Origin of the sequence: Pseudomonas sp. PS01299, assembly GCF_029960145.1 — a bacterium.
GTDB classification, from domain to species: Bacteria; Pseudomonadota; Gammaproteobacteria; order Pseudomonadales; family Pseudomonadaceae; genus Aquipseudomonas; species Aquipseudomonas putida_A.
In genome coordinates, this window is record NZ_JASCPO010000014.1 from 1 (window position 1) to 54,007 (window position 54,007).

At 58.0% G+C, this 54,007-nt stretch carries 66 protein-coding genes and 1 tRNA gene; 20 read left to right on the forward strand and 47 right to left on the reverse strand.

Annotated elements, in window-relative coordinates; translation table 11 throughout:
• Both QMX91_RS05070 and QMX91_RS05075 read left to right on the forward strand, forming a co-directional pair.
• Positions 1 to 906: RHS repeat-associated core domain-containing protein (locus tag QMX91_RS05070; RefSeq protein WP_282412353.1), on the forward strand; the 906-nt coding region annotated here is incomplete at its 5' end.
• Positions 903 to 1,334: a hypothetical protein gene (locus QMX91_RS05075; RefSeq protein WP_282412354.1), complete on the forward strand. Its 432-nt coding sequence runs from the start codon at positions 903 to 905 to the stop codon at positions 1,332 to 1,334. The genes QMX91_RS05070 and QMX91_RS05075, both read left to right, overlap by 4 nt.
• Before the next feature lie 150 nt (positions 1,335 to 1,484).
• Here the strand turns inward: QMX91_RS05075 and QMX91_RS05080 are convergent, their stop codons facing one another.
• From QMX91_RS05080 to QMX91_RS05095, 4 genes are all read right to left on the reverse strand, one after another.
• Positions 1,485 to 1,652, reverse strand: coding sequence for a hypothetical protein (locus QMX91_RS05080; protein WP_003223252.1), 168 nt, complete (start codon positions 1,650 to 1,652; stop codon positions 1,485 to 1,487).
• A gap of 123 nt (positions 1,653 to 1,775) precedes the next feature.
• Positions 1,776 to 2,201 carry a YMGG-like glycine zipper-containing protein gene (locus QMX91_RS05085; RefSeq protein ID WP_027613308.1) on the reverse strand — a complete coding sequence of 142 codons (426 nt, stop codon included), beginning with the start codon at positions 2,199 to 2,201 and terminating at the stop codon, positions 1,776 to 1,778.
• Positions 2,202 to 2,339: 138 nt separating this feature from the next.
• A complete protein-coding gene (locus QMX91_RS05090; RefSeq protein ID WP_007960728.1) occupies positions 2,340 to 2,708 on the reverse strand; it encodes a glycine zipper domain-containing protein in 369 nt (122 codons plus the stop codon).
• A gap of 325 nt (positions 2,709 to 3,033) precedes the next feature.
• Entirely contained in the window at positions 3,034 to 3,222 is a 189-nt protein-coding gene (locus QMX91_RS05095) for a hypothetical protein (protein ID WP_007960727.1), read from the reverse strand.
• A 239-nt stretch (positions 3,223 to 3,461) separates the two neighbouring features.
• Between QMX91_RS05095 and QMX91_RS05100 the strand changes: the two genes are divergently transcribed.
• Entirely contained in the window at positions 3,462 to 3,740 is a 279-nt protein-coding gene (locus QMX91_RS05100) for a hypothetical protein (RefSeq protein WP_210559092.1), read from the forward strand.
• A gap of 66 nt (positions 3,741 to 3,806) precedes the next feature.
• Here the strand turns inward: QMX91_RS05100 and QMX91_RS05105 are convergent, their stop codons facing one another.
• Positions 3,807 to 4,127 carry a YbjQ family protein gene (locus QMX91_RS05105; RefSeq protein WP_027613311.1) on the reverse strand — a complete coding sequence of 107 codons (321 nt, stop codon included), beginning with the start codon at positions 4,125 to 4,127 and terminating at the stop codon, positions 3,807 to 3,809.
• A 1,238-nt stretch (positions 4,128 to 5,365) separates the two neighbouring features.
• Between QMX91_RS05105 and QMX91_RS05110 the strand changes: the two genes are divergently transcribed.
• Both QMX91_RS05110 and QMX91_RS05115 read left to right on the forward strand, forming a co-directional pair.
• Entirely contained in the window at positions 5,366 to 6,925 is a 1,560-nt protein-coding gene (locus QMX91_RS05110) for an SIR2 family protein (protein ID WP_158830586.1), read from the forward strand.
• A gap of 32 nt (positions 6,926 to 6,957) precedes the next feature.
• Positions 6,958 to 8,151, forward strand: coding sequence for a hypothetical protein (locus QMX91_RS05115; RefSeq protein WP_158830587.1), 1,194 nt, complete (start codon positions 6,958 to 6,960; stop codon positions 8,149 to 8,151).
• 7 nt (positions 8,152 to 8,158) lie between these two features.
• Here QMX91_RS05115 and QMX91_RS05120 read toward each other — a convergent pair whose 3' ends face one another.
• The 23 genes from QMX91_RS05120 to QMX91_RS05230 form a co-directional block, all read right to left on the reverse strand.
• Complete coding sequence (locus QMX91_RS05120) at positions 8,159 to 9,136, reverse strand: hypothetical protein (RefSeq protein ID WP_158830588.1); 978 nt, start codon at positions 9,134 to 9,136, stop codon at positions 8,159 to 8,161.
• A complete protein-coding gene (locus QMX91_RS05125; protein WP_158830589.1) occupies positions 9,109 to 9,813 on the reverse strand; it encodes a hypothetical protein in 705 nt (234 codons plus the stop codon). Before QMX91_RS05125 ends, QMX91_RS05120 begins: the two co-directional genes overlap by 28 nt.
• Positions 9,810 to 10,364 (reverse strand): DNA-binding protein, encoded by a 555-nt coding sequence (locus tag QMX91_RS05130; protein WP_158830590.1) that lies wholly within the window; start codon positions 10,362 to 10,364, stop codon positions 9,810 to 9,812. The genes QMX91_RS05125 and QMX91_RS05130 overlap by 4 nt, the downstream gene beginning before the upstream one ends.
• The gene (locus QMX91_RS05135; protein ID WP_158830591.1) at positions 10,361 to 11,284 is read right to left on the reverse strand and encodes a hypothetical protein; all 924 of its coding nucleotides are present in this window, start codon (positions 11,282 to 11,284) and stop codon (positions 10,361 to 10,363) included. Before QMX91_RS05135 ends, QMX91_RS05130 begins: the two co-directional genes overlap by 4 nt.
• Positions 11,281 to 11,988: a hypothetical protein gene (locus QMX91_RS05140; RefSeq protein ID WP_158830592.1), complete on the reverse strand. Its 708-nt coding sequence runs from the start codon at positions 11,986 to 11,988 to the stop codon at positions 11,281 to 11,283. Before QMX91_RS05140 ends, QMX91_RS05135 begins: the two co-directional genes overlap by 4 nt.
• A gap of 8 nt (positions 11,989 to 11,996) precedes the next feature.
• Entirely contained in the window at positions 11,997 to 13,655 is a 1,659-nt protein-coding gene (locus QMX91_RS05145) for a phage tail protein (RefSeq protein WP_158830593.1), read from the reverse strand.
• Between the two features lie 9 nt (positions 13,656 to 13,664).
• Entirely contained in the window at positions 13,665 to 14,189 is a 525-nt protein-coding gene (locus tag QMX91_RS05150) for a phage tail protein (protein ID WP_158830594.1), read from the reverse strand.
• Positions 14,186 to 15,358: a baseplate J/gp47 family protein gene (locus tag QMX91_RS05155; protein ID WP_158830595.1), complete on the reverse strand. Its 1,173-nt coding sequence runs from the start codon at positions 15,356 to 15,358 to the stop codon at positions 14,186 to 14,188. The genes QMX91_RS05150 and QMX91_RS05155 overlap by 4 nt, the downstream gene beginning before the upstream one ends.
• Positions 15,355 to 15,672 carry a DUF2590 family protein gene (locus tag QMX91_RS05160; protein WP_158830596.1) on the reverse strand — a complete coding sequence of 106 codons (318 nt, stop codon included), beginning with the start codon at positions 15,670 to 15,672 and terminating at the stop codon, positions 15,355 to 15,357. Before QMX91_RS05160 ends, QMX91_RS05155 begins: the two co-directional genes overlap by 4 nt.
• Positions 15,669 to 17,654, reverse strand: coding sequence for a phage tail tape measure protein (locus QMX91_RS05165; protein ID WP_158830597.1), 1,986 nt, complete (start codon positions 17,652 to 17,654; stop codon positions 15,669 to 15,671). Before QMX91_RS05165 ends, QMX91_RS05160 begins: the two co-directional genes overlap by 4 nt.
• 169 nt (positions 17,655 to 17,823) lie before the next feature.
• A complete protein-coding gene (locus tag QMX91_RS05170; RefSeq protein ID WP_158830598.1) occupies positions 17,824 to 18,114 on the reverse strand; it encodes a putative phage tail assembly chaperone in 291 nt (96 codons plus the stop codon).
• Complete coding sequence (locus QMX91_RS05175; protein WP_158830599.1) at positions 18,111 to 18,626, reverse strand: lysis system i-spanin subunit Rz; 516 nt, start codon at positions 18,624 to 18,626, stop codon at positions 18,111 to 18,113. The genes QMX91_RS05170 and QMX91_RS05175 overlap by 4 nt, the downstream gene beginning before the upstream one ends.
• Complete coding sequence (locus QMX91_RS05180; protein ID WP_158830600.1) at positions 18,626 to 19,159, reverse strand: lysozyme; 534 nt, start codon at positions 19,157 to 19,159, stop codon at positions 18,626 to 18,628. The genes QMX91_RS05175 and QMX91_RS05180 overlap by 1 nt, the downstream gene beginning before the upstream one ends.
• Positions 19,156 to 19,452: a hypothetical protein gene (locus QMX91_RS05185; protein WP_158830601.1), complete on the reverse strand. Its 297-nt coding sequence runs from the start codon at positions 19,450 to 19,452 to the stop codon at positions 19,156 to 19,158. Before QMX91_RS05185 ends, QMX91_RS05180 begins: the two co-directional genes overlap by 4 nt.
• Entirely contained in the window at positions 19,452 to 19,661 is a 210-nt protein-coding gene (locus QMX91_RS05190; protein ID WP_158830602.1) for a TraR/DksA family transcriptional regulator, read from the reverse strand. Before QMX91_RS05190 ends, QMX91_RS05185 begins: the two co-directional genes overlap by 1 nt.
• On the reverse strand, positions 19,661 to 20,110 hold the full coding sequence (locus QMX91_RS05195; RefSeq protein ID WP_158830603.1) for a phage protein: 450 nt from the start codon (positions 20,108 to 20,110) through the stop codon (positions 19,661 to 19,663). The genes QMX91_RS05190 and QMX91_RS05195 overlap by 1 nt, the downstream gene beginning before the upstream one ends.
• A gap of 6 nt (positions 20,111 to 20,116) precedes the next feature.
• On the reverse strand, positions 20,117 to 21,232 hold the full coding sequence (locus QMX91_RS05200) for a DUF2586 domain-containing protein (protein ID WP_158830604.1): 1,116 nt from the start codon (positions 21,230 to 21,232) through the stop codon (positions 20,117 to 20,119).
• Between the two features lie 11 nt (positions 21,233 to 21,243).
• The gene (locus QMX91_RS05205; protein WP_158830605.1) at positions 21,244 to 21,924 is read right to left on the reverse strand and encodes a virion morphogenesis protein; all 681 of its coding nucleotides are present in this window, start codon (positions 21,922 to 21,924) and stop codon (positions 21,244 to 21,246) included.
• Positions 21,914 to 22,363, reverse strand: a complete 450-nt coding sequence (locus QMX91_RS05210) for a phage tail protein (protein ID WP_158830606.1) — start codon at positions 22,361 to 22,363, stop codon at positions 21,914 to 21,916. Before QMX91_RS05210 ends, QMX91_RS05205 begins: the two co-directional genes overlap by 11 nt.
• Positions 22,360 to 22,821, reverse strand: coding sequence for a head completion/stabilization protein (locus QMX91_RS05215; RefSeq protein ID WP_158830607.1), 462 nt, complete (start codon positions 22,819 to 22,821; stop codon positions 22,360 to 22,362). The genes QMX91_RS05210 and QMX91_RS05215 overlap by 4 nt, the downstream gene beginning before the upstream one ends.
• 97 nt (positions 22,822 to 22,918) lie before the next feature.
• Positions 22,919 to 23,641, reverse strand: a complete 723-nt coding sequence (gene gpM / locus QMX91_RS05220; protein WP_158830608.1) for a phage terminase small subunit — start codon at positions 23,639 to 23,641, stop codon at positions 22,919 to 22,921.
• On the reverse strand, positions 23,638 to 24,657 hold the full coding sequence (locus tag QMX91_RS05225) for a phage major capsid protein, P2 family (RefSeq protein ID WP_064392744.1): 1,020 nt from the start codon (positions 24,655 to 24,657) through the stop codon (positions 23,638 to 23,640). The genes gpM and QMX91_RS05225 overlap by 4 nt, the downstream gene beginning before the upstream one ends.
• A 1-nt stretch (position 24,658) precedes the next feature.
• Complete coding sequence (locus tag QMX91_RS05230) at positions 24,659 to 25,585, reverse strand: GPO family capsid scaffolding protein (RefSeq protein ID WP_158830609.1); 927 nt, start codon at positions 25,583 to 25,585, stop codon at positions 24,659 to 24,661.
• A gap of 162 nt (positions 25,586 to 25,747) precedes the next feature.
• Between QMX91_RS05230 and QMX91_RS05235 the strand changes: the two genes are divergently transcribed.
• The 3 genes from QMX91_RS05235 to QMX91_RS05245 all read left to right on the forward strand — a co-directional run bounded on the left by QMX91_RS05235 (position 25,748) and on the right by QMX91_RS05245 (position 28,904).
• Complete coding sequence (locus QMX91_RS05235) at positions 25,748 to 27,790, forward strand: terminase family protein (RefSeq protein ID WP_282412355.1); 2,043 nt, start codon at positions 25,748 to 25,750, stop codon at positions 27,788 to 27,790.
• Positions 27,729 to 28,571: a phage portal protein gene (locus QMX91_RS05240; protein WP_256677659.1), complete on the forward strand. Its 843-nt coding sequence runs from the start codon at positions 27,729 to 27,731 to the stop codon at positions 28,569 to 28,571. Before QMX91_RS05235 ends, QMX91_RS05240 begins: the two co-directional genes overlap by 62 nt.
• Before the next feature lie 75 nt (positions 28,572 to 28,646).
• Positions 28,647 to 28,904, forward strand: a complete 258-nt coding sequence (locus QMX91_RS05245; RefSeq protein ID WP_064392752.1) for an ogr/Delta-like zinc finger family protein — start codon at positions 28,647 to 28,649, stop codon at positions 28,902 to 28,904.
• Positions 28,905 to 28,959: 55 nt separating this feature from the next.
• On the opposite strand, the gene QMX91_RS05250 is transcribed toward QMX91_RS05245, so the two are convergent.
• Entirely contained in the window at positions 28,960 to 29,145 is a 186-nt protein-coding gene (locus QMX91_RS05250) for a hypothetical protein (RefSeq protein WP_158830612.1), read from the reverse strand.
• Between the two features lie 102 nt (positions 29,146 to 29,247).
• Positions 29,248 to 29,598 carry a helix-turn-helix transcriptional regulator gene (locus QMX91_RS05255; protein WP_158830613.1) on the reverse strand — a complete coding sequence of 117 codons (351 nt, stop codon included), beginning with the start codon at positions 29,596 to 29,598 and terminating at the stop codon, positions 29,248 to 29,250.
• An 84-nt stretch (positions 29,599 to 29,682) separates the two neighbouring features.
• Between QMX91_RS05255 and QMX91_RS05260 the strand changes: the two genes are divergently transcribed.
• From QMX91_RS05260 to QMX91_RS05295, 8 genes are all read left to right on the forward strand, one after another.
• Positions 29,683 to 29,895, forward strand: coding sequence for a DNA-binding protein (locus QMX91_RS05260; RefSeq protein ID WP_141126974.1), 213 nt, complete (start codon positions 29,683 to 29,685; stop codon positions 29,893 to 29,895).
• Between the two features lie 29 nt (positions 29,896 to 29,924).
• A complete protein-coding gene (locus tag QMX91_RS05265; protein ID WP_158830615.1) occupies positions 29,925 to 30,398 on the forward strand; it encodes a YmfL family putative regulatory protein in 474 nt (157 codons plus the stop codon).
• Positions 30,395 to 30,760, forward strand: coding sequence for a hypothetical protein (locus QMX91_RS05270; protein ID WP_158830616.1), 366 nt, complete (start codon positions 30,395 to 30,397; stop codon positions 30,758 to 30,760). Before QMX91_RS05265 ends, QMX91_RS05270 begins: the two co-directional genes overlap by 4 nt.
• A 74-nt stretch (positions 30,761 to 30,834) precedes the next feature.
• The gene (locus tag QMX91_RS05275) at positions 30,835 to 31,068 is read left to right on the forward strand and encodes a hypothetical protein (RefSeq protein WP_158830617.1); all 234 of its coding nucleotides are present in this window, start codon (positions 30,835 to 30,837) and stop codon (positions 31,066 to 31,068) included.
• A 2-nt stretch (positions 31,069 to 31,070) separates the two neighbouring features.
• Complete coding sequence (locus tag QMX91_RS05280; protein WP_158830618.1) at positions 31,071 to 33,869, forward strand: toprim domain-containing protein; 2,799 nt, start codon at positions 31,071 to 31,073, stop codon at positions 33,867 to 33,869.
• A 15-nt stretch (positions 33,870 to 33,884) separates the two neighbouring features.
• Entirely contained in the window at positions 33,885 to 34,178 is a 294-nt protein-coding gene (locus QMX91_RS05285) for a hypothetical protein (RefSeq protein ID WP_158830619.1), read from the forward strand.
• 63 nt (positions 34,179 to 34,241) lie between these two features.
• A complete protein-coding gene (locus QMX91_RS05290; protein WP_158830620.1) occupies positions 34,242 to 34,493 on the forward strand; it encodes a hypothetical protein in 252 nt (83 codons plus the stop codon).
• A gap of 266 nt (positions 34,494 to 34,759) precedes the next feature.
• A complete protein-coding gene (locus tag QMX91_RS05295) occupies positions 34,760 to 35,944 on the forward strand; it encodes a DUF3596 domain-containing protein (protein ID WP_158830621.1) in 1,185 nt (394 codons plus the stop codon).
• Here QMX91_RS05295 and QMX91_RS05300 read toward each other — a convergent pair.
• From QMX91_RS05300 to QMX91_RS05325, 6 genes are all read right to left on the reverse strand, one after another.
• The gene (locus QMX91_RS05300; protein ID WP_158830622.1) at positions 35,928 to 36,176 is read right to left on the reverse strand and encodes a hypothetical protein; all 249 of its coding nucleotides are present in this window, start codon (positions 36,174 to 36,176) and stop codon (positions 35,928 to 35,930) included. The genes QMX91_RS05295 and QMX91_RS05300 overlap by 17 nt on opposite strands.
• Positions 36,173 to 36,412, reverse strand: coding sequence for a hypothetical protein (locus tag QMX91_RS05305; RefSeq protein ID WP_256677655.1), 240 nt, complete (start codon positions 36,410 to 36,412; stop codon positions 36,173 to 36,175). Before QMX91_RS05305 ends, QMX91_RS05300 begins: the two co-directional genes overlap by 4 nt.
• 2 nt (positions 36,413 to 36,414) lie before the next feature.
• Positions 36,415 to 36,741, reverse strand: a complete 327-nt coding sequence (locus QMX91_RS05310; RefSeq protein WP_158830624.1) for a hypothetical protein — start codon at positions 36,739 to 36,741, stop codon at positions 36,415 to 36,417.
• Between the two features lie 490 nt (positions 36,742 to 37,231).
• Positions 37,232 to 37,492 carry a helix-turn-helix transcriptional regulator gene (locus QMX91_RS05315; protein WP_282412356.1) on the reverse strand — a complete coding sequence of 87 codons (261 nt, stop codon included), beginning with the start codon at positions 37,490 to 37,492 and terminating at the stop codon, positions 37,232 to 37,234.
• Positions 37,493 to 37,823: 331 nt separating this feature from the next.
• Entirely contained in the window at positions 37,824 to 38,042 is a 219-nt protein-coding gene (locus tag QMX91_RS05320; protein ID WP_158830626.1) for a hypothetical protein, read from the reverse strand.
• Between the two features lie 204 nt (positions 38,043 to 38,246).
• Positions 38,247 to 38,336: transfer RNA gene (locus tag QMX91_RS05325), tRNA-Ser, on the reverse strand.
• A gap of 295 nt (positions 38,337 to 38,631) precedes the next feature.
• Here QMX91_RS05325 and QMX91_RS05330 point away from each other — a divergent pair.
• The 3 genes from QMX91_RS05330 to QMX91_RS05340 all read left to right on the forward strand — a co-directional run bounded on the left by QMX91_RS05330 (position 38,632) and on the right by QMX91_RS05340 (position 41,364).
• Complete coding sequence (locus tag QMX91_RS05330) at positions 38,632 to 39,321, forward strand: crotonase/enoyl-CoA hydratase family protein (RefSeq protein WP_134785833.1); 690 nt, start codon at positions 38,632 to 38,634, stop codon at positions 39,319 to 39,321.
• A gap of 216 nt (positions 39,322 to 39,537) precedes the next feature.
• Complete coding sequence (locus QMX91_RS05335) at positions 39,538 to 40,260, forward strand: 1-acylglycerol-3-phosphate O-acyltransferase (RefSeq protein WP_098967935.1); 723 nt, start codon at positions 39,538 to 39,540, stop codon at positions 40,258 to 40,260.
• A gap of 132 nt (positions 40,261 to 40,392) precedes the next feature.
• Positions 40,393 to 41,364: a magnesium and cobalt transport protein CorA gene (locus QMX91_RS05340; RefSeq protein WP_134785832.1), complete on the forward strand. Its 972-nt coding sequence runs from the start codon at positions 40,393 to 40,395 to the stop codon at positions 41,362 to 41,364.
• A 98-nt stretch (positions 41,365 to 41,462) separates the two neighbouring features.
• Here QMX91_RS05340 and QMX91_RS05345 read toward each other — a convergent pair whose 3' ends face one another.
• The 3 genes from QMX91_RS05345 to QMX91_RS05355 all read right to left on the reverse strand — a co-directional run bounded on the left by QMX91_RS05345 (position 41,463) and on the right by QMX91_RS05355 (position 45,656).
• Positions 41,463 to 42,185, reverse strand: a complete 723-nt coding sequence (locus QMX91_RS05345; protein ID WP_095139972.1) for an amidotransferase — start codon at positions 42,183 to 42,185, stop codon at positions 41,463 to 41,465.
• A 95-nt stretch (positions 42,186 to 42,280) separates the two neighbouring features.
• Complete coding sequence (locus QMX91_RS05350; RefSeq protein WP_223008198.1) at positions 42,281 to 44,425, reverse strand: 3-hydroxyacyl-CoA dehydrogenase NAD-binding domain-containing protein; 2,145 nt, start codon at positions 44,423 to 44,425, stop codon at positions 42,281 to 42,283.
• Between the two features lie 25 nt (positions 44,426 to 44,450).
• On the reverse strand, positions 44,451 to 45,656 hold the full coding sequence (locus tag QMX91_RS05355) for an acetyl-CoA C-acetyltransferase (protein WP_027613317.1): 1,206 nt from the start codon (positions 45,654 to 45,656) through the stop codon (positions 44,451 to 44,453).
• Positions 45,657 to 46,294: 638 nt separating this feature from the next.
• On the opposite strand from QMX91_RS05355, the gene QMX91_RS05360 reads away from it, so the two are divergent.
• Positions 46,295 to 47,062: a cytochrome c gene (locus QMX91_RS05360; protein WP_282412357.1), complete on the forward strand. Its 768-nt coding sequence runs from the start codon at positions 46,295 to 46,297 to the stop codon at positions 47,060 to 47,062.
• A 120-nt stretch (positions 47,063 to 47,182) separates the two neighbouring features.
• On the opposite strand, the gene QMX91_RS05365 is transcribed toward QMX91_RS05360, so the two are convergent.
• From QMX91_RS05365 to QMX91_RS05400, 8 genes are all read right to left on the reverse strand, one after another.
• Positions 47,183 to 47,986: a transglutaminase family protein gene (locus QMX91_RS05365; protein ID WP_098967930.1), complete on the reverse strand. Its 804-nt coding sequence runs from the start codon at positions 47,984 to 47,986 to the stop codon at positions 47,183 to 47,185.
• Positions 47,983 to 48,933, reverse strand: coding sequence for an alpha-E domain-containing protein (locus QMX91_RS05370; RefSeq protein WP_027613321.1), 951 nt, complete (start codon positions 48,931 to 48,933; stop codon positions 47,983 to 47,985). The genes QMX91_RS05365 and QMX91_RS05370 overlap by 4 nt, the downstream gene beginning before the upstream one ends.
• Before the next feature lie 12 nt (positions 48,934 to 48,945).
• Positions 48,946 to 50,355, reverse strand: a complete 1,410-nt coding sequence (locus tag QMX91_RS05375) for a circularly permuted type 2 ATP-grasp protein (protein ID WP_083366520.1) — start codon at positions 50,353 to 50,355, stop codon at positions 48,946 to 48,948.
• A 474-nt stretch (positions 50,356 to 50,829) separates the two neighbouring features.
• The gene (locus tag QMX91_RS05380) at positions 50,830 to 51,177 is read right to left on the reverse strand and encodes a ribonuclease E inhibitor RraB (RefSeq protein WP_007960698.1); all 348 of its coding nucleotides are present in this window, start codon (positions 51,175 to 51,177) and stop codon (positions 50,830 to 50,832) included.
• 212 nt (positions 51,178 to 51,389) lie between these two features.
• A complete protein-coding gene (locus QMX91_RS05385; RefSeq protein WP_027613323.1) occupies positions 51,390 to 51,623 on the reverse strand; it encodes a hypothetical protein in 234 nt (77 codons plus the stop codon).
• Between the two features lie 289 nt (positions 51,624 to 51,912).
• Positions 51,913 to 52,788: a polyamine aminopropyltransferase gene (gene speE / locus QMX91_RS05390; RefSeq protein ID WP_041068886.1), complete on the reverse strand. Its 876-nt coding sequence runs from the start codon at positions 52,786 to 52,788 to the stop codon at positions 51,913 to 51,915.
• A gap of 255 nt (positions 52,789 to 53,043) precedes the next feature.
• Positions 53,044 to 53,235, reverse strand: a complete 192-nt coding sequence (locus QMX91_RS05395) for a PLDc N-terminal domain-containing protein (protein ID WP_007960694.1) — start codon at positions 53,233 to 53,235, stop codon at positions 53,044 to 53,046.
• Between the two features lie 71 nt (positions 53,236 to 53,306).
• Positions 53,307 to 53,837 carry a hypothetical protein gene (locus QMX91_RS05400; protein WP_027613324.1) on the reverse strand — a complete coding sequence of 177 codons (531 nt, stop codon included), beginning with the start codon at positions 53,835 to 53,837 and terminating at the stop codon, positions 53,307 to 53,309.
• Positions 53,838 to 54,007: the final 170 nt, after the last annotated feature.

A 54,007-nucleotide genomic window follows, 5' to 3' on the forward strand; every position in this document is an offset into this window, starting at 1 on the left:
CGCAAAACCGTCGACGGCCAGACCACCGAGTTCTTCTGGCAAGGCGACCACCTCGTCGCCGAAAGCGGCCCTAACCACCACCGCAGCTACGTCTACGAACCCGGCACCTTCCGCCCACTGGCGCTGCTCGACGGCAAAGGTCCGAAAAAGGCCTGCCCGTTCTACTACCAACTCGACCACCTCGGCACCCCGCAGGAACTCACCGACTACAGCGGCGAAATCGTCTGGTCGGCGCAGTACGACGCCTACGGCAAGGTGTCGGCGATCACCCTCGCGGGCGAGGACTACCTGGACCAGCCGCTGCGGTTTCAGGGGCAGTATTTCGATGCGGAAAGTGGGCTGCATTACAACCGGCATCGGTATTACGACCCGAGGTTGGGACGGTATTTGACGCCGGATCCGGTGAAGTTGGCTGGAGGACTAAACCAATACCAGTACGTGCCGAATCCGACGGGTTGGGTGGATCCGTTGGGGTTGAATGCCAACTGTCCGCCGCCGAATAGGCCGGGCTGTGAGGTGCCGGGTGGGATTGGTGGCGCTAAGGTAGATGTGGGTGAACCACAATTACCGGACTTGATTCATGGCGTTGACCCACATTCAGTGAAGCGAACGCATGCGATCATGGGAAAAAAATCAACTAAACACGTCGAAAAAATAAGGGATCAAATGCGAGCAGGTGGATACGATGTCAGCTATCCCATAGACGTAGCAGAACATCAGGGCAACTTCTATATTCTAGATGGACATCACCGTGCAGCAGCTGCAAAACAAACAGCAACACCTATAACTATAAAACTGATCACGAACATCAGAGAGCACAAAGGAGAGCTCAATACTATCGAAGAAGTCATTGAATCGGCTAACAATGTCGGACACGACCGATTGGAGCATCACAGAAGAAGATGAAAAAAGACGATAAAAATCTTGAGGACCTAATAACTGACTTCCTTTCAAAAGTTGAAAGTGGAACAGAATTACTACAAAAAAAATTTGGCACTCGGAATATTTTAAGACTTTGGCGAAGCAAGCAAATCGAACGCTGCGGTGAAATAACTGATGAAATTCAATATGAACTGCACGGCGTAGGGTGCGCCATTCACTTCCCATCAGAATCAGTGGACTTTGATTATGGTTCTAATAACAGAATCGACGGTTTTGATGTTTGGCGTCTTTACATTTACGCTAGCGATAGGCCATCTAAATATAAAAAATACTGCGACAAAAAAACAATTGAAAAGGAGTTTCAAGAATACATCGCATCAGGTCGAATAGAAAAAATGTCGACATCAGATAACCTTTACGTACTAGTCAGACCTGAATTAACAGGCAAATAACAGAATATTTTGTCGGTTTGCTTTCGTCCGCCTTGACGACTGTTTGACAAGCTTGACCTCGAGAACAAACCGATCCGAATCAAAGGGCCTGAAGTACAGGCCCCGAATATTTAAATTCAGTGCGCCGCCACGCTCGACTTTCAAGACAACTTATTGCTCATCCTCATCCTCCTCATACTCCATATCTGCCTCATCCGCATCATTCAACGGCACCGTCGCATCATCCATCAGCGACCCCGGATCCTCGTTCCCCGGATCATTGATAAACGGCAGACCACTCGGGCCTTTTTCTTCCTTGCCTTCGGTTTCGGGCGTCATGGCAAACCTCTACGTCTGGTGGGTTGTATAACGTTCGAAAAGCCTTACAGCCAATCGTTCCAGTGTCCGACCGCCAGAAACGAAAAACCCGGCGCCAGGCCGGGTTTGTTTTCGAATACTCAATCAGTGATGACGGTTTTTATGTTTGTACTTGTTGTGCTTGTGACCACCACCGGAATGAGCTCTGCCACCGTCGTCACCCAGGTTGTTGCCCACCGCACCACCCGCTGCGCCGCCCAAACCGGCACCAATGGCCGAACCGGTGGAGCCGCCCAAGCTGTTGCCGACCACCGAGCCGCCGGCAGCGCCGAGACCACCGCCAATGGCGGCTTCGGTGCGATTGTGTTTATTCGCCCCGACCGCGCTGCCCGCCGCACCGCCGACGCCTGCGCCAACCGCGGCACCAGTGCTGCCACCGAGCTGGCCACCGACCACGTTACCGAGTACACCGCCCAAACCGCCACCTACGGCGGCGCTGCCATCTCCGGCGGCCATCGCACCTTGAGCGATGAATAATCCGAAAAACAGTGCAGACAATGACAAGCGCATTTGAACCTCACAGTTCCCGAATCGGGAGGGTATGCCCATAGGGCCTATGTCAGATTGGAGACACTTTTCGAGAAAACGTTCAGCCATGAAAAAGCCCGACATCGAGCCGGGCTTTTTCTGACAAACAAACGTTCGATATCAGTGACGCTTGTGACCTTTGGACAGGTTAGCGCCGACGGCACCACCCGCAGCGCCACCAAGACCGGCGCCAATGGTTGCACCATTCCGGCCGCCCAGGCTGTTGCCGATCACCGAACCACCGGCCGCGCCAACACCACCACCAATAGCCGCTTTGGTGCGGCTGCCCTTGCCGGCAGCCATCGCACTGCCCGCCGCGCCTGCAACACCGGCACCAATCGCTGCGCCAGTGCTGCCGCCCATCTTCTGGCCGACCACGTTACCCAGCGCGCCACCCAGACCGCCGCCGAGTGCAGCAGTACCCTCACCGGCGACCGCACCTTGAGCAACCAGAAGCCCCAGAACCAGAGCAGGCAATGTTAGACGCATGACGAAAACCTCAAAAATAGGGAGATCAAAAGGGGCCGAGATTGAAAGCTGTCGACGCGCTGAAGTCCAGACAAATCAGCTGCCGCCGCGCACTTGGCGCCGATTGGACAGCGATTTCGCCAAAGGTTTTATCGCAGGCAAAAAAAAGCCCGCTGGGGAGACGGGCTGGAGACTTGCTTTCTAACGGATGGCTTCACCCTACGACCGTGGACGTGAAAAGTTTGTGAAAAACACCAACCCCGCCCAAGAGTTTGTAGGAGATTTCCTTTTCATAAACAGCAGGCATAAAAAACCCCGTTCATAGACGGGGTAGTTCGGTCTCACTTTATTTTCTTGAGCGGGCCGAGACCTTTGGAAGGAATTTGGCTTTCGGCCCCTTGGGTGCCGTGGACTTGATCTTGCCGGTCTGCACCGGATCCTCGCCAAAGCCCGATTGGTACTCCGTCTGGCCGCAACGGACACAGTTGTTGAATGAAAATTCGGCTCCATCGTCTTCGATATACGGGTCAGTCATAGCCTCTCCCCTTTGCAATAGATCGACACCGGCAAAGCCCTTTTGCCTGAAAAAATATCGACCTCCAAGGCTTTTGAGACTAGCCGGTCATTACCGGACTTGTGGTTCAGTTCGACCGATGCCCGACGAATGGCCTACACCTGCTCAACATCCGAACCAACCGTTGATCTCACAACGCTAAAGATTCCCGGCCACAGGCCGTTGCCCTTTTTCAAACAAATGAATCTCAAGGAGAGAACATGAAAATCAACGGATTCCCGGAAATGCCGGTCGTAAAACTCACGGACGAACAAATCGCTGCCGGCAAAGCCGCCGGTGAAAAATTCAAGGAAAAGCTCGCTTCAGGCGACATCACCATCACCTACCCGAACAAACCGGTTCTAACCCCTGGCGTTATCTACCACCCGAGTCAGCCGGCCGATCCGACGCCCTCCACCGGCACCCCGCCGATGGTCGCAATCGATACGCCCCTGACCTATGACGCCCACGGGCTTGTCATCCTCAAGCCACAGGGCTGATCGAAAGCAGAAAAGCAAAAAGCCCATTCATCATCTGAATGGGCTCGCTTGAACACCGCGACTGCATCAACGCAACTTGACCGCCGTACCCGTCGCGAACACCACAACCATGCCACCCTTGCCCGCCGGCATGCTGATCTCGAAATCCAGCCCGACCACCGCATCCGCCTGCAACGCCCGCGCCCGTTCCTTGATCTCGTCCGTCGCCTGAACCCGAGCTTCTTTCAACGCACGCTCCAGCGTCTGCGAGCGCCCACCAAAAAAATCGCGCATGCCGGCAAACATGTCACGGATCACGTTGACGCCCTGCACCGACTCCGCGCTGACAATGTCCAGGTACGCGGTGATCTGTCGGCCTTCGATGGCGTGGGTGGTGGAAATGATCATGGGAACAGTCCTTTTTTCTACGGATAAAGCGACGATTGTAATGCGCTATGGCAAATCAGGCCGAGCACTTGCACGCATGACAGGCGCAGCGGATTAAAATCCAGACGCCAGAAACCACAAAACCCCTGATCTCTTTCGAAATCAGGGGTTTTGCGTATTGAATGTGGCGGTGAAGGAGAGATTCGAAACTACCCGTTTGCGGTTTTTTGAGCACACCCCCCCGGTTTATAAGGGCTGCAGAGGAGCGAATTTTTTAATCTCAGTCCCATGTCAGTCCCATGGGTTTTGCGCATCAGGTTGCAGAACACGGACGCGAAGCCCGTTTCGACGTTTCATGTTGACCCATGGGAAAAAGGTAATTTTGGTAATGCGGCATGAGACACGCTCTGGAAGCCTTGAAAATCGGAGCGTAGAGAGAAGTACGCAGAGGTAATGATTTGGTAAGTATGAGGTTAGAAAATTACCTTTCCTATGAGTAATCCCTTATAGCCCTAAAACCCAGTAAAACCGGGCGCTTCAGAAATTATTACCCTAACTCTTACCTAAAATTACCTCTTGAGGTAATGAGTGAAAGCCAAACACGACAAGGGCTGCAGCGCGTTTCCACACCTTGCTTACCAAAATTACCTTTTTCCCAGCCCACGTCTGAAAAATGACCAAGACGACGTCCCTTTTCCGTGTTTTCACATCATGAGAATTTGGCAGTAATAGCAAGAAAATTCTTGGTGACTCTGTGCGATACCAGAAAACCCCGCAGAGCCAAGCAGACCGGGCCTTACAACCGCTTTCCCAGCGGACTGGGCGTTGTCGGATTCGCAAGTGGTGCGAACAGTTCCAAAAACGAAAATACCCTGTGCAGTAGGTTTTTCAGGCCGCAGCCCCAGCACGTCGGGCGTCTCACTTCCTTGGCCAATTCGTCGATGCTCCGTAAAGCTGTGCCACGGATCTGCACTTTTTTACAAAACCTTGCACTGCGTGCAATCCATGCAACGCCCAGAGCCCCCGCAGCAGACCTGGGTAGAGCGGGTGATTACACCGCTCTGGCCTTTGCACAAAAAAGGTACGCAAAGCCCGTCGGCGGGAGGGGGATAAGTGCTTTCCCAGGCATTTTTTTGTCACAATGATCAATTTCGAACAACAGAATATGAAAGCCACCAAATAGGTGGAAATAGTCACGCCTTTTTCCTATCCTATTCCAATCCCTTTTAAAGACTGCACTATTGACTGATAGGAAAAGTATGAACTTCAAGGAGACAATCAAAGAGCACTTCAAAAAATTCGAAGCATCCCCCATGCTTTTTTTTGGGTCTGGTATGTCTAGACGATATCTCGGACTTGAAAGCTGGGAACCACTCTTATTGAAGTTTTGCGAAGCAATAGGTGAAAACCATCTACGCCTACGTACAAATTCAGGGGGTGACCTACCAAGATATGCTCAGCTCCTTGCAGAGAGCTATGGACAAAAATGGTGGGAACTGCCTTCATCAGCACAAACAGCAGATGAGTACAAAGAGCACTTTATAAATGAGAGCTCAGTATTAAAAATTGAGATTGCAAAATACCTACAGAACGCACACAACAACAAAATTGATGCCATGGAGGAGGAACTTTCCCTTCTATCTCGGGCCAACATCGATGGAGTTATCACCACTAACTGGGATAGATTACTAGAAAATCTTTTCCCAAAATTTACAAGCTTCATTGGACAGGACGGCCTAATAGCTGGACGTAGTCATGGAATTGCAGAAATCTATAAAATCCATGGGTGTTCATCCCTGCCGAACTCCCTAGTCCTTACTGACGCCGACTACGTTGAGTACAGGCGAAAAAACCCTTATTTATCATCCAAGCTATTAACTATATTTATAGAACGCCCCGTAATCTTCCTAGGATACTCACTAACCGACGCACACATTGCAGAAATCCTGGAAGATATAATAACTTGCTTCCCAGAAAAGAGCTTAGACTTCCTGCGCAACAAACTTATATTCGTTGAATGGCAAAGCGACTTGGAAGAACCAAGCATTTCAGACTCAGTAATACATAAAAGAATACCGGTAAAACTCATCCGAGTAAAAAACTACATAGAGCTCTTCGAAGTTTTAGCAGAAACCAAAAAAAGAATACCTGCGCATATTTTTCGAACAATAAAGGATGAACTTTATGAACTCGTTATCACTGACGACCCTAAAGGACAGCTATATGTAAGACAAGAGTCAGACTTAGAGAAAAGCAACTCACTAACCGAGTTCGTAGTAGGCTACGGTGCAATATCCACTTTGAAAAAAGGGGAAGCAATAGCAAAGCAAGGCTTGATTGGGCTTGAGCGGGCAGACTTAATTCGTGATGTTATTTTTGAAAACAGAGACTATAACTCAAAGGATGTTATTGGCAGTGTCTTTCCAAAACTAGCAAAAGGAACCCAACGCGTTCCAATCTTTTATTACTTAAATCGCGCTGGCTTGATTAATGAAGATGGCAGTTTGAACAATGCCGAATTAGAGTTATGCCCGGGAGCTGCACTTCGTTTCAGCTGGGATATTGATCACTACAGAAGCGAAGGATATGAGCTGAGGAGATCAAAAACCGTACCACAGGTTTTGATTGGCATTAATGAACTATATGAATGTGGCTTTGAGCTTTTTCTACGTATGGTTCCGTACATGGATCCCGCATTGATAAAAAAAGGACAACAGGATTTATTTGAAATCCTGAAAAAGCACGCCGACAATGGATCAAGTAACTTTGCAAAACTAGTCTGCATTTACGACTTAATAAAGAACAGCAAGCGATACTAATACCATAAGCCAAACAACTTGCGGAGCTGCACATGTCCAAAACTGCATACTCGATACTTAACAAGAAAGAATTGGATGTGGAACAATTGCTGGCGCTATATGGCAACCATAGTGTAGAAGAGTCGATTCAGATATTAGCTGATATTCCAGATCACATCCGTACGATGGTCAGCATGGATGTTCAATGCCCATCATGCGGCGTGGACGGAGCTATTTTAGTAAGTGGTGCAAAATCGAAAACTACAGCTAAAGCTTTGCGCCAAGCACACTTTCGATTCGTAGGCGCAAAAAATGAAGATGCCCACCTTCCTTTTTGCGAGTTCAACACACTTGCTTCCGACCTTCCGAAGCAAAGCGAGTTAGTTGACCTTCAATCGGATAGATCGCAAGAAACACGTCAGGTTCGCCAACTGGTGTGCAAAGGCATTGAAGGTGGAGTCTTCGATCAGTCAAATATAAGATCGATGCGCCAATGGTATTTCGAACTAAAAACTTCCGTGCGCTTTCGTGTAACCGCATCGACAGATACATTTAATTATCTCTATGACCTGCTCGGAACTCATCCGCACGATTCGCTAGTACACCACCCATCGCACGCGGAGATCCCAAACTTCGACTGGCGTCATGCGGCGAAAGTAAAACTCACTCTAGATCAAGCAGATCTAGTTGAGGAAGCTAGAGGCATTCGGTTCGGCGACAGCAGGAAAGATGCAATTAGACTAGCAGAACGATATAAGGATTGCGAAGTTTTTGACGTCTCCGCACTAGAGCCTTATTATCAAAAAACGATTCAACTTTCTATGTTTACTGCACGCGCGCTTGGCTACAAAGCTCACACCTGGATGAACTATAAGTTTGGAAAAGTTTCCTCGCCACTACTAGCTTTCTGCTCGCTACTTCTAAGCTCCTCCGAATGGGATCTCAATGTTGCAATAGAGAAGTTAAGCATTATTCTAGGCATGCCCGAACCCAAAAACTTTCTACATGGAAACATTATCGGCCTTAATCCATTTATTGACTACAACGCTTGGAGAACAATCAAAAAAGTATGCGAAATAGGAACAACCTTTTCGATCCCCAATAATTTTACTAGTCGAATCAAAGAAATTGAAGCTGAAATGCGGGCCGAGCATTTACGTTGGCGCAAAGAAAAAGGCTTGCCTGAAAAGCCAATGGAGACAACAAAAAAATTAGTGTGGCCACCAGAAACAAAAAGTCCCTATTAAATAAAAACTATAAAGATATTAATTTTACTGACTTCGAAATTAGGGAGGCTGCTGCAGCTCGAGCGGTGAAGGCGGAAGTATCCGAAGGGATCGGTGTTGACCCTGGCAAATGGATGTGAGCAGCTAACTGCATATTCATTTCCTGTAATAAGTCGAGCGTTTCAGACATAATATTGAACAGATTCACGCCTTCTGAACCTATCCAAATTTTTGGCGCCTGCATCCGCTGGCTAACCCCCGCTACGCTTTCCCGCAAGCCTTCAATCCGCTCCTGCATATCGCCGCCCACCGTGGCGTTGTGCTTCTGCCCCACAACCAGGTTCAGATCCCGCCCAGTTGCCTGGTGCAGATCGTCCACCGCCGCCAGGCTCGCAGAACCGCCCGACATCAGCTTGAGTGCGCCCAGCGCCTCGATCTTTTTCACACCACCCACCGTCTCAGTCGAATGGTCGTCCACCGCCCGTGTGTGACTCTGGAACTGCTCGCGGTTGTCCAGGGCTTCAACTTCGCGCTCGATCGCCTGATCCCTGATCTTGCCATCGGTCTGGCGCAGCCAATTGCCGTCGGCGTCAACACGCTGCTGGGCGGCTTCGCTGTGCTGCCACACTTGATCACCTTTCGGTACCTTCGGCATGCTCAGGCCGTGCGGCAAGATCGATTGAATGTAGGGCTTGTTCGGCAGGCCGTAGGCAAAACACACCACTACCCGCGTGCCTTCCTCCGGAAAGGCGTAAATGCCCATTTCCTCGCCACCGGTGGGCAACGGCAAAGGAACGCCAGTGAGCGGCGGCATTGTCGGATCTGGTTCGTCATCCGGGCCGAGTACGACAATGTCCACGGCGTAGCGCGGACGGAAGTCGTCGCACAGTCCGGCGTCCGCCGGTGCGTCGGCCACCGCGGTAACCCGGGCAAAGCGCGGCAGGTGATAACCACCGGTGAGTTCGGGAAATTGGCGCTCTACAGCGCGGCGGATTGCGTCTTCCATCGGATGGCCATCTGGTCATTGGCAAGCGTCACGGTGGTGACGCGTTCGCCGTTGTTGATCGTTGCACCTGGTCGCAACCCGGGAAGGGCCGCCACCATCGCGCTTTGGTTGCCTTGGTAGCCGTCGAACAGCTCCGTGGGGATTTGCAGCGGCGCCCGTGCGCCAAAAAAACCGTCAGCCCAACTGCCGGCGAACATTTCACCGTTGCCGAGTTGGTGCCAGGTGAAGTCAGGAATGCTGAATACCCGGGCGAGACTGTCCATCGCCTGGTAACCGGCGGCGAGGCTGTAGAAATACGGCGCCTTCACGCTGGCATAAGGCCGATCGGGGACACGAAAGCGCAGCCCGGTTTGTTCGCTGACCTTGGCCAACACGGCGCGCAGATCCACATGACGCAGGTTCAACGGCAACGGGTTGGCCAGCACTGCCGCCAGTTCCCGGCAGAACAGCACCTGCTCGACCGCATTGGCGGCGGTGCAGCGCTCGACGTAGCCGATGAAGTGGCGTTGCAACGTGCCTTCGTTGTAGCCGATATCCAGCGTCACCAGACCTTTCAGCGGCATAGGGGATTGAACTGTGAAGTTGGCCCGGCCGGGGCTGGTAGCGTCCAGCCGGACGTCCTCCTTGATGAGAGCGATCGGGGCGCCGTTGATGGAAAGTATCTTGTGCAGTTTCACGTCTGCTCACTCCCGCCCAGCCACTTATCCACACGTCCCAGCACCTTTTCGAAGCCGCTGAGCGCGGGGTTATCGCTGGTTCCTTCTCCATTGCCGGCACCGCCGTCACCGACCGGGCTACCCGGGGCGCCTTGAGCGTCTACCTTGTTGCCGGCGCGCCGGCCTTCGACTTTCTCCGGGTTCGATTCGCGCTCGCTCAGCGTGAACTGCACCAGCCAGGCTTTCAGAGTGTCCGCTTCCCGGGCGCTGATGCCTTCGGAAAACTCGACTTGGCGCACACCGAAGGCCTCAGCGGTGTCGTTGACGATGCGGTACAGGTGCAACTGCCCACCGCTGGCCGTCGTTTCGGCCATTCGCAAAAGATCCGTCATCTGGGTTTTATCCACAAAGGGAATCATCAACGAAACTGCCAACGTCTTGGGCTTGAAGCCTTTATGGGCCTTGTCGGTGTTGCTGGTCTGGCCGGACATGTCGCCGCTTTCGATTCGCAGGTTGGCGGTGACCTTGAGGTTCTTGCCTTGGACTTTTTGTCCGTCGAGTAGCAGCGTCATAGGCCCACCAACTCCTGTACAAAACTCAGCCCTTGCTTACTGCCTACCAACAGCAAACCCGCGCACTGAATCCATTCGTGGCCCGGTGTATCGCCGGCCAGCAGCTCGTGGCGCAGTTCGCCGGCGTTGCCCGGACCGATCAGCCGTGCGCGCATGCTGACCTCAGGGTTTCCACCAACCAGTAGGCCTTTCAAGTCAGCCAGTTTCTGGTCACGTCCTCGTTGCTGGGTCGCCTTGCGGGCCGCGAGCGCGGCCAGATCCGCCAACGGCGAGCTGTCAGCGGCGTATCCCTCCAGCACGGCCAGTTGACCGGCCATGGACTGTTTGGCGGCTTTGACCACTGTGCAACGCTCCAGCGGCAAACCTTGCCAGCGAGGCAAAGAACCGGCGCCGGGGATCTCCCACTTTTCGCTTTCCAATTTCACCAGGTGTTGTGCCCGGCGCTCAGTCCGCACCAGATCAGGAATTGGCAGAAACGCGTTGAACCTCGCCAAGCTGCTGGCCAACTGTTCCAAGCGCGTGCCAAGGAACAGGATCGAAAGTGCGTATTGCTGCCCAGTCGGGCGTCCACTGTCGCTGGCGTCTTCCAGTTTTTTTGCGAGGTGTTCAAGTGCGTTGGGAGCCGAGAGGAAGCGTTGATAGCCGGTGCCTTGGCCAACCCCGCTTTGAAACGGCGTCACGACAAGGCACGCCGGCACTTGGCCCAACTGCTCGGCCAGCGCGGCGCGTCCGGCCGCGATCGCGCTTTTGGCAGCATCACCGACCGGCCCCGGGTTGGTGTTTGCCAGGCCACTCAGGCCAGCCACGCGCTTGGCGGTGCTGGCCAATTCGCTGCCGGCCAGATCCTTGGCCGCTGACAGTCCGCCCATCCACTGCGTCGCCTGCTCTGGCCAGCGCATCGTCACCGGTGCCCAAGTCATGCCGGCGGCGTCCAAATGATGGCTTTCATTGTCTTGAGGTCTTTGTCTTTTTGAGCGTTGGCCACAGCCAGACGGAGTATCTCGGCGTGCCTCAACGCAGCCTGGCGAAAGCGCACCAGGTCAAGGCTGACTTTCTGAAGTTGGGCGATCGTGTGAGGTCGGAAGGCCAGCACCTGGTCGGCGTCATAGCAGGGGTAAACGTCATCCATGCCCAGCAGCACTTGACCGTTCAAATTCACCTGGTCATCGATCGCGCTGCTGTAGCGGTAGATCTCGCCCAAGGCGTTGGAGTTGAATCCGCCGGCGATGTAAGCCGCGCCGCCGGTGCTGATCGCTTGCAGTTTTTGATCCTGCAACGTGGTCAGCACGGCATCGATGTCGTCGATCCATTGGCCGTCTTTCCAGATTTGGTTCGGCCCGGGTTTTTTCATGGTGTAACCCGCCGGCACTGGTTCGAATCCGCCGAGGGTGCGCGGCTCGCCAGTGTCGGTGTTGAATACGACCACGCCGCCGAAGAAGTCCACCAGTTGCCATGCTGTTCCGCTCCAACACGCGGCTTTGTACTGTGGAACCACCGGTGGAGCGATTTCGACGCAGCCGCCAGGGATCAGATAAACGCCAGGCTCCAGGGGCGATTCGTCTGCCGTCACGGTGCCCACGAAAACGCCCAGGTGGTCGGTTTGATAAACGAGTTTTGCCGTCATGCTCGATCTCAATACTTGATGCAGAAAAGTAAGGCCATGTTCTTCGGCCGCGTTTCGGTTCCGCCGGCAGCAGCGACGGTCACGCCGTGGGTGTGGTTGCCCCCGCCGCCAATACCGACGTTGTGCGCATGGTTACCGGCGGCATCCATTCCGACTGTGTGCTGGTGATGTCCGGCCCAAGACGTTTCCTGTGCACCAGCGGCCTGCCTGATGGTGTTCGGCCCTCCCGCGCCTTGGCCGATACCTGGCGCACCTGGCGCACTGTGGGAGTGATTGCCCTGCGCATCAGTCCAAGCCCGGTGAGCGTGGTTACCTTGTGCATCCGTCCATGCGCTGTGGACATGGTCACCAACGGCAGCGGCAGTAGCGGTGTGCGTGTGGGACTGCATCAGCATGTCTTGAAAGGAGCCAAGCACCCGCGAAGGATCCAGGCCGCGCCCGTCGTCTTTGCCACGAAGGAACAGGCCTCGCAGATCCGGCACGCCGAAGGTCGTGGAACCATCACCCTCACCAAACACAATGCCGATGCGCGCAAACAGTGCGGCGTAGGTCGTGCGAGACACCACGGCACCGTTGCACCTGAGCCAGCCCGGTGGAGGGACGTCCATCGCAAATGGAGCGACCATTCCGGCCATTGAATCTCCGACTTGTGTTTTCAGTCTGTTCAGGGCGGCGGTGGTCGCCAGAATCTCGCTGCTGTTCGTATCCGGATCATCACTTTTGGCGTTGGGCAGGTTTTCCAGCTCGACGTCTTCTTTTGTCGTGCCACGGGCGCGCAGATTCGCGTAGTCGCCATCTCGTGCCGCGAAGTGCTGGATCAGCGGCCCGGCGATTGACTCGGGCTGACGCTCATCCCAGAAAGCCGTTGAAGAGGTGTAATGGGCAATCGGGATGCAGTAATGGCGCACGCCGGCAGCGTCGGTGTAGTCGGCCTTTTCGCCATAGACAATTTTCCACGTCGGCACTCGATCGTTTAAATGTCGCTCCAGGCAAACGTCGAGTGTGATTTTTCCAGCGGGAATTACACCGGTGAGCGGCAAGGGTTTTGCCAAAAATACGCGGATACCTTCGATGTACGCTGTGCCAGCCCCCAGTTGGAATCCGTTTCCACTCTTTCCGAATACGAGCGAGTTACCAAAAAAGCACGCGCGGCCGTAAACCTCGCGATTGCTCAGGCGCTCGCGCTCATCGATACCGGCAAGGCGCACCGTAAAGTCATGCTGCCAGGTGCTTGCATCGATCGTGATACCCGTCAGCTGCATGGCCCCGTCATAGGCCACTAGAAAGTTGCGGGTAACGTTGTTGCCGATCTGCAACGGCGGAATGTTCTTGCGTTTTTGTTGCAGCGGCACGTAGGACACGGCGAACAGCAGACCGTCCGCGTCTTCAAGACCGACCCAGTTGAAGTCCCAGTCACCGATGTCAGACCCCAACTGGGCGCTGTACACAACCTGGTTCGGATTCACGAACCCGCGATTTTCCTCGGGGATGTCGTAGACGTGGACTATCTGCGCCGCTGGCGGTTTGCCGGCGGCCCGATCCACCGGTGTTTCCGGGTTCAACTGGGGCACATTGGCAAAAATAAACCGAGTGACGATCAGGGACTTTTTCTGACTTTGTTTCAGGGCGATTTGGCCTTCACCGGCCAAGGTAATACTGGCGCTCAAGGTGCGCTCCTAGAGACTGGCAACCAGCGTTTGCTGGTCGTCGTTGAAGTCGATCAGGGCGATTTGCAGCCCCACGGGGGTGATGGTCACGAAGTCGTACCGACGGCACGTTCGGCCGTACTGCTGGATAAGGACGCGCAACAGTTCAGGATTCAGCGAAAGCTGAGCGTTGCTGAATTTCAGTAGCACCACGTCCCAATCCCGATCGGGCTGGCGCTCCTCTATCTCCACATAACCAACGCCGAGGCGTTCGAAAATGCGCTTCATGCCTGCGGTGCTGCCCGCATCCACGGAGTTGATAAAAGCGTGTTTCACCCGTAATCGGAATAACGCCTCGGGCTCGCCCTGAAATCGCGTCACGTCGCGCTGCCAAGCCCAAAGCTCAAGAATGCTCATGTGGCAGATGTCCGGATCGATCTGCGAATACGGCCAGCGCAGCCAGCCGGTGACTGTCTCCCACCAAGCCTGTGCAGCAGCGACCAGTTTTGACAGCTCGGTGCCGCCAAGCCAGAACGGCAGTTTGAGTTTGGTCATTGCAGATTCACCTTCACCGAGGACAAACGCGGGATGTTCAGACCGCTGACAACATCAACGCCGGGCATGAATCGAAGGGAGGCGATATCGGCAAACTGCTGGTGCAGTTCCTCCCCCAGTCGGCTATAGCTGAATCGCGACTGTGGGTAAGTGAGCGTCGGTTGAAAGTCGCGGGGCGTGCTTTCGCGGAACGCTGCGCGGATGAACAACTCGACCTCACTTTTCAGAGTATTGATCTGTTCAGCGCTCAGGTTGGGTTGAGGCCAGAGATTCATGGCCACAGCCACAGGCACTTCCGGCATGACCATGGCCAGCAGATCATCGCCGTGGCCGTGGTTGCCCTGATCACGGATGTGCGAGTTGATTTGTTCCAGGTAAGTGTCCGCCGGCACGCTGGCATCAAACAGCACATAGGCGTTCGCGCTGCCCGGCCCACGTGGAGCGCCGTGTTCGAAATAGACACCGTCCGGACGCACGCCAGGGAACGCGGAAATCATGGCGCGATATACCGCGTCGGTGTGCCATTGATTGACCGCCGAAAATTGGTTGCGCACGCGCAAGCGCAACTGATCGTTGGGTTCCGGATCCGCACCTGGCGACTCCAGCCACCCGTCCTTGTTCACCACCTGGACGATGCCGGGGATCGGCGCCGGCAGAATCGCGTAGTAACCCGGGGCGAGATTGAAGCCGCTACCGGCTTCGATCGCTTCCACCGGGACTTCCAGCTGGATCTGTCCCTGCATGAACGTCGCGGGCGCAGTGGTCATCAACTTGTAGACGTTGCCGTTGATCGCAGCTGACTGCACGACAATGCCTTTTTCCAGCTCCATCACACCGTCAGGCGTAGCCCGGGTGAACAGCAATCTCCCTTGGGCTTTGGTGGCTCCCTTGCGCTCGACGTTCACCGCCCAGGCGAGCGTATCCAGCCATGCGTCCACCGCAGTTTTAACAAAGAAGTTAGGCAGCACGGTCATGCAAAGGAAGTCGAGCAGCCACAGAACCGGCTTGGTCACCAGTGCGGTCATTACCCGCCAGAACGGTGAATAACTGCTGGTGTTGGCCACCTTGGCGCCCTGGGCTTCGACCTCCTTTTCCCACGCAGCCTTCAATCCCGCCTCGGTGGTCGGAATGCCCGCATCGGCGACCACCTTTTTAAAATCGACGCTCACAGACTTACCTCAATCGATCCAAATTTGATGGTTTTGGCAGTGACCATGTAGGTGCCTGGCTCCTGTTGGGTGATGCGCGCTGTTCCCGGTACCAGACGCACGTCGTCTTCTACCAGCAGCTCCAGACGCTGAATGCAGTCGCGTTGCTTCAAGCGATCACGTTCTGCCACCAGGACAACCAATAAACCGCTGTCGCGGATCATGTGCGCGATGTCCTGGGCGATGCAGGCGCGGTCATCAATGAGCAATGGCTGATGCGAGGGATCCAGGGCTAGGTCGTTGTCGACGATCAGCAGATCTACGTATTCGCTCATCCGCCCACCGCCATTGCGACCATGTTTTCCACCTCCAGCGGGTTCATTGGTTTAGCGGTGTGAATGTTTACGTTCTCCACATGCGTGCCCTTGTTCTGGCTGTTGCTGTTGTTCTGAATGCTGGTCAACAGACCACCGGGCGGCACCGCTGAAGGGCGCGCAGGCGAAAGGCTGGGGATTGCTGCGTTAATGGTCTGCTGGGCTTTCTGCGCGGCGTTGGCGGTGTCGGCGGCGTTGGTCGCAGCATCCACGCCGGGCACTTCGGGCATACCGCCGAAACGCGCCTCGATGTTCACGCCCGGTATGCTGTTCATCAGCTCGATCAGGCCGTTAATGGCCGTCTGAAAAACGCTGACGATGCTGTCCCACGCGGCCTTGACCATGCCAGACCAGCCGCCCACAGAGTTGAACCAGTCAGAAAGTTTCTGGAACTGCGCGGCGACGAACTGAAACGCGGCAGTGTTCATCAGGGCTGACGTCCATTCGTCCCAGTAATAGACCGCCGCGACGATGACGGCTACCAGGGCGAGAACGCCGACAACGATCCACACCAGCGGGTTGGCAAGCAATGCCGCGTTGACCAACCAGATGGCGCCCTGCCACAGCAGCATTGCGCCGCGAATGAGAGCCAGACCAGCGCTCAATGTGTAGATCACCGCCATGTACGCCAGAATCGCCAGCTTTTGCAGGACGAACCCGGCAACGGTGCGCAGATTCAGCAACTGGACGACTTTCCAGACCGTCACCAGGCTAAGCCACACCATCCGGGAAACTCCCACCACGACCGTTAGCAAAGACAACGCGGTCACGATGCCCATGATGGTCAGCGCGGTGATGCCGATCACGCGGGTGATGTTGGGGAAAAGCTGCGACCAGCGAACCAGTGTTTTGCCGATATCCACCATTTTGTTCATGAACGGTGTCAGCACTGGAATCAGTACCTGACCGAAGACGACGCGCATTACATCAACGAGCGAGGCCCATTGCTGCCAGGGATCAACCATCGCTCGGGCCATGTTTTCGGCATTCTCCAGCCCGCGCACTTTGCCCAACTGCTCGATGCCGCTGCGCAGCCGCTCTGAATCCTTGAATAGAGCGCCGATCACTTGCGCACCTTCACCGCCGAACGCCTCTACCAGACTGGCTGACGCCGTGGCAGTGGTGAGGTCGCCGAACTTGCCTTGGAGCTTGTCCAGGATGCTCATCATCGGCAGAAGTTTTCCCTGTTGATCGGTGAACTTCATGCCGAGCTTTTCCGACGCCGCGCCGATGTTCTCGAAAAACGCCTTGTAGCGTCCGCCGGCGTCGCCGCCTTCCATCGTGCTGCTCAATGTGCCAATCACCGCCATCTGCTCAGCCAGGTCAACGCCGGAGGTCGTCGCGATCGCGCCGGCCTCCTTGAAAGCGTCTTTCATCGCGGCGCCGCTGGTGCGGAACAGCTGCACTGCCAATGCGGTTTGCCCGCCGAGTTTCTCCACCCACGCGCCTTTTCCCATCGCATCGGCTTGGGACTTCTGCAAGTTGTAAAGCGTGCCCACGTATTCGCCCATGGTCTCGGCATCGGATTTGGTCGCCTTGGCCAGCAGGTTGCTGACGTTGGTGAACGTGGCCAGCTGGTTGCCCGCGAGCCCCTTGATCGCACCGTCGATCAGGTACGCCGAGGCCACAAAGTCCCTGGCGTTCTCGCCGTAGTTCACGGCGAACTCCAGCGACTTGGTGTTCAGCGCCGTCAACGCATCTTCGGCGACGCCCAGCGATCGGACATCGCCCAGGGCGCGATTGACCTCCAGCGCGGGTTCCATGGATTCGCGGATCCCGACCACACCGGCGGTCAGCCCGGCCAAGCCCACACCGATTGTCTTGATGTGTTGCTCGCTCTGATCGGCAAGGTCGGAAAAGGCCGCTTGCACCTGACCCAATGGCGCGGTGACCTTGTCGGTCAGGCTCAGAATGAAAGCAAGGCGGGCGCTTTGGTCTGCCAATGTCGTTACCCGTTCAGCGCAATGGCGATGCCGTTAGCCACGGCAAACTCCATGCGTCTCCAGTGTTCGTCCTCCAGCCACTTGGCCGTCCCCATCGCCTCGGGCGTGGGTTCGGCACCAGGTAGCCAGTGGTTCGTCAGGGCCACCAACTGGCCCAGGCCGTTTTCGCTTAAGCGCTCAGCGTGGCCGAGTGCTTTTTTACGAGCACCTCAACCTTCGGGCCGTACTCTTCCAGCAGCGCGCCGGCGAGCTGCATCACCATGACCGGGTTGCCCAGCAGCGGTTTCAGGACGGTTTTGTGTTCCTGCATCACAGTGGTCATCAACAGGTTGTTGCCTGGGGCGACCTTGTTGGTTTGGGTCAGCGCGTTGAAGTACTTGGTGACGTCAGCCGCAGTCAGGTTGAAAGTGAATTCCTGTTCGCCGACTTCCAGGGTGATTTCAGTGTTCTGTTGGCTCATGGGGCAGCTCTCTTTTTGAGGTTGGGTAAAGTGGTTCCCTGGTGCGCCGGCGATCGCCGGCACACATCAAGGGCGTATTGCTGAAGCCCAAGGATCATTTGCCGGCTTAAGGCAAGCTGATCCCGGAGGGTGAAATAATCCGGTCGAGCGTCTGCTGCGAGTTCGGCGCTGCCTGCAACAGCCACGCGGGCGGTGCCGGCGGTGGCGGGCACAGATCCGGAAGCGGGACAGTTGGCGCGGATCTGCAACCGTTGAGTGCCATCGCCAACATCGCCACGCAGGCGCTCGATTTCAGTACGTGCATGCGTCAATTCCGTGGTGTTTCGTTGGTCGATTGCGTCCCGTTCGGCAAGCATTTCACCGGTGATGCGGGCCGCTTCACGTAGGCCGTTTACTTCCCGTTGCGCGCTGTCGCGCTCGCGCCTGGCGTCATCGCGCTGGCCTTCGAGCGTGTCGAAGCCGATCCAAACGACCAGACACACCACGACGAGAAAGAGGCATTCGCGCAGCATCAGAGGCCGGCCGCGCAAAGCCGAGACTCGGCCAGTCGGCGGTTGTGCAAACCTTGAACGAAGCGCTTTCTGCCCGTGGTATCGGTGACAAAGGCCCAAACCGGTGTCTTGCCATCTGCTGCCCACGCCAACGCGTTGCAGCCTTCGCTGATGCGACCCGCGTTGATCAGCGCGACCGCTCGACTCGCGCAGGTGCTTGGCACGCCAAAGTTGTGGCCGTGGCTGGTCAGCGCGTCAAAGGTGTTCTGGCCCACGTTGGGATTGGTGATGCAGTCAGCAAGCTGTAGCTGGGTTTTGCGAATCACCAGTTTTTCCACCTCGGCACATCGCTCGGGCGACCAGTAATCACCGACCACTACCGGCAAATGGCTGGTGTGTCGGGTGATGCCCTTACACACGGTTGGCAAACCACGGGCGAGCGGATCCGGGTAAACGACGTTTTGGCCGTTGCCTTCCCAGGTGCCCAGGAAGATCACAAGCGGAGCGCTGGCCAACGCGATAACACCGGCCTGAATCTTGCCGCGCAAGCTCATGGAAATAGCACTCGCAGCAGTGCCGGCACGACCATTTGAAGGACAGCACCGACCAGCGTGAGAATGGTCAGCAAACGGCCTACCTTCGCGCCGATGTCGTTCACCGCGCCCGTCAGGGTCTGCTGACCGGCGTTGAGTTCCGACAGTTGCCCGGCCATGTGTTCGAATCCTTGCTCCAACCTGGTAACTCGGGTGGGGACGGTTTCGTGCCGATCTGCCAGCTCATCCAGCCGGTGTTCGAAAACGGCAAATCTCTGTTCCAGCGATCCGAGGCGTGCGGCTTCAGTCGTCATCAGCGTTTACTCTGTTCGTGGCCCGTCTGACACGGGACGCACCGCGTTTTGCCGCCCAGCGCCTGGCGCGCGGGCGGGATTTCTTTATCGCAGTCCTGGCAATGGGTCAGGCTTGGCCCGACCGGCACAGGTTTCAGCAGCTGGGCCTTGATCGCCTGGTCACGTTGGCGCTGCTCCAGTTCCTGGGCACGGTCGAACCAGTCCACCATTACCGAAGCCCCTCGATCTCGGCCGCAGCCAGGTAGGGAACGCCGTTGATGTGGATAAAGTCCGGACTGGTGACGTCGAATGGCACCTTGTGTTTGGTCTTCTCGCCACCCTTGGGGTCGATCGCCAGCAGACTGGAGATCTTCACCTTGCAGCCGAACGCCTCCACGCGCAGTTCGTCTTCACCGGCCTTGGCGAAGAACACCGCATCAAACGGTTTCAGCTCGCGATAGCTTCCCGCCGATCTCGCTGCATCGATCAGCAACTCAAAGTTGGAGCTATCCAGTTCCAGTTCACCGGCAGCGGCCACGTCGCCGTCCACGTAGCCGTCAGGCACGCCCCGGGTTTGCGCCACGGCCGAGTTGTCGGTGATGTCCAAGGTGCAGCTTTCAACGTGCAGCGCGATATCGCCCAGGCTCACGTCGAAGTTCTTGCCGCCAATTTTTGCCATGGGGCGTTACTCCGCTTTGTCAGTGGAAAGATCCAGGGCAATGTTTGCCGTGAGGTCTTTCGGGCAGTTGAGGGGTTTGAGCTTGATGTAGGCCGCGACCTTGGTTTTGCTCAACCATTCCAGTACCAGGTCGCCGTCCTTCGGCGGCTCGATGTCGCCGGGGAAGACTTCGCCGTTGAACTTGACGGACTTGGCCATGGCACGCAGCGGCGCCATTAATTGGTTGGTGTTGACGGCCATGCTGTTGGGGGTGTTGTTCAAGCGGCGATCGGCTACGCGGCGAATCAGCAACGGGCGGATCTGGCGAGCGGCCTTGTCGGTGATGCGTAGGTACTCGACGACTTGAAAGTCACTGCCGGGGGTGTCCAGCATGTTGCCGTCACCCCAATACACGCCCGGGTAATCGGGATAGGTCTGCGACACAGAAAAACGCGCTCGATCCAGCTCGCTGCGCACAGCCGAAGGCAGCGGCACTTTTTCACCATCCATTGGCACAGGACCAAGGCCCAACACTGGGCCGGTGGCTACACGCATCGGACTGTCCGCGATGCTCACGGAGGAATGCGCCAGGCGCCCGGCGAGAACGCCGAGGTCGTTGCCGTGCAGTTGCGGCACCGGCAAAACACGCGGCGCGGCTAAATCCGCCACCAGCGCCTTTTGCTCGCTCACGTACTGCGCCCAGGTCTGCTCGGCGGTGATGCCGGCAACCGATGCCATGACGAATACGCGGCGTCCGTACTTGTTGTTGAGAGCGATTGCAGCGTCGTGCATGTCCGACAGCTCGGCGGCCGTGGTGACAGGCTTGGTGATTACCGCGGCTTCCACGGAAAAACCCTGTTGCTGGGCTTTTTCCAGCGCGGTTTCCCAGTCGCCCTCGGCGCTGATCGGGGCCGCGACGCAGGCCCAGCGCTGACCACCGTTCAAGCGGGCGGCGGTGATTTGGGTTTTCAGATCGCTGGCCGGAACGCCCAGGGAGGAGTCCAAGTCGCTGTCGGTGTTCAGCGCGATGAACTGGCCGACGTTCTTGCCGGCCGGGCCGATGAAAAGAAAGTAACGCTCAATCTCAGTCACGGCACCCTGGCCCAGATTGAGATTGTCGACGGTGACTTGACCGAGTGCCATGCAGTGCCTCGTTAGCGGGGTGAAGTTAGGATTTGTTGAAAGACCTGGTTAACCAGCTCGCGGGTTTCATTACCGCTTGCCACGCCGAGGAACTGACGTTTTGGCAGGGTGATGTCCCAGCTTTGCGCGCCGGACGACTCGGTTTTTTCGTTGTTCAAAATGCGGATCAGCAGCCCCGCCTTGGCGTAATTCACATGCTGTTGAATCCACGCTACTGAAGGCCGTGTCGGCTTTTTCTTGCCCTTCTGCCGAACGCTGAATCCGAGCTTGCGCAGGCGTTTGGCTTGTTTGTCAGTGCAGGCGATGCCAGGTGGAACGCTGTTCCAGCGCTTCATCTGCGCAGCAGTACGCCGCTCGGTGGCGCCGTTGTGCTGCTGAGTGGCGACCCAACGCGTCAGCGCGTTTTTCCAGCCCAGTTCGGCTCCGTCCGCATTGACGCGGGTAACCTGCAGCAGCTTGGCCAGACCCGCTTCCATCTTCTTTTTGCCCTTGGCTGATCCCTTCCGTTCTGCGAAAGACGAGCCGTCGAGGTTCTGCTGCTCGCGCTGGCGTTTGCGGCTCATCGAGCGCACCCGCTTGGTCACGTTGTTCAGCAGACGCCGGCGCAGCACTGGCGGCAGCTCCAGTAGCGCCAGTTGGGCGTCGACGTTGAGTAAGCCCCTGACATCGAGGTCACACGGATTAGCGCTCACCTGTGGCCACCTCGCCGCGCTCGGCAACCCACAGGTCAAACGGGATGAACGCCCACAACTTGCCGAAGGCCTCAATCTCGCCGGCAGGATCCTCAGCCAAGTATTGCGGCTCTACGAATTCCAACGTGATTTCCACGTCGAACAGATCGTTATCCAGCGGCTCTACGGCGAATTCCGGTGCGGGTAATTCGTGCCGATCGCGATCGGAGTCGTGGTTTTCCAGCCAACTGCCCACCAACGCCATCAGGCGCGCCGGATGGTCGGCGAAACGCTCCAGGACAATCGCGGCGCGATAGTGCATGTCGGCAAAGTGCATGCCGTCGACGTCGGGTTTCCAGACCAGCACAAGCTTCACCTGCTCGGTAAAGCTGTCGAGCTGCTCAGGCTCGACCAGGCGCCGGTCGCGAAGGTACGCGGTTAAACCTTGCAGCTTGTTCAAAGCAGCTTCGCCGTGATGCGGCCACGGCCTTGCAGCACGCGCACGGCCGCCTGGCTGAATGCCAAGAACGTTTCCTTGAGTTCAGGTGCTTCTTTCGCGGTGTTCTCGGCGCTTTCCCGCCGGGTCACGGACGCGAATTGAGGCAGCGCGCCGGCCTTGGCGCGGCAATACACGGCGCGCTTGTACAAGCTGACCCGCAGCACACGTTCAGGCGACGACAGTTCGGCGGCTTCTACATTGGTAAAGCCGAGGATCTGCCAGCGGTTTTTGAGCTTCGCCAGGTCTGTGTTGACCTCGGCCATGGCAATACTCAGGGCGTCGACCAGCAACGTGCCCAAGAACTCCGCCGGCAGGCGGTAGCCCTTCTGGAACTCGGACACAGAGAGGTTCGGCCAAAAGCCGTCGTTCTCGATTGTCTGTTCCACAAAGGTGGTTGGGTTCCCGGAAAAGCTGCTCATTGCTGGCCACTCAAATAGGGCGGGGAAACTGCTTTTCGTGGGGCTGGCCATGAATGGCAGACACACGTCCACAGTTCCCCGCTGGGGGGGTAGTCGGTTATGGGGCGCCGGTCACGGCGGGTGTTTGTTTGGCGATCGCCTTGCGGCACTTCGCAATGCGCGTCTCATTGCCAGCTTTCGCGTACAGCTCGGTGGAACGTTCCAGGTGCTGGAGCGCGGTTTCCCACTGCTCGGCCTCCATGGCGCGCATGCCGATCAACTTGTGGTACTTGGACGGGATCTGTTCGGTCAGCTCCCATTCACCGTCGACGCGAGGCAGCAGATCGGACAGGTACGGCTCCGGGCTGCGCTGGGCGTTGTATTCGGCGTAAGCCCAGTCGATCACTGCGTCCGCAACGAAGGTTTGCACGTCGCGACGTTTGAACCGCTCGGGCATCTCCTGCCCCTGCCCGATCGCAAAGTCCGCGAGTGCTAGGCCGTCTTCGAACTGCTCGGTGTCGAACAGCCAGACCATCACCTGCACCAGAACGCGATTCGGCATCACCAGATCCGAGTCCATGTAGCGCTGAATGAAATCCTGGTACTTGGGCAACAGCTCCTCACGCTTGAGTGCCTGACGCCCGGCGAGACCCTTGATATCGCTCAGGCGCTGCAGATCCTGATCCAGAGAGGCTTCCATCAGCAGCAGGTGCTTTTTCGCGTTGGCCGGGCTGCTCAGGGCTTCCGCCGGCGAATACGCCTGCGGTGCGGCGGCTGCAGCGATTACTGCAGCGGTTCCCTGTGCCAAAGTACGGCGCTTGTGGGCAAGGGCCAGGCTCATGCGGCCAACTCGACGTTTTCGGTAAACGCGATCTTTTCCAGCTGCTCGATCACGTAGCCTTCGTTGCGGCTGTTGTAATCCTCGACGCGGGAGCGTTTCGGGTTGTCTACGGTTTGCTTGCGCCAGCTGGAGTCCTGGAAGTAGATCGACAAGTTGTCCCAACTGGTGACCAGTACGCCGTTAACCGGGAAAAACGGCACGCTGAAGCTTGGCAGACCACCATAAGTGGCGATCACCTGGGCGTCCTCGATGCGCTCTTTTTCGGTGGGTGTATCACCCTGCTTGGCGTACAGCTTGGCCTTGTCAGCCGCTAACAGGTCGGTGCCGATAATGGCGATCAGGTCTCCGCCATCGCGCAGACGTTCGTCCACCATTTGCTTGGTGTCATGCACCAGAGCGTCCAGGTTGGCGTAATCACCGCCCTGCCCCAGGATTACTTTGCCAGCGGTTTTGCCTTCCTTGAGTACCTGCTGTGGGGCTTGCTCGCGCAGTTGTTGCAGCCAGCCTTTGTTCACGTCCTGCAGCATTGGGTAAGCGGCAATATCAGTCTGCGCAGCGGCTTTCAGGCCGTGGAAGCCGACCATGATGCGGTCCAGAGCGATCTGTTTCTGCACAGCAGCCGAGTAACGTTGATGGAAGTCCGGGAATTTGGCCCAGGCGTCGATTTTTGCGTACGGCAGACCCACGTCCGACTCGGTGGACGAGAGTTCGTAGGTGGTGTTGTCCAGCTCGGAGGCGTCTTTCGCCTCGCGATCGGTGGTCTTGGTGTTAGTACGGCCAGTCACCGGGCCGGACACACCGATGAACACCTTCTCACCCTTGATTTCGCTCACGCCGATGACGTTGATGCGCGAAAGGAAGTCCGACTTGGCGGTGATGGCGTCGTTCAATTCCTGGGTGATGGACGGCTCAACGCTGAACATCTTGCTGGACAGCTCGACACCATAGGTCTCGGCCATAGCCAGCTGCATCGCCGCATACATTTTCGCGCCGTAAGCGCTCAGGGAACGGGCCATGTCAGAGTACCCGCGCTTTGGTTTTGTCGGCTGCGCCGGTGGAGCGCGGCAGCTGACGTCCAGTGGACGTGTTTTGCAGCGTGGTGAACTGCTTCTGGAGGCTCGTCAAAGCTGCCAAGACGGCCTTATTGGAAGCGCCACCGTTACGCTTGAATTCGCGTTCTTCTTCGGCGGTGGTAACGATCTCGTCGACTGCCGCACTTACGTCATCGATCGTGGCTTGATCGGGTTCTGGCGCATCTTCGGCAGCAGGCTCAATCACGGCCTGAATGCCGGCAGCGACGACCAGCAGCTGGGCCAGCAGGGCTTTCAAAGCCGTTGCGGTAGCTTCATCCATTGGGGGTTTGCTCTCGGTTGGGGTTTGCGGAGTGGTTTCAGCGGCGGTGTCATCAATGCCGAAACGCTTGAACAGGCGGGTGAACATGCCGACAAGGCGGCCAATCTCGCCCTGCGCTTCGGTTTCGCGCAGAGGGCCGAGTTCTTGGGATGCGGCGTAGTACGCATCGCGGCTGGTGCGACTGGAGAAGTAGAGTTCCTGCGTGCCGACGCTGGCGGGTTCGTCGGTGACGGCGATACCGGTCATGTAGGCTTTGCCACGGCCCCGGAAATTCGGCTTGATCTCGATGCTGGTGAACAGTTTTTCGCCGGCGTCATTCAGGCGCAGCAGCTTGTCGTTGGGCTTCAGTTGCGCTTCAAGGGCGACTTGGCCAGGTTCCAAATCGTCGCCCTCTTCGACCAAGCGCACAGCGAAAACCGTTCCGTGGGATCCGAACCAGCGTTCGTGTTCACACCAGATAACGGCGGTGTACAAAGTCGGCGCGTAGGTCTCGGCGATGTCGCGCAGTTCCTGGGGAAGGATCTCGCGGCCATCGACGGTCGGGCCGCTGGTGGCTACACGTTTCCAATAGGAGACAAGGGAACGGGGCATGAGTGGTGACTGCGCTCAATCGCTGAATGAGCCGCCACGATAGGGAGCCGTTTACCGCCAAACAAACGGTTGAAACTCAGGGTTCTCCTATTTTCGAGAGATAGGCGGATCGCAGCATTTAACTCCGCGTTTCCGGGGTTTTCGCCGCATAGACTGCGGCCCATGAACTACCCGACCGAAGTTAAAGAAGCCGCAAAACGCCTCTACCTGCGCCGCTGTTCGGTGAAGGAAATACAGGCGCATTTGAAGCTGCCCAACATACGAATCGTCTATTACTGGATCCGCCAAGGCGGCTGGGACGAGATGCTGACGGATGAAGAACCGTTGAGCGCGGTCAACCGGCGAATAACCCTGATCCTGGAAAAGATCTATCCGCTGACGAAAGCCGAACTGGACGAACTGGAGCGGCTGACAAGCCTGCTTGAACGGCTGAAAAAACTTGCGGCCAAGCCTGCACAGGCAGCGCCGTCAGACGCACCGGACGAGCCTCGCGAACGCCAGCCTGGTCAACGTCGTGAACGAGGCGAAGGCGGCGGCAAGAAGCGCGAAAAAAAGGCGAAAAACGACGTCAGTGGCCTGACCGAAGTGGACTTCCTCGATAAATTCATTTCGAAGATGTACGGCTACCAGAAAGAGCTGTTCGAGGCGAAACAGAACCCACTGACTCGCCGTGTCCGGAACATCCTCAAAAGCCGTCAGGTCGGTCTGACTTACTACTTCGCCGGCGAAGCGTTCATGGACGCTGTGCTGAGCGGTGACAACCAGGTGTTTCTGTCAGCCAGCCGATCGCAGTCCGAGATCTTCCGTAGTTACATCATCCAGTTCGCCCAGCAGTGGTTCGGCATCGAGCTTACGGGCAATCCGATCACACTGAGTAACGGCGCCGAACTGCGCTTTCTCAGCACCAACAGCAGCACCGCCCAGGGCTACCACGGCCACGTCTACGTGGACGAATATTTCTGGATCCGCGACTTCGAAAAACTCAGCACCGTGGCCAGCGCCATGGGCACACACAAGAAGTGGCGCAAAACCTATTTCTCGACGCCCAGCGCCGTGTCGCACCAGGCGTACCCATTCTGGTCAGGTGAGGAATTCCGCAACAGCAAACGCGGCAAGAAGGCCGGCGGTGTGTGGCCGAGCGAAGCGGCCTACACACAGGGCGCGCTGTGTCCGGACGGCCAGTGGCGCAAGACGATCACCCTGGACGATGCGATCGCCGGCGGCTGCGATCTGTTCGACCTGGAGCAGCTGCAGCTGGAGTACGACGAAGACAAATTTCAGCAGCTGTTCTACTGCAAGTTCATCGACAGCACCCAAAGCGCATTCAGCCTCAAGGATCTGGAACGCTGCTACTCGGACCTATCGTTGTGGGACGACTACAACCCGGACCTGGATCGACCGTTCGGCAACAGCCCGGTCTGGCTTGGCTACGACCCAAGCCGCACCCGCGACGACGCCACCTGTGTGGTCATCGCGCCGCCACTCGAACCCGGGGCGAAATTCCGGATTCTGGAGAAGCACAGCTGGCGTGGCCACTCGTTCACCTACCAGGCTGCACAGGTCAAGAAGCTGACCGAGCGCTTCAACGTCCAGCACATCGGCATTGACGTCACCGGCGTGGGTTACGGCGTGTTCGATCTGGTGCGCGACTTCTACGCCAAGGCGACACCGATTCACTACAGCCTTGAGGCGAAAAACGCCCTGGTGCTCAAAGCCCAGGACACGATCCAAGGCAGTCGCATCGAGTGGGACGCAGGGTGGACGGACATCGCCCAGGCCTTCCTGACCATCAAGCGAGGCGCCACCAACAGTGGCCAGATCACCTACAGCGCATCGCGTACCGAAGCCACCGGTCACGCCGACATTGCCTGGGCGGTGATGCACGCCCTGTCCAACGAACCTTTGAACACCAACAAGCGGCGTCGCAGCCGCTACGTCACGAGTAACCAGAGCAGCCATGGCCAACCGCAAGCGCAGAAAGCAACACGTAGCCCAACCAACGCAGCAACCGATGCGCTCGTTTACGTTCGGGGAGCCGGAACAGGTGCTGTCCGGCAACATCGGCGAGTACGTGGGCGTGTTCCCCAGCGACGACGGCAAGATCTACAAACCTCCGGTTTCACGGGCTGGTCTGGCCAAGCTTCTGCGCGCCAACGCGCACCACGGAGCCATTCCAAAATTCAAACGCAACCTGCTGTTGCGTGAGTTCATCCCTTCGGCCGGCTGCAGCACTGAGACCATGGGGCGCGCCGGGCTGGACTACATGGTGTTTGGCGAATCGTATTTCTACAACGACACCAATGCGTTCGGCCAAGTGCTGGAGCTGCAACACCTTCCGGCTATCAACATGCGGGTAAAGGTCGACGGCGGTTTCGTGATGCTGCTACCCGACAACAAGGAATTGGAGTTCGAACAGCACGAGATTTCACACGTCCTGGACTACGACGTGGAACAGAACATCTACGGGATACCGGACTACTTGGGCGGCCTGCAGGCGCTGCTGCTCAATGAAGCGGCCACCCTCTTCCGCCGTCGGTACTACAGCAACGGCGCGCACGCCGGCTACATCTTCTACACCAACGATCCTGACCTGACCGAAGAGGACGAAGACGAGCTGCGCGCACAGATCAGTGCCAGCAAGGGCGTGGGCAACTTCCGCTCGATGTTCGTCAACATCCCCAACGGCAAAGAAAACGCGATCCAGATCATCCCCGTGGGTGACTTCCAGGCGAAAGACGAACTGGAGAAGGTGAAGAACATCACCCGAAACGACGTTATCGCCGCCTGGCGTATGAACCCGGCACTGGCCGGCATCATCCCGGAAAACACCGGTGGTTTCGGGGACATCGAAAAGATCGATCGCGTGTACACCAGCAACGAAATCCGGCCGATCTGCCAGTTGTTTAACCAACTGAATGACAAGCTGCGAGAAGACAGGCGCTTTAGCTGGAAGCCTATTCCTGAAGCAGTGGATACCACTACGTGAGTAACCAGATGGAGGGAAAGCCACTACATATTGTGGCAATATGGTGGCGATAAGCTGCCCCTGGGGAGGGACACAATGAGAGTTGTATGCAATTGCGGACACAAGGGCCGGATTGCCTCGCGGGAAGAGGTAACCAGAGCCTTTGTAAAACTGTACTGTCAGTGCCTGGACGCAAAGTGCGGGCACACATGGGTGGCAAATCTGACGTTCTCGCACACGCTCAGTCCGTCATCGCAGACATTCGAGCGGATGTTGATCGATCGTTTGCGGGAAATGCCCCGAGCGAAGCAGCGGGAGCTTTTCGAGCAGTTGGGATCGCAGGCGGTAGCATAGTTACAAACCGCCAACGCTATAGCGCCGGCGATCGGGATCATTCAAGGAATGACGGTCAGCCCTCTACTTTCTCCTTTGGGTTGATTGCCAGTATCTCGGCCACGCGACGAATCTGTTGCTGTTCAATGCGGCTCAGCCGGCGATACAGATCGATCAGTCGACGCTCAATGTCCGTGAGTACGGTAGTTTCCGACCCGGCGTGTTCGAGGTTGATGTGATCGTTCTTCTTGCGATCCAACATGCTAACTACTCCATAAAGTGCATTGCTGAATGGACTTTATGGGGGGTGCGCAACTGCATTGGAATAAGAGATACCCCAATCACTGTGCGGGATTGTTGCGAGTTAAGACCGGTGCCTGGCGACGTCGTCGGCCATCGCTTCAAGGATGCGGCGAATAGCCTTTTGGTCATCCTCTGGAATGCTTCGGAACTGCTTTACCAAACAGTCTTCGACTTCCGTCAGTGCTTCATTCGCCAACGTCTTTCGCGATCCGTGAACGATATACGCAACGTCAAAATCGAGCAGAGAGTTAGCAAGGCTCAGGTAGGACGCAGGCGCATCACTCGCACCCGATTCGTAGTTGCCTTGGGTACGTTTAGACACGCCAAGTTTTTCAGCCAGTTGATCTTGAGTCAGGCTAGCATTGGCGCGAAGTTCCCGCAGCCTGGCGCCGATCTCTTCAGAAAGAGTCAATATTTTTCCACTCGCATATTTACATTGGCAGTTTTTTGCCACATCCTGCGCTCGTCATCACACGAAAACGCAGAGATTTGCACTATGCCGAACACAAGCATCACCGAGCAAGCCCGCAAAAAAGCCCGTGAAGCGCTGGAGAAGCGCGGTCAGTCCGCGAAAGATTTTGCTGCTTTGCACAACCTGAGTCCCAGCACCGTTTATGCGGTGCTGAGTGGACAGAGCCAATGTCGCCGTGGGGAGGCACACCGAGCCGCCGTTTTATTAGGCGTCAAACAAGGTGTGATCGAACAGTAATGGCATGGGCCAACAGGGAAAAGTAGAAGTTGAAAAGTCCAATCCTAGACACGCGCAAACAAGTCATGAGCGAGATCATCCGCAGTTACGCCGGCGGACGCGAAGCCGCTGCTGCGCGCTTGGGTCTGAAGCTCAAAAAATTCGACAACCATGCCTACGAAAATGCTGGTTGCAGCCCCCTCAGCGACTTACAAGTTTTCATGCTTGAGCAGGACTGTGGAACTCAGCACTTCCCCACGTACGTCGCGTCAATGTATGGGGGACTGTTCGTACCGGTGGCCGATCCTGAAACGCTCGACAATGTCGAACTCTACAAACGCTCCGTGCAGGTTTCTGCAAAGCGAGGGTGTGTTGATCAAGCAATTGCCGCCGCTCTAGAAGACGGTTCTATCAGTGATGAAGAAGCTGAATTCATCATGGACGCGCATAACCTCCACGTAGCAGCAAGGCACGCAGAAGTGCTGGCTGCCATCGCTCTCTACCGCGCAGGAAAGGCTCAATGAATAATTTGCCTGCAGTACCGGAATACCAGGATGTCCTGCAGAGCGCCGCGCTGGGGTTTCTTGAGCGTCACCACTGCGAACACCTGAGCGACGATCAGCAACTCTTCAGCCGGGCTGTTCAACACCTGGTTGCAGACTACGACGTGCAAACGCAGGTCGCTGAAAAAATCGTTCACCTCGCTGGCACCACCATGGTCGCCGTTCGCGATCGGCAACGCCTGAACATCCAGAGCAGCACGTCGACGCACACCGTAATCGTTGACCCAGTCACCGGCAGTCAATGGGCCGTGCCGGTCAGCCTGATCTACGAGCGAATCATCAACGCGCCAGACATTGGCCGTTTCTGCTTAGCCAGTTCGTAACACCACCCCCTAACGAACGCCTGCCCCACACCCTGTGGGTTTGGGTGAGCTGCGCCTGAAATCGAGGTTTCAAGATGGGAAACGCTGTGATTCTGACCACCCAATTGCCAGCTGCAGAAGCCGAAGCGCTTCTGGCTGTGATGCGTGAGCAGTACCGCTTGAGCCTCAACAACTACTGGTACGCGGATGAATACCGCTATGTCCCACAAGAAAAACGGCACAGCTCGATTCTGGAAAGAACCCCGGTGATGGCTGCGCAAAAACGCCTGATGGCAGCCCTCTCCCTCAGCCTCAAAGCAGTGAAGTAATCATGAAAGAAGATCTTCGCCACGACGTGTTGCAACGCCTCCAATTCGACTTCGGATTGAAGCACCGCACGGGCACCGACTACATGCGCGGCGGCACCTGCCCCAAGTGCAAGAAAAAGGAGCTGTATTCCCGTTTCGATACGCCCTGGATGGTGATCTGTGGTCGCCCGGAAAAGTGCGGCCACACGCTGCACGTGAAAGAGCTGTACGACGATCTGTTTGAGGACTGGAGCAAGCGCGCGCCGGCGACCGACCAGCACCCCAACGCCACCGCGCGCGCCTATCTGGAATACGCCCGAGGCTTTCGGTTTGAGTTGATTCAGGGCTGGTTCACGCAGGAAAGTTTCTATTCCCCTGAACACAACGCCGGCAGCGCCACGGTGCGTTTCGCTCTGGAGAAAGGCGGCTGGTGGGAACGTCTGATCGATCAGCCGCACCGCTTTGGCAAGATGAAGGCGCGCTTCAAATCCAAGGACAGCTATCGCGGCGTCTGGTGGTGCCCGCCTTGCGTCGACCTGCTCGAGGTCAAGGAAATCTGGATCGTGGAAGGCATCTTTGATGCCATCGCCCTGGTGCACAACGACATAGCAGCGGTGTCGGCCATGTCGTCCAATGCGTTCCCGGGGGACTCACTCAAGGCGCTGATCAAAATCCGTGAAGGCGGCAAGCTGCCCAAGCTGGTGTGGGCATTGGATAACGAGCCGAGCGCCAACGCCTACACCCGGCGCTGGGTCCGTGAAGCCCGCGCCCTGGGCTTCGTCTGCGAATCCGCGCAGATCTCGCAGCGCGACGGGCGCAAGGCTGATTGGAACGATCTGCATCAGCGCTGGAGCTTCATCCAGGACGATGCCAAGCGTGCCGAACAGATCGCTACCGACCTCAAGCAGGCGCGGCATCTGGGCGCCCTGCTGCTGGCAGACAGTGCCGCTGAAAAAGCCTTGCTCATGTACGACTGGAACAAGCGCGGTGAATTTCACCTGGGCTTCGGCAGCCGCCTGTATTGGTTCAAGCTGGACATGGAGAAATTCAACCGAGCCATGTCCGACATCGAGGACAGCGACAACCACGACGACCAGTTGCTCAACCAGGCGCAGCAGCGCGAAAAGGCGCTGCAGCAATCCGGCAGTGTCGTCGAGATTGCCAACTGCTACCCGCAAGCCCTGTACTTCCAGCGTAACGAGGTGACCGACGAGTCCTGGTATTACCTGCGCGTGGACTTCCCGCACGATTCGGAAAGCGTCAAAAACACTTTCACCAGCGGCCAGTTGTCAGCGGCCAGCGAATTCAAAAAGCGTCTGCTCGGCATGGCCGCCGGCGCCATGTTCACCGGCAGCGGCCAGCAGCTCGACAAGCTGATGAAGGATCAGCTGTTCGGCATCAAAACCGTTTCAACGATCGACTACGTCGGCTACAGCAAGGAGTACGCCTGCTACGTCTACGGCGATATCGCAATCAAGGACGGCAGCACCTACAAGGTTAACAGCGAAGACTATTTCGAGTTCGGCAAGCTGCGCCTGAAAACCCTGCAGAAAGGTGTGCCGATCAAGCTGCAACGTGACGGCAAGGACTTCAATGAGCAGTGGGTAAAGCTGCTGTGGACCTGCTTCGGCGCCCAGGGCTTCGTCGCCCTGGTGTTCTTCTTCGGCTCGCTGTTCTGCGAACAGATCCGCGCACGTTACCAGTCCTTCCCATTTCTGGAGGCCACCGGTGAAGCCGGCGCCGGCAAGACCACCCTGCTCAACCTGCTGTGGAAACTGCTCGGCCGCGAAGGTTATGAAGGCTTCGACCCGATGAAGTCGACCAAGGCGGGGCGCTCGCGCCTGATGGGCCAGGTCTCCGGCATGCCGGTGGTGTTCCTCGAGGCCGATCGCCACAGTGACGATCGGGCACACGCGAAAACCTTCGAATGGGACGAGCTGAAAGACTTCTACGGCGGCGGCACCCTGGCCACCAAAGGCGTGAAGACTGCCGGCAACGAGACCTACGAACCACCCTTTCGCGGAACGATTGCCATCAGCCAGAACGCCGCCGTGGTGGCTCACGAAGCGATCATGACGCGCATCGTCAAACTGCACTTTGTGCGTCCGACCGTCACCCCGGAAAGCCGTGCGGCCGCTGATCAGTTGAACGCGCTGGATGGCGCCACCCTCAGTCATTTTCTGCTCAAAGCGGTGGGCAAAGAATCCGCCGTGCTCGATCTGTTCGCCCAGCGCATGCCGGAACATGAAGCCAAGCTGCGCCGTCTGCACACCCATTGTTTTGCCTGCAGCACGGCTTATATCAGCGACCAGGGTAACTGCAGCAGCTGCGGTTATGACCTGCGCGGCTACATCCGTGTCGAGCGCATCAGCAAGAACCACGCACAACTGCTCTCGCTGCTGGACGGCCTGCGCCTGGTGCTGAAACTGAGTGATCCGCAAGTCGCTGCCACGCAGCGGCAGATCGTGCGCATGGCCATCGAGCGCCAGGCGTCGATCAGCTCCGACCACCCGGCCGTGGCCGAGTTTTGGGAGGTTTACGACTACCTCGAATCCCTCAGTGAAGATCCGGTGGTCGACCACAGCAGTGATCCGACCGTGATCGCCATCAACCTCAACGAATTCTGCGAGCGCGCCGCCGAACACAAACAGAAGCTGGCCGACGTGGCCACGTTGCGCGACCTGCTCAAGGAGTCGCGCTCGCGCAAATTCCTCGACAGCAACAAGGCTGTGCACAGCGCCGTGCGCGCCGCGTTCAACCACCGTAACCCGGTTTCACAACCCCGACCGACCACGGTCAAGTGCTGGACATTCAAGGCGTAAAGGAGAGCAAGACCGATGCAGATCCAAGTGTTGATGGGCAATGCCGGCGACGGCAAAACCAGCAAGCTCCAATGGGTGCAAAGCCGTCTGGAATTTACCGGACAAAGCGCTCCGATCATTCAGGCCGGTGCTTACGGCGAGGACGGCTTGCTGCAGATTCTGGAAGTGCGGGTCGCCGCTGGCCAGCGCGAGATCCTGGTGGACGACTGCAGCCGGCAACAAATCCTGCGGGTACTGGAATGGCAATCATGTGTGGAACATGAGCCGGATTTTGACGGCCTGGTGATCCACCTGGCACGAAAGGACTGATCTTAAAAACAGTGCCGAGGAGTTGCAGCTCCTCGACACCCGACCACTTACGAGGACCATACCATGCAAGCACAGAACCCCAGCAGCAGCGGCACGAAGGCTACCACACCGGCGCGGCACCTGGTGGCGACCGCGATCATCGGCGCCGCCGTCATCGGCTACCTGGTGCATAAGACCCCAGAAGCCCGCACCCGCCTGGAAAGCCTCAGCCAGATGGCCAGCACCTTGGGCGACCTGAGCGACACGGATGCCGCCCTGATCAGCCAGGTGCTCGCCCGCCCTGCCACCCGGGGAGAACCACGCCATGACCAATGACCCGACCGTAACACCGTCTCGGCGTTTTCCCTGGAACATCGATCTCACCAGCGTATGCGACCAATGCGGCAAGTGGCGCGCCCAGGGCAATCACCAGGCCTGCAGTCGCCGGCGTCAGCTACTGAACGCCCATCTGCGCCAGAACAGGCCCAAACCGTAAGCCGCGTCCACCAGAAGACACGCTTGCAGATACTTGGCCCGGAAACGGGCCTTTTTGTTTCCGATCGTCAGACTGTCGATATACGAGTACAGCGTTAGGGGTTTACATGAGTGGGGTCGAAGCTCGCGGCAAGTCCGTGAGAATCTATTTTCAATACAACGGGGAGAAATGCCGGGAAACGGTCCCGGGCAGCAACACGCCGGCGACTGTGGCCCAGGCCAAGCGCCTGGCCGACATCATTGAATACGAGATCCAGACCGGCACCTTCGATTACGCCCGGCACTTTCCGAACTCGGCCCGGCTGGTAGAAAACACTTTCGGCCACTACCTGGACCTGTGGTTGAAGATCAAGGCCAACAGTGTCGCGGCCTCAAGCTACCGAGGTTACGCGAACAAGGCCGAAGTGCATGTGCGACCCCGCTGGGGCAAGGTGCAGATCAACCAGATCGATCACCTCGACCTGCAGGTGTGGATTCAGGACACGCTGTCGAAGACCCTGAAGAACAAGACCATCCGCGACATCATCAGCAACGTGCGCCAGGTGTTTCGCTTGTACCGCACGCGGATGAAGGTCGCGCACGACCCGACCGAAGGGTTGATGGTGCGCCTGCCCGATCCGGAAGCCCCGGACCCGTTCACCCGGGCGGAAATCAAACAGATCCTCGACACCCCCACCCACCGCACCCACGAACTGCTGATGGTGCAGTTCATGTTATGGGCCGGCCCGCGCGTGTCCGAGACGATCGCCCTGGCCTGGGAAGATGTCGACCTGGCGCAAGGCACGGTGACCTTTCGCCGCTCCAAGGTGCGCGGCGCTTACCGGGTGACGAAAACCCGCCGATCGATGCGCCGGGTGCGCTTGCTGGCACCGGCGTGGGACGCCCTGCGCAAGATCGATGCGCTGACGCGCAAACGCAAGGCGGAAACCGTGGAGATCGTCGAGCGGGACAACAAGACGGTGCGGCAACACAAGCTGCACTTTGTGTTCCTCAACAGCCACAGCGGCCTGCCGCACGCCAACGACTTCGTGGTGCGCGATCGCTTTTTCAAGGCGCACTTGCTGGCTGCCGGCGTTCGCTATCGGGGGCCCGGGCAATGCCGGCACACCTACGCCAGCCAGTTGCTGACCACCGGTGTGGCGTCAATCGACTGGATCGCTGAACAGATGGGCCATACCAATGGCAACATGATCCGCCAACACTATGGGACATGGATCAACGAGGACGGACCCGACGTGGTCGGCATGCTTCAAATGGCCCTGAAGCTGTCACCGGTTACAGCTCTACACTGAATCCGCTCAGCCCGACGCTGTCGGCAAAACGCCCCACGGCGGTCAGGCTGGCCCAGGTGCGCAGCGACTCACGTCGCGAGCGCACCGGCACCCAGCGTGCGCCGCTGCCGCCGAGGCGTATCGACAGGCCCCAGTCGGGGCCACCGTCGATCCTGGCCACCAGGCATTCGCGCACGGCGTGTTGGTCGACCAGCGCGCGCAATACCTCTTCGTGAATGCCTTCGCCGATCACTGTGCGTGCTCCTGACGCCGCGCCGTGGCGGCCGCCTCGAAGGTCTTGTACAAACCTTCGATACTGGCCGCGTTCAGTACCTTGACCGTCTCCAGGCCCAGCACGAAACCTTCGGCGCGATCACTGGCGCGAAACAGATCGTCCGCCGTGTGCGCCAACTCGATTTGGTGCAGCAGTTTCAGGGTTTGCACCTCCACCGCGTTCGGCAGGTGCAGTGCCGCCAATGTATCGGCCATGTTCACTCCCATTTCCAAACATTGGCATTGGCCGACGGCTCAGGCGTCAGCTCGAATGGCCCGATATTGATCAGCAGCCAACCGCCGCCGGGCTCATTACAGCCATCGATCAATTGCCCTTGCAGCATGTGCCCATCAGGCAAAATTACCCGCAGCAGGTTGGCCGCCTTGGGTCCTTGTAAATACTGCTGCAGTTCAATACGGGCGCTTCCAGTGCCGGCATCGCTCAAGCGCACGGGACATTCGAGCGTGGTCCGCTCGATCGGGTCCTGCCCCAGATAACGGGCGATCACCACAACGGTGGCCAGGCCCTCATAAGCTTCAGACATGCACGGGTGTTCCCTGTTCGAGTAAAAGGCGATGCTGGCATCGACCAGACAGTGAGGCAATGGTAGACCAGAGCCGGGGGGACTGGTTGCCACGTGGCGAAAAAAAGGCCCCCACACCTGGGCGGGGTGTGGGGGCCGATTGAACATAGGCTGGAATTCAACGTACCGGTTGACGGGCGCAATGGTCCAAGAGCAGACAATAAATAGAACAGACGGTATCCAGCTCCCTCATCGGAATACTCTAACAAGAGCTTGCTGTTGTAGCCCATGGCTACTATTACTTAAACAGCCATTACTGAGGACGCCTCGATGCCCCCAAGATTCGTTGTAATACCTGCGATTCCAAAGGAGGTGGGTGCGATACGACAAGGCATTCGCTTCTACTGCAAACCTCAACACACTGGTTTCGATATTTATGACAACGATGAAAAACGCCGGCTTAAAAAAGACTATCCAAGTCGCGGCGAAGCGGAAACTGAATGCCTTCAGCTTAATCAGTAACGGCATTATCCGGTAGATGATTGCCGGTCACGACGTAATAGATGTCAGCGCCGATCGTGGAAATCTTTGCGAGATAGTCCGCTCTTGGTACGCGGAACCCACACTCATATTTGTACTGAGCATCAGTTTTCACCCCGCCTGCGCAACCAAAATGCTGCTGGCTCATTTTCAGCCGAATCCTTTCTTCTCGAAGGCGCGCACCGATCGTGCTCCCTTTGAATTCACTCATATTTGGATGGCCGTGACCCACGCGCACCTCCTCACTCAGTTCCGTTTGATATGAAATACTACAACGAACCATGTGGGGAGGAGCTGCTCAGCTGCTAGTGGTTTGTCGTAGGTGTCATATTAGAAATTTGCCGAAAGAAATCGGTCAACTTGCGGCTTCACAGAATTCTTCTAGACTCGAATTCAGCTGAAGGAACAGCGTCGTTTATTGTGACACCCCCCCGAGCCCGCCCATGCGGGCTTTTTAATTTCAGCCGAAAGTCGCCTGATGGACTACCTGTTCTGGGTCAGCGCTTCCTATCGCGATTGACGCCAATCAGTCGATGGCCGACCTTGAGAGCAGGCTAAAAGACCTAGGACTGCCGCAGTCGCATAATCGCATCTGTAATCGCTTTCGCATTTGCATCCAAAGTTTCCATCGCTGTGACCGCGTTTTCTGCGACGGCCTCTGCACCGCTCTCTGAAAGCCACTTGGTGACCTCCTCTATCGCCGCCCCAAGCGCATGCTGGTTGTGCAGTAGTAACGTGAGTGCATCTGCAGTGGCAATGTTGGAATCTGAGTTATTTGGCATAACAGCCTTCCTTGGAGTTCGGTCCGCAGAAGCCTAGCTCATCGAATCGCTGGCGAAAGTCAGCCACCCTTTCGGTGGCAGCCATTTTCGCACCAAAATAGTGCCCCAGTCCCATCTCAGTCCCATATGGCCTTTTTTCAGACGCCAAAAACCACAAACCCCCGACTTTCTCTAGGAAAATCAGGGGTTTGCGTTTACTGAATGTGGCGGTGAAGGAGAGATTCGAACTCTCGATACAGTTTCCTGTATACACACTTTCCAGGCGTGCTCCTTAAGCCACTCGGACACTTCACCGTATCTCTTCAAACATGTTCTGTCTGTCGAGGCGCGCTAATGTAGTCGAAAGCTTTTCTGATGGCAAACTTTTTTTCAGAATTTTCATGCGGTTAAGACAAAAAGGCGTTTCGCCCCACCTTGGGCGATGGCAAACCGGCCAATCTCTGGTGACGGCCGCCCTTCTATATAGAAGCAGAACGGTGTGCTACGCCGGGCGCGGCCGGAAACGGTGACCGGCGAGTCAGTCACAGTGCTTTACCTGGCCTACGGCGGTGGGTAACGTCTGCCCATCTTTCTTACAAGGAATAGCGTCATGAGTGAGTTGATTGCCTACCACCTCGAAGACGGTATCGCGACCCTGACCTTGAACAACGGCAAGGTCAATGCCATTTCCCCGGACGTGATTGCGGCGTTCAACGCGGCGCTGGATCAGGCGAAGACTGATCGTGCCATCGTGATCATTACCGGTCAGCCGGGGATTCTGTCGGGCGGCTATGACTTGAAGGTGATGACCGCCGGGCCTAAAGAAGCCGTGGCGCTGGTGACTGCGGGTTCGACACTCGCCCGTCGCCTGCTGTCCCACCCGTTTCCGGTGATCGTTGCCTGCCCAGGCCACGCCGTGGCCAAAGGTGCATTCCTGCTGCTGTCCGCCGACTACCGCATCGGTGTTGACGGCCCGTTCAGCATCGGTCTGAACGAAGTGCAGATCGGCATGACCATGCACCATGCCGGTATCGAGCTGGCGCGTGATCGTCTGCGCCGCTCGGCGTTCCACCGTTCGGTGATCAACGGCGAGATGTTTGATCCGAAAAGCGCGGTGGATGCCGGTTTCCTCGACAAGGTGGTGGCTGCCGAAGAGCTGCAAGCCGCAGCCCTGGCAGCGGCGCGTCAGTTGAAGAAGATCAACATGAACGCGCACAAGAACACCAAGCTCAAAGTGCGCAAGGCGCTGCTCGAAGCCCTCGACAACGCGATCATCCAGGATCAGGAGCACCTGGGCTGAGCCCACGCTTCCCGAGCCAAAGAAAAGCCCGACCGTCGTGTCGGGCTTTTCTTGCGCGTTCAGTTGATCATCCGCCGACAGCTCTAGGACGCGTCTGACGATCAACTTGGAAACATGCGCTTAAACATCGCCTATCTTCGGACTCTATAGCAGCAATTGCCGAAAACAGTGCACATCCGTACACTGCGCCACCTTTTGTCCCGGTGGGGCCTGAAAATGCTGTTTGTGTTTCGTATGTTATTGATGGGCCTGCACTTTATTCTGGCCGGCGTGTTGGGGGTGATCCTCGGGCTGTGCCGTCCGTTCAATCCGGACAACAGCCGACTGTGCGCCCGCCTCTACGCCCTTCCGGCCATGTGCATCCTGCGTTTGCGGGTGAAGGCCGACGTCGGTCCGTTGATGAATAAGCCCGATAGCTGCGTGATCGTTGCCAACCATCAGTCCAACTACGACCTGTTCGTGTTCGGCAACGTGGTGCCCCGGCGGACCGTGTGCATCGGCAAGAAAAGCCTGAAATGGGTGCCGCTGTTCGGGCAACTGTTCTGGCTCGCGGGCAACGTGTTGATTGATCGTGGCAACGCGCACAAGGCGCGCAAGTCGATGCTCACCACCACCCACACCTTGCAGCACGAAGACACGTCGATCTGGGTATTCCCGGAAGGCACGCGCAACCTCGGTGAAGAACTGCTGCCGTTCAAGAAAGGCGCGTTCCAGATGGCGATCGCCGCCGGTGTGCCGATCATGCCGGTGTGCGTCAGCAGCTACATCAAGCACATGCGCCTGAACCGCTGGCGCAGCGGGAAAATTCTCATACGCTCGCTGCCGGCGATTCCTACAGCCGGGCTGACCATGGATGACATGCCCATGCTCATGTCCCAGTGCCGCGAGCAGATGCGCGAATGCATCGCCGCGATGGATCAGCAGCTGCAAGCTGCGTGAAAAAAACCCGCCTTGTGCGGGTTTTCTTTTGCCGGGTGAACTGTACAGATTTCACTGACTCTCAAGCAGCGACACAGCTAAGCTGAAGCCTTGTATTCCCTGCCATCTGCCAAGAAGAAGTGAACCACTACCATGGGTCGAGTTGTTGCTGCTGCGGTTTACAGCGCCGGTAAGAAAGTCACCAATATCACGCTTGACGAAGGTGCCGCCTGGGCCGCAAAAACCGGACATTTTGTCTGGATCGGCCTGGAAGAGCCGGACGCTCAGGAGCTGGCCAATCTGCAGCGCCAGTTCAACCTGCACGAACTGGCCATTGAAGACGCCCTGGAAAAACACAGCCGGCCGAAGCTGGAAACCTTTGGTGACGCCTTGTTTATCGTCACCTACTCGCCAATCCGCGAACATGGGATCTTGCAGTTCATCGAAACACACATCTTCGCCGGCAAGGGCTACATCATCACCGCCCGCAACGGCCACTCGGCGTCCTACGCGCATGTCCGCCAACGCTGTGAGGCGCGGCCGCTGTTGCTGGAGCACGGCGAAGATTTCGTCCTGTATGCGCTGCTGGATTTCGTCATCGAAAACTACCAACCGGTGGGCGAAGCGATTCATGCCGAGATCGATGAACTGGAGCGCAACGTGCTGTGCAGTGCGTTGAACGAGCATGACATTCAGAAACTCCACGGTCTGCGCCGCGACGTGTTGCGCCTGCGCCGCTATGCAGCGCCGATGGTGGAGATTGGCGAGGAGCTGCAGAAGCTGAGCTTCCCGTTCATCGACAAGAACATGCGCCCGTACTTCCGCGATGTGCAGATTCACGTCACGCGGCAGATGGAAGACCTGACTACGCTGGCGGACATCGCCAGCCAGACCATCGAGGTCGGTGTGTTGCTGGAAGCGTCGCGGCAGAGTGTGGTGCAACGCAAGTTTGCCGCGTGGGCGGCGATTCTGGCATTCCCGACGGCGGTGGCGGGGATTTACGGGATGAACTTCCAGAACATGCCGGAGCTGAGCTGGCACTACGGCTATTTCGCTGTGTTGGGGTTTATTACGGTGGGGTGTGTGAGTTTGTGGGCGAGTTTCAAGAGGTCGGGGTGGTTGTAGGGAAGCAAAAGCAAAAGATCGCAGCCTGCGGCAGCTCCTACAGGGTGTAACCACCCCGATGTAGGAACTGCCGCAGGCTGCGATCTTTTGATCTGCTATCAAGCAGCCTCAGGCTTGTGCGCCACAAACCGCATCATCCATTCCGCCACCGTGGTGCCATGGTGCTCCTGCTCCAGGCTGGCCACGCCTTTCGAGTAGATCTGCGAACCCAGCGCTTCCTGGCGCAGATCCAGCAGCGCCCGCGAATAGTCGTGAATGAATTCCGGGTGCCCCTGGAAGCACAGCACCTGATCGTTGATGTGGTACGCGGCAAACGGGCAGAAATCGCTGGAGGCAATAACCGTGGCGTTTTCCGGCAGCGCAGTGACCTGATCCTGGTGGCTGATCAGCAGCGTCAGCTCTTCTCGCACCGGGCTCATCCACGGCGCCTTGGCCGCCAGTTTGTAGTTGTGGGTGCCGACGCCCCAGCCTTGGCTGGCGCGCTCGCTCTTGCCACCGAGCAGCAGCGCCAGCAATTGATGGCCGAAGCACACGCCGAGCAGCTTGTCGCCACGCTCGTAGCGGGTCAGCAGGTATTGCTTGAGGGTCTGGATCCACGGGTCGGTGCCGAACGAATCGGCCTTGCTGCCGGTGATCAGGTACGCATCGAAGGTCAGGTCGTCGCTGGGGTATTCGCCCTGCATCACGTTGTACACGGTGAACTCGGCGGCAATCGGTTGCTGCGAGAACAGGCGCTGAAACATCTGCCCGTAACCCTGATATTGATCGACCAGTTCCGGACGCAGGATGTCGGTTTCCAGAATGCAGATGCGTAGCGACATAAAAAATACCTGACACGTGATGGGAATAATGAACACCCCAGAGCCTGCCTTGAAACACCCCGGCAAGGCAAGCCCCGCAGCGTTCACCCGATCACTTAAAACAGCTCGCCTCTCGCGGCTTTTTCCAGCAACAGGGCCGGTGGCGCAAAGCGCTCGCCGTACTGCTCGGCCAGATACTGCGCGCGTGCGACGAAGTCCTGTACCCCGTACTGATTAATGAACTGCAAGGCGCCGCCGGTCCAAGGCGCAAATCCGATGCCGAAGATCGAGCCGACGTTGGCATCCGCTGTCGAGGTGAGCACGCCCTCCTCCACGCAGCGCACGGTTTCCAGGGCTTGCACGAACAGCAGACGATCACGCACATCCTTCGGCGAAATCTGCCCGTCGGCCTTCTCGAAGCGCGTCTTCAACTCCGGCCACAGATGCTTCTGACCACCCGCCGGGTAATCGTAGAAACCACCGCCAGCGGCTTTGCCCGGACGCTTGTATTCGTTGAGCAGCAAGTCAATCACGGCGAAGGCCGGGTGTTCTATCAGCGGTTTCCCTTCCGCTTGCAGGTCTTTGGCCGTTTGCTGACGGATATGGCTCATCAGGCTGAGGGAAACTTCGTCGGAGATCGCCAGCGGCCCGACCGGCATCCCGGCCTTGCGCGCTTCGGTCTCGATCATCGGCGCGCTCACGCCCTCGCCGAGCATGGCGATGCCTTCATTGGTGAAGGTGCCAAACACCCGCGAGGTAAAGAAGCCTCGACTGTCATTGACCACGATCGGGGTTTTCTTGATTTGCAGGACGAAGTCGAAACCGCGCGCCAGGGTTTCAGCACTGGTCTGCGCACCTTTGATGATTTCCACCAACGGCATTTTGTCCACCGGGCTGAAGAAGTGCAGACCGATGAACTTACTCTGATCGGGTACTGCGGTCGCCAGCCCGGTGATCGGCAAGGTCGAAGTGTTGGAGGCAATCACCGCGTCAGCACCGACAATCTTTTGCGCTGCCGACGAGACCTTGGCCTTGAGTTCGCGATCCTCGAACACCGCCTCGATGATCAGATCACAACCCGCCAGATCCGCATCATTTTCAGTGATGTGAATCCGCGCCAGCACCGCTTCGCGCTTTTCGGCCGTCATCTGGCCACGGGCGACTTTCTTGTCCAGCAGCGCCGCCGAATGGGCCTTGCCCTTCTCGGCCGCCGCCAGGTTGATGTCCTTGAGCACCACATCGATACCAGCCGAGGCACTGACGAAGGCGATCCCGGCGCCCATCATGCCCGCACCGAGCACACCGACCTTGCGCGTGACATATGGCGCAAAACCCTGCGGCCGCGAACTGCCGGCGTTGATCTCGTTGAGCTGGAACCAGAAGGTGCCGATCAGGTTTTTCGAGATCTGCCCGGTGGTCAGTTCGGTGAAATAGCGGGTTTCGATCAGGTGCGCGGTGTCGAAATCAACCTGCGCGCCTTCCACCGCCGCACACAGAATCTTCTCTGGCGCCGGCAGCGTGCCCTGAGTCTTGCTGCGCAGGATCGACGGCGCTATCGCCAGCATCTGCGCGACTTTCGGATTCGACGGTGTGCCGCCGGGGATCTGATAACCCTTCACGTCCCAACGCTGCACCGCGCCCGGGTTGGCGACAATCCAGGCGCGCGCCTTGGCCAGCAACTCGTCACGATCCGCCGCCAGTTCATCGATCAGACCGGCCTGCAATGCCTGTTGCGGGCGCACCTTTTTGCCTTCGAGCAAGTACGGCAAGGCTTTTTCGATGCCGAGCATACGCACCATGCGCACCACCCCGCCGCCGCCCGGCAGCAGGCCCAGCGTCACTTCCGGCAGACCGAGTTGCACCATCGAATCGTCCAGCGCCACCCGGTGATGGCAGGCCAGACAGATTTCCCAGCCACCGCCGAGCGCGGCGCCGTTGATCGCCGCGACCACCGGTTTGCCGAGGGTTTCCAGGGTGCGCAACTGCCCCTTGAGGCTCAGCACCATGTCATAGAACGCTTTGGCCTCGGGTTTGCCGACCTTGATCAGCTCATTGAGGTCGCCGCCGGCAAAGAAGGTTTTCTTCGCCGAGGTGATGATCACCCCGGCGATGCTGTCTTTTTCCGCCACTAGCCGCGCAACGCAGGCGCCCATGGCATCGCGGTACACGGCGTTCATGGTGTTGGCGCTCTGGCCCGGCATGTCGATGGTCAACACGACGATGGCGTCCTGGCCTTTTTCGTAACGAATGGCTTCGCTCATAACAAGGTTTCCTTGAATTCGGGGCTCAGAGGCGTTCGATGATGGTGGCAATGCCCATGCCGCCGCCGACGCACAGCGTCGCCAGGCCGTAGCGCAGGCGCCGGGTTTCCAGTTCATCGAGCAAGGTGCCGAGGATCGCGCAACCGGTCGCGCCCAGCGGGTGGCCCATGGCGATCGAGCCGCCGTTGACGTTGACTTTGTCCGGGTCCACCGCCATGTCCTTGATGAACTTGAGCACCACCGAGGCAAATGCCTCATTGACCTCGAACAGGTCGATGTCTTCCACGCGCAGCCCCGCCTTGGCCAGGGCCTTGCGCGTGGCCGGCGCCGGGCCGGTAAGCATGATCGTCGGGTCGGTGCTGGTGACGGCCGTGGCGACGATCCGGGCCCGTGGTTGCAGGCCGAGCGCACGACCCTTGGCTTCGGAGCCGATCAACATCAGCGCCGCACCGTCAACGATCCCGGAGCTGTTGCCCGGCGTGTGCACGTGGTTGATCCGCTCGACGTGGCTGTAAACCCGCAGCGCGGTGGCATCAAAACCCATCTGGCCGATCATTTCGAAACTTGGCTTGAGTTTGCCGAGGCCTTCCATCGTCGACTCGGCGCGAATGAATTCGTCGTGATCGAGCAGGATGATGCCGTTCTGATCCTGCACCGGCACCAGCGACTTGTTGAACGAGCCGTCGGCCCGCGCCCGTGCAGCTTTTTGCTGCGAGTGCAACGCGTAGGCATCGACATCCTCACGGCTGAAGCCCTCAAGGGTGGCGATCAGGTCCGCACCAACGCCCTGCGGGGTGAAGTGGCTGTGCAGATTGGTTTGCGGATCCAGTGCCCAGGCGCCGCCGTCGCTGCCCATCGGCACCCGCGACATCGACTCGACGCCACCGACCACCACCAGATCCTCGAAGCCCGAGCGCACCTTCATCGCACCGAGGTTGACCGCTTCCAGACCCGAGGCGCAGAAGCGGTTGATCTGCACGCCGGCCACGCTAACGTCCCAATCCGCCACCTGCACCGCAGTCTTGGCAATGTCCGAGCCCTGATCGCCAATCGGCGTGACGCAGCCGAGCACCACGTCATCGACCTGACTGGTGTCCAGCGCCGTGCGGCTTTGCAGCGCGGTCAACAACCCGGCGACCAGATTCACCGGTTTGACGCTGTGCAGCGCGCCATCGGCCTTGCCTTTGCCGCGGGGCGTGCGTAACGCATCGAAAATCAAAGCTTGGGTCATGACGTCCTCGAACCTGTGCGGTGAGTGAATTTCGTAGTGTCACTGTTGTCCCGAGCGCGCATGGATTCAATGACCACAGCGCTCAATGACGTTGACGTGCACGCTCAGACGGACGGTCATCCACCCTCAGGTGAACCGGTTCAGGTCAGCGAGTTGTCTAGCCAGCGGGCGGCGAAGAAGCTGGCAATAAGCCTCATGCCGTTTTTATCGCCAACGGCAGCAAATACATATGAAATGGATCTAAGCCAAGCGTGACGCGGGCTCTAAGGTAGTAAATGTACGTCAGGGTCGTCGGGTTTTGCCGGGGCCGACGTTCTTCAACAGGAAGTGCAGCGTTTGCCGTCATGGATATGCAGGCAGACATCAGGAAATAACAATAAAGGCGGTCAAGCCATGTTCAAACAACCGAAAGTTCGTCAAGCAGGACTCATTCTTTTCGCCACCACGCTGCTGTTGATTTTGCCCAATCTGACCAAGGTGATTGGCTGACTCAAGCGGCAGGCGTCCGCTATCGCCAGACAAAATGTGACTGGCCCGCTACCCGGGCCAGCGTGGCTGTGCGAACCTTTGCGCACTTCCACGACAGGGACGGCGATCATTTGAAAACGCTCATTGTGTTCTGGGCCTTGCTGCTGAGCATGCCCTTGTCTGCGGCGCAGCTCACGCTGGAGCTGGGCGCGAACAGTCGCATCTGGCAGACCGAAGAGTTGCTCAAGCATCCGCAAGCACAAACTCTGACCATCAAGAACGATGTCTCCTACAAGAAGGACATGACTTATCGCGCCGTGCCCGTGGCGGCGCTGCTCACCGGGATCAAACCGGCCGATCACCTGCAAGCGGTGGCGCTGGACGGGTTTGCCGCCGAACTGGCTGCTGCGCCGTTGCTCAACAGCAAAGGCGCACAGGCCTGGCTGGCAATCGAGGACCCGGCGCAGCCGTGGCCGCCGCTGTCCGAGGGTAAACACAGCGCCGGGCCGTTCTATCTGGTATGGACTGACCCGCTGGCCGGCAACATCAGCCCTGAGCAATGGCCGTTCCAGGTGGCGAGCATCAAGCGCATGGCGCCGGTGGCCGAGCGCTTCCCGGCGCTGTTACCGGATCCGAAGCTTAAAGCGGATGACCCGGTGAGTCAGGGTTTTGCACTGTTCCAGAAAAACTGCCTGGCCTGCCACCGGTTGAACGGTGCGGGGGATGCGCAGTTCGGGCCGGACTTGAATATTCCGTACAACCCGACCGAGTATTTCGGCGCGGACTTCCTCAAGCGCTACATTCGCGATCCGCAGAGTTTGCGCCAGTGGCCGCAGGCGAAGATGCCGGGGTTTTCGGCAGAGGTGTTGCCGGAGAGGGATTTGCAGTTGTTGATCGGCTATTTGCAACACATGGCTGGGCGCAAGGTTAAACCATAAGCGTTGCGGTGATATCACCGGCCTCTTCGCTGGCAAGCCAGCTCCCACAGGTTCGCGCTGACTCCGAATCCGCGGTAATCCTGTGGGAGCTGGCTTGCCAGCGATAGCGGTATCCCGGATCTACTGTTGTTGCACGGAGATAACCGGCGTCGGCGACACGAACACCTTCGCATGCATCTGCTCACAACCACCGCCCCGGCGCATGCCGCGTACCGGGCAGGCGTCCAGATAATCCAGGCCCACCGCCAGTTTCAAGTGCCGCTCCGGTCGGGCCAATTGGTTGGTCACATCAAAGCTGTACCAGGCGTCATCCAGCCACGCTTCGGCCCAGGCATGACTGGCCAGATGCTCGGCGTCCTCGCTGTACAGATAACCCGACACATAACGCGACGGAATTCCCAGACTACGTGCACAGGCGAGAAACGCATGGGTGTGATCCTGACAAACCCCGGCGCGCCCGGCAAAAGCTTCGGCGGCGCTGGTGTCGACTTCAGTCGAACCCGGCGTGTAGCTGATGTGCTGGTTCAAACCATGCATCAGGTCGATCAGCGCAGTGCGATCGCGCCGCTGTTTGCAGGATTTGTCGGCAAACGCCCGTAGCCCTTCGTCCGCCTCGGTCAGCCGGGTGAAGCGCAGAAACGGTAGCGCCGACTGGCTCTCATGCTCGGCCTCGCGCAATTCGTCGATATCGACCTGGCCACGGGCGCCGATGATGATCGCTTCGTGCGGCTCATCCATGGTCAGCACATGCAGGATATTGCCGAACGGATCGAGCTGGGCGCGCACCGGACGCGGCAGGTCGAGTTGCCAGCTCAACACGTGCTGACGCTCGCTGTCGTGCGGGGTCAGGCGCAAATACTGGATGCTCGCCCGCACCTGATCTTCATAGTGATAGGTGGTCTCGTGGCTTATGGAAAGTCTCATGCAGCCTCCAGGTATGAACTGTGAATCGCGTTGCCCAACTGGCGCACCAGCGGGATGAATTCGGTGAGCCAGGCGTGCAGGCCTTCGGCGAGGATTTCGTTGATGCCGGTGTAGCGCAGGCGTGCGTCCATTTCGGCAGCAAGGCGTTGTGCCGGACGGCCATTGGCGCCGGGTAACTGGGCGAGGATCTGGTCGATTTCCTCGGTGCAGGCGCGCAGCGAGCGCGGTACATCGGCGCGCAACAGCAGCAGCTCGGCGACATGCCGGGCGCCGGGGGCGTCGCGGTAGATCTCGGTGTAGGCCTCGAACGATGACAGCGCTCGCAACAGTGCACTCCACTGGTAATAGGCGTGCGCCGTACCGTCACTGACGGCCTCGGCCTGATCGCCGGCCATTTCATAGCGCGCATCGAGCAGGCGCAGCGTGTTGTCCGCACGCTCGATGAACGTCCCCAGACGAATGAAGCGGAACGCATCGTTGCGCATGATCGTGCCGTAGGACGCGCCACGGAACAGGTGCGAGCGCTCCTTGATCCACTCGCAGAAACGGCTCATGCCGTAACGACTGAGGCCCTGCTCGGCAATGCCGCGAATCTCCAGCCAGGTAGCGTTGATGTTCTCCCACATGTCCGCGGTGATACGCCCACGCACCGCATGCGCACTGGCTCGCGCTGCGCCGAGGCAGCTGTATATGCTCGCCGGGTTGGCCGCGTCCAGGGCGAAGAAGTGCAGCAGGCGTTCGGCATGCAGTTCGCCGTGACGCTCCAGGTAATCGTCGAGGGTGCCGGTGATCAACAGCGGCATCGCCAGTTCGTGCAAACCGTCGCCGCGACCATCCTGCGGCATCAGCGACAGCGAATAGCTGATATCGAGCATCCGTGCGAGGTTTTCCGCCCGCTCCAGGTAACGCGACATCCAGTACAGATCCGAGGCAGTTCTACTTAACATGGCAAGCTTCCTTCAATCCTCGACCACCCAGGTGTCCTTGGTGCCGCCGCCCTGGGAGGAATTCACCACCAGGGAGCCTTCACGCAGGGCGACACGGGTCAAACCGCCGGGCACGACCCGGGTTTCGCGGCCAGACAATACAAACGGACGCAGGTCGATATGGCGCGGCGCAATGCCGTTTTCGACAAAGGTCGGACAGGTCGACAGCGACAACGTCGGCTGCGCGATGTATGCGTGCGGCTTGGCCTTGATCCGCTCACGGAACGCATCGATCTGCGCCGTGGTTGACGCCGGCCCCACCAGCATTCCGTAACCGCCGGAGCCCTGGGTCTCCTTGACCACCAGATCCGGAAGATTGGCCAGTACATGGGAAAGTTCCGAGGGGTTGCGGCACTGCCAGGTCGGCACGTTCTTCAGGATCGGTTCTTCATCGAGGTAGAAACGGATCATCTCGGTGACAAACGGGTACACCGATTTGTCATCCGCCACCCCGGTACCGATGGCATTGGCCAGCACCACGTTGCCCGAGCGATACGACGACAACAGTCCCGGTACACCGAGCATCGAATCGGGGTTGAACGCCAGCGGATCGAGGAACGCGTCATCGAGACGGCGATAAATCACGTCCACCGCTTTCGGCCCGTCGGTGGTGCGCATGAAGACCTTGTCGTCACGCACAAACAGGTCGGCGCCCTCCACCAGTTCAACGCCCATTTCCCGCGCCAGGAAAGCGTGTTCGAAGAACGCACTGTTGAAGCGCCCCGGCGTCAGTACCACCACGCTCGGGTCGTCGATCGGGCTGGAGCTTTTCAGGGTGTCGAGCAACAGATTCGGGTAGTGGTCGATGGGCGCGATGCGCTGGGCGGCGAACAGCTCCGGGAACAGACGCATCATCATTTTGCGGTCTTCGAGCATGTAGCTGACGCCGCTCGGAGTACGCAGGTTGTCTTCGAGCACGTAGTAAGTGCCATCGCCGTCGCGCACAAGGTCGACGCCGGAGATGTGCGAATAGATGTCGCGGTGCAGATCCAGGCCCTGCATCGCCAACTGGTACTGCTCGTTGGCCAGCACCTGTTCGGCAGGGATAATCCCGGCCTTGATGATGCGCTGCTCGTGATAAAGGTCGGCGAGGAACATGTTCAACGCCTTGACCCGCTGGATGCAGCCGCGCTCGACGATCCGCCACTCGCTGGCGGGAATGCTGCGCGGGATGGTGTCGAACGGAATCAGGCGCTCGGTGCCCTGCTCGTCGCCATAGAGCGTGAACGTGATCCCGGCCCGGTGGAACAGCAGATCGGCCTCGCGTCGCCGTTGTGCCAGCAACTCGTCAGGCGTGTCGGCCAGCCAGCGGGCGAACTCCCGGTAATGCGGGCGGACCTGGCCGCCGGCATCGTACATTTCATCAAAATAGGTGCGGATCATGCCGTACTCCTTGTCACCCGGACCTACAGGCCTTCGCAAGGCCCGTGCCATCGGCATAAACGCTTTGATTTCAATCGGTTGGATAATCACGCCGCAAGCACCGCACCATTCCTGTGCGGCAAATGCCCCAAGCCGATTGCCCCCGCCTCATTGCGACGCATTGCATCGCCTATCACCAGCATAGTCAGAGTTGATTTCACCGCTCGCACCGAGCTGCGGATAATCGGCGCATCCGCTGAAAACTTCCCAGGTGAAGACTTCAGCTCCACTGATCCGGACTGCCCGCGCAGTCCCCGCAGGCCGTAACCCTGACCGGTTTCCTCTCCTTATCGGTCTTCCCTTTAGCCACCCTCTCCGGTGGCTTTTTTTTGCCCGGGATTCTTGTTTCAGGGTTTTGCCACGGGCTATTCGGCGGCCAGAAACGACAACGGCCAACCCGAAGGTCAGCCGTTGCTCAATACCTGAAACCAGAGATCAGTTCAGACGATGGCGGTTACGCACCTCCTGCTTGACGCCCCAGCCCTCGATGATGCCGCCCAGCGGCTCGACCACGGCAGAGAAGCCCTGCTCGAAATCGCCAATGTCGTCATAGGTCGCGTACATCACTTTGCTCAGTTCCAACGACCAGGCGCCATCGTCGCGCGCACTGACCTGGGCATTGATGGATTCACCACGAAATTTGCCTGCCGCCCTGCGCGCCCGCTCCTCGTCCGGGAAAATGGCGTAGAACTCGATGGGATGGAACCGGGAAAAGTCGAAACCGCCTTCTTTCATGCGGCGCAGAACATTGCTGCTGATGTCTTCTTGATAGGCTGTGCTCATGAATCGTCCCCCTCGGATAGATGGATAGACTTTCCGTATTCCCGCCCCGGGCCTTACAGGCCAAAGTACTTCGGCAACGTGGTTGCACGCGGGAAACAAGCATGTAGCTGACAAGACCAGACCTTAGCGATTGTTTCGCTGATCTCGCTTGAAGAGTAGCCCCAAGATAGAGCTGCTGCCAAGGCCTGGTGCTTCAAGTGACAGGAAGAATTTCAGATTGGCGTGATACTGCGGATTTCGATGCTGTTCTGGGTTTTCAGGCTTTTCACGCCAGCATCGGTGGTGCGCCCTTCAAGATCGTTCATATCCAGTTCGGCGGCCACCGGCAGGAGCCGTTCCTTGATCAGGCGTGCAGCCTCGTCGTCGCTGGGGCATTCCGCGCGCTCGAACACCTCATCGACAATTTCACCATGATCGTCCACGAAAGTGACTTTCCACTTTTGCATCGGTGCCTCCTCGATCAAACCCGCAAATGGGCTTACTTCTATCTCGACTTTTGGCGAGATTGATCGTTCAAAAGGATTGCAGCGGACCAACATGAAAAAAAATTAACCGATGGGGAAACAGGCTTGTGTGGCGAGGGGATTCATCCCCGATGGGCGCGAAGCGTCCCTGAATTCAGCGAACGCATAGTGTCAGTTCCAACGCGTCTGCCGATTTTACGACTGCTGCGCAGCCGGTCGGGGATAAATCCCCTCACCACAGGGGATCTATCACCGATCCGGGAATAGTGCGTCAGTCGTTGCTTGGCTTGTTGATCGCCTGCAGCACGTACTGCGGCAGCGCGAATGCGCCGATGTGGATTTCCGGGTTGTAATAGCGGGTGACAATGCCGCTGCCGATGAAGCGCTGTTGCAGGGTTTCACGGCTCAGCTTGCGGTAGGCCGGGTTGGTCGAGCCCCAGGCAAAGGTCATCGAACCGCCGATGTAGGTCGGCACGGCCGCCTGATAGAAGTGCCAGTCCGGGAACAGGCTGCGCAGGCGACCGGCAGTGGTTTTGACTTCGTCGATCTGCATGAACGGCGTGCCGTTCTGGGTCACGAGGATCCCGCCTTCGTTCAGGCAACGATGGCACGCCTGATAGAAGTTCTCCGAGAACAGCACTTCACCCGGGCCGATCGGGTCGGTGGAGTCGGAGATGATCACGTCGAATTTTTCCGTGGTGGTGGCGACGAAACGCATGCCGTCGTCGATCACCAGGTTCAGCCGTGGATCGTCGTAGGCGCCCTTGGAGTGGTTCGGCAGGAATTCCTTGCACATGTCGACCACGGTGCCGTCGATCTCGACCATGGTGATGTGCTCGACGCTGGCGTGCTTGGTCACTTCGCGCAGCATGCCGCCGTCGCCGCCGCCGATGATCAGCACGCGTTTGGCGGTGCCGTGGGCGAGGATCGGCACGTGGGTGAGCATTTCGTGGTAGATGAATTCATCGGCTTCGGTGGTCTGGATCACGCCGTCCAGCGCCATCACCCGGCCCATGCGCGGGTTCTGGAAAATCACCAGGTGCTGGTGTTCGGTGCGCACTTCGTGCAGCAGTTTTTCCATGCGAAAACGCTGGCCGTAGCCTTCGTAGAGGGTTTCCAGGTATTCGCTGGTTTTGGTGACGGTCATGGTCAAGTGCTCCGATGAATGCGCGGGCGCCAATCGTGGGGGACGATTGCCCGGGAAAGGCGCGCATTCTACGTTGCCGAAGATGACAGGTCGAACCTTCCTCCGACAGGGCACACTCTGGAGCTACCACAAGACCAATGTGGGAGCGGGCTTGCTCGCGAAAGCGGAGTGTCATTCAACCTGTGTTTCGACTGAACAATCGCCTTCGCGAGCAAGCCCGCTCCCACAGGGGATCAGCGTGTTTTCGGGAAAGCGTCAGACCCGCACATTGCCCCGTGGCCCGGCGATCGCCCAGATGATCAGGCCAAGTACTGGCAGGAGGATGATCAGCAGAACCCAGAGGATTTTCATCCCGGTCTCGGCGCCGCTTTTCAGTACGTTGATGATCGCCCAGATATCGAGGGCAAGGATGATCAGGCCAATCAGACCGTTGAACGTGGAACCCATGGTGTCACTCCAGAATAGTGGCATGCACTTTTAGGATAGACGGTCGCGCGCAGGGTTCCCTTTTATTGCGTTCAGACGTGAACGGCGACTTTCAGCGCTTCCAGCGAAGGCGCGGCAGCGATGCCGACTTCCGCGCACAGCTCCAGCACCCGTGGCACGTCGTTGCCGTAGACCAGCACCACTTGCAGCTCGTCGTCGAGCAACTGGCTGAAGTTCATCAGCGTGTAACCGCCGTTTTCCTTGTTCAGGCTGCTCATCTGCACCTGGATGCGGTTGAGTGCGGTCAGCGCTTCGGTCTTGGCCAGTTGCTTGGGCTTGAGGTTGAAATCCACGCCCGGACCAAACGAGGCGACGATCTGCGCGAACAGGTCAGCGTAGGTATCAGCCTGGAACAGCACGGTTTCCGGCAGGCTGCCGACCACCACCCACTCGCCCAGCGGGATCGGGAAGGTGTCGTCGTAGTTGATGTCCGGGTTGGCTGCCAGAAAGGCGTCGGCATCGGCGTAGGCCTGCGCCGCTTCGTCGGCCACATTCAGGATCTCGTCCTCGCCCATGCAGCCGGAGCTGATTTTGCTGATGAGTTCGACGAGTGCGGCTTTCATGAGGGCGGATCCTGTGGAAGGTTGAATTTGAGGGCGCGGAGGATAGCGCATTCCGTGGCGCATCCGACACCTGTGGCGAGGGAGCTTGCTCCCGCTGGGGTGCGAAGCGGCCCGAAAAACAGTGGGCTCAGCATTTTTACCAGCGCTGCGCACTGGAGCGGGAGCAAGCT

Bases quoted from the DNA above. Each gene is read 5' to 3' on its own strand.
- QMX91_RS05075 (WP_282412354.1), top strand. From the start codon at position 903: ATGAAAAAAGACGATAAAAATCTTGAGGACCTAATAACTGACTTCCTT.
- QMX91_RS05080 (WP_003223252.1), bottom strand. From the start codon at position 1,652: ATGACGCCCGAAACCGAAGGCAAGGAAGAAAAAGGCCCGAGTGGTCTG.
- QMX91_RS05085 (WP_027613308.1), bottom strand. From the start codon at position 2,201: ATGCGCTTGTCATTGTCTGCACTGTTTTTCGGATTATTCATCGCTCAA.
- QMX91_RS05090 (WP_007960728.1), bottom strand. From the start codon at position 2,708: ATGCGTCTAACATTGCCTGCTCTGGTTCTGGGGCTTCTGGTTGCTCAA.
- QMX91_RS05095 (WP_007960727.1), bottom strand. From the start codon at position 3,222: ATGACTGACCCGTATATCGAAGACGATGGAGCCGAATTTTCATTCAAC.
- QMX91_RS05100 (WP_210559092.1), top strand. From the start codon at position 3,462: ATGAAAATCAACGGATTCCCGGAAATGCCGGTCGTAAAACTCACGGAC.
- QMX91_RS05105 (WP_027613311.1), bottom strand. From the start codon at position 4,127: ATGATCATTTCCACCACCCACGCCATCGAAGGCCGACAGATCACCGCG.
- QMX91_RS05110 (WP_158830586.1), top strand. From the start codon at position 5,366: ATGAACTTCAAGGAGACAATCAAAGAGCACTTCAAAAAATTCGAAGCA.
- QMX91_RS05115 (WP_158830587.1), top strand. From the start codon at position 6,958: ATGTCCAAAACTGCATACTCGATACTTAACAAGAAAGAATTGGATGTG.
- QMX91_RS05120 (WP_158830588.1), bottom strand. From the start codon at position 9,136: ATGGAAGACGCAATCCGCCGCGCTGTAGAGCGCCAATTTCCCGAACTC.
- QMX91_RS05130 (WP_158830590.1), bottom strand. From the start codon at position 10,364: ATGACGCTGCTACTCGACGGACAAAAAGTCCAAGGCAAGAACCTCAAG.
- QMX91_RS05135 (WP_158830591.1), bottom strand. From the start codon at position 11,284: ATGACTTGGGCACCGGTGACGATGCGCTGGCCAGAGCAGGCGACGCAG.
- QMX91_RS05140 (WP_158830592.1), bottom strand. From the start codon at position 11,988: ATGACGGCAAAACTCGTTTATCAAACCGACCACCTGGGCGTTTTCGTG.
- QMX91_RS05150 (WP_158830594.1), bottom strand. From the start codon at position 14,189: ATGACCAAACTCAAACTGCCGTTCTGGCTTGGCGGCACCGAGCTGTCA.
- QMX91_RS05160 (WP_158830596.1), bottom strand. From the start codon at position 15,672: ATGAGCGAATACGTAGATCTGCTGATCGTCGACAACGACCTAGCCCTG.
- QMX91_RS05170 (WP_158830598.1), bottom strand. From the start codon at position 18,114: ATGAGCCAACAGAACACTGAAATCACCCTGGAAGTCGGCGAACAGGAA.
- QMX91_RS05175 (WP_158830599.1), bottom strand. From the start codon at position 18,626: ATGCTGCGCGAATGCCTCTTTCTCGTCGTGGTGTGTCTGGTCGTTTGG.
- QMX91_RS05180 (WP_158830600.1), bottom strand. From the start codon at position 19,159: ATGAGCTTGCGCGGCAAGATTCAGGCCGGTGTTATCGCGTTGGCCAGC.
- QMX91_RS05185 (WP_158830601.1), bottom strand. From the start codon at position 19,452: ATGACGACTGAAGCCGCACGCCTCGGATCGCTGGAACAGAGATTTGCC.
- QMX91_RS05190 (WP_158830602.1), bottom strand. From the start codon at position 19,661: ATGGTGGACTGGTTCGACCGTGCCCAGGAACTGGAGCAGCGCCAACGT.
- QMX91_RS05195 (WP_158830603.1), bottom strand. From the start codon at position 20,110: ATGGCAAAAATTGGCGGCAAGAACTTCGACGTGAGCCTGGGCGATATC.
- QMX91_RS05200 (WP_158830604.1), bottom strand. From the start codon at position 21,232: ATGGCACTCGGTCAAGTCACCGTCGACAATCTCAATCTGGGCCAGGGT.
- QMX91_RS05215 (WP_158830607.1), bottom strand. From the start codon at position 22,821: ATGAGCAGCTTTTCCGGGAACCCAACCACCTTTGTGGAACAGACAATC.
- gpM (WP_158830608.1), bottom strand. From the start codon at position 23,641: ATGAGCCTGGCCCTTGCCCACAAGCGCCGTACTTTGGCACAGGGAACC.
- QMX91_RS05225 (WP_064392744.1), bottom strand. From the start codon at position 24,657: ATGGCCCGTTCCCTGAGCGCTTACGGCGCGAAAATGTATGCGGCGATG.
- QMX91_RS05230 (WP_158830609.1), bottom strand. From the start codon at position 25,585: ATGCCCCGTTCCCTTGTCTCCTATTGGAAACGTGTAGCCACCAGCGGC.
- QMX91_RS05235 (WP_282412355.1), top strand. From the start codon at position 25,748: ATGAACTACCCGACCGAAGTTAAAGAAGCCGCAAAACGCCTCTACCTG.
- QMX91_RS05245 (WP_064392752.1), top strand. From the start codon at position 28,647: ATGAGAGTTGTATGCAATTGCGGACACAAGGGCCGGATTGCCTCGCGG.
- QMX91_RS05250 (WP_158830612.1), bottom strand. From the start codon at position 29,145: ATGTTGGATCGCAAGAAGAACGATCACATCAACCTCGAACACGCCGGG.
- QMX91_RS05260 (WP_141126974.1), top strand. From the start codon at position 29,683: ATGCCGAACACAAGCATCACCGAGCAAGCCCGCAAAAAAGCCCGTGAA.
- QMX91_RS05270 (WP_158830616.1), top strand. From the start codon at position 30,395: ATGAATAATTTGCCTGCAGTACCGGAATACCAGGATGTCCTGCAGAGC.
- QMX91_RS05275 (WP_158830617.1), top strand. From the start codon at position 30,835: ATGGGAAACGCTGTGATTCTGACCACCCAATTGCCAGCTGCAGAAGCC.
- QMX91_RS05280 (WP_158830618.1), top strand. From the start codon at position 31,071: ATGAAAGAAGATCTTCGCCACGACGTGTTGCAACGCCTCCAATTCGAC.
- QMX91_RS05285 (WP_158830619.1), top strand. From the start codon at position 33,885: ATGCAGATCCAAGTGTTGATGGGCAATGCCGGCGACGGCAAAACCAGC.
- QMX91_RS05290 (WP_158830620.1), top strand. From the start codon at position 34,242: ATGCAAGCACAGAACCCCAGCAGCAGCGGCACGAAGGCTACCACACCG.
- QMX91_RS05295 (WP_158830621.1), top strand. From the start codon at position 34,760: ATGAGTGGGGTCGAAGCTCGCGGCAAGTCCGTGAGAATCTATTTTCAA.
- QMX91_RS05305 (WP_256677655.1), bottom strand. From the start codon at position 36,412: ATGGCCGATACATTGGCGGCACTGCACCTGCCGAACGCGGTGGAGGTG.
- QMX91_RS05310 (WP_158830624.1), bottom strand. From the start codon at position 36,741: ATGTCTGAAGCTTATGAGGGCCTGGCCACCGTTGTGGTGATCGCCCGT.
- QMX91_RS05320 (WP_158830626.1), bottom strand. From the start codon at position 38,042: ATGCCAAATAACTCAGATTCCAACATTGCCACTGCAGATGCACTCACG.
- QMX91_RS05330 (WP_134785833.1), top strand. From the start codon at position 38,632: ATGAGTGAGTTGATTGCCTACCACCTCGAAGACGGTATCGCGACCCTG.
- QMX91_RS05335 (WP_098967935.1), top strand. From the start codon at position 39,538: ATGCTGTTTGTGTTTCGTATGTTATTGATGGGCCTGCACTTTATTCTG.
- QMX91_RS05340 (WP_134785832.1), top strand. From the start codon at position 40,393: ATGGGTCGAGTTGTTGCTGCTGCGGTTTACAGCGCCGGTAAGAAAGTC.
- QMX91_RS05345 (WP_095139972.1), bottom strand. From the start codon at position 42,185: ATGTCGCTACGCATCTGCATTCTGGAAACCGACATCCTGCGTCCGGAA.
- QMX91_RS05350 (WP_223008198.1), bottom strand. From the start codon at position 44,425: ATGAGCGAAGCCATTCGTTACGAAAAAGGCCAGGACGCCATCGTCGTG.
- QMX91_RS05355 (WP_027613317.1), bottom strand. From the start codon at position 45,656: ATGACCCAAGCTTTGATTTTCGATGCGTTACGCACGCCCCGCGGCAAA.
- QMX91_RS05360 (WP_282412357.1), top strand. From the start codon at position 46,295: ATGCCCTTGTCTGCGGCGCAGCTCACGCTGGAGCTGGGCGCGAACAGT.
- QMX91_RS05365 (WP_098967930.1), bottom strand. From the start codon at position 47,986: ATGAGACTTTCCATAAGCCACGAGACCACCTATCACTATGAAGATCAG.
- QMX91_RS05370 (WP_027613321.1), bottom strand. From the start codon at position 48,933: ATGTTAAGTAGAACTGCCTCGGATCTGTACTGGATGTCGCGTTACCTG.
- QMX91_RS05375 (WP_083366520.1), bottom strand. From the start codon at position 50,355: ATGATCCGCACCTATTTTGATGAAATGTACGATGCCGGCGGCCAGGTC.
- QMX91_RS05380 (WP_007960698.1), bottom strand. From the start codon at position 51,177: ATGAGCACAGCCTATCAAGAAGACATCAGCAGCAATGTTCTGCGCCGC.
- QMX91_RS05385 (WP_027613323.1), bottom strand. From the start codon at position 51,623: ATGCAAAAGTGGAAAGTCACTTTCGTGGACGATCATGGTGAAATTGTC.
- speE (WP_041068886.1), bottom strand. From the start codon at position 52,788: ATGACCGTCACCAAAACCAGCGAATACCTGGAAACCCTCTACGAAGGC.
- QMX91_RS05395 (WP_007960694.1), bottom strand. From the start codon at position 53,235: ATGGGTTCCACGTTCAACGGTCTGATTGGCCTGATCATCCTTGCCCTC.
- QMX91_RS05400 (WP_027613324.1), bottom strand. From the start codon at position 53,837: ATGAAAGCCGCACTCGTCGAACTCATCAGCAAAATCAGCTCCGGCTGC.